Genomic DNA, 57,671 nt, shown 5'->3' with positions numbered 1-57,671 from the left:
TGGTTCCGGCGCTGGCGCGACTCCCACTATCTGATCTCCTGCGGCCGCGACCTCCTGGACTGGGTGGTACGCGAACGGGTCACCGCCCGCCCCGGTGTGAGCGTTCTCCAGCGGACCAGGGTGCTGTCCCTGACCGGCACCCGGGGCCGGGTCACCGGCGTCCGGGTGCGCGGGGAGGACGGAGTCGAGCGGGTGGTCGGGGCCGACCTCGTCGTCGACGCCGCCGGCCGTGGCTCGCACGCCCAGCGCTGGCTCACCGACCTCGGCGTGCCCGTCGCAAAGGAGGAAGTGGTCGACGCGGGCACGGTCTACGCGAGCCGGCTGTACCGCTCACCGGCCGGCGAGGCCCCCTTCCCCGTGGTGAGCGTGCAGGCCGATGTGCACGCCCCGCCCGGACGCACGGCGGTTCTGCTGCCGATCGAGAACGGCCAATGGCTGATCACGCTCTCCGGCACCCGGGGCGGCCGCCCCACCGGGGACGCCGAGGCCTTCGTGTCCTTCGCGGGGGCCGCCCGGCATCCGGTGGTGGCCGAACTCATCGCCGGGGCGCGGCCGTTGAGCGAGGTGAGCGTCTACGCCAACACCGCCAACCGGCGTCGGTACTTCGAGCACGTCGGCCGCTGGCCCGAGGGGTTCACCGCCATCGGTGACGCGGTCGCCGTGTCGAACCCGGTGTACGGACACGGCATGTCGGTGGCCGCGCTCAGCGCGCTCGCCCTGCGCGAGGTGGTCGAGGAGCGGGGGTTCTCGGCGCGGGGCCTCGCGCGCCGGATCCAGCGGGCGGTGGCCCGTCCGGTCGCCATGGCGTGGACGCTGTCGGCGGGGCAGGACGCCTTCTATCCCGGGGCCACGGCCCGCCCGCCCGGGCCCGCCGAACGCCTGCTGTCCCGCTACGTGGACCGGCTCACGCTCACCTCGACCGGCAACTACGCGGTGGCCACCGCCCTCACCGAGGTCATGACGCTGTCGGGCCCCGCCACCGGCCTGGTGCGTCCGCGCGTTCTGCTGGGCGCGCTGGCCGGCCCCGGCAAGCCGCAGCTGACGGACCCTCCGCTGACGGAGCGTGAACTCGCCCTCGTACAAAGCCCGCAGAAGACCCCTTAGGCCCCCATCACGCATGCGCAGCAAGGTCCGGCCGATTTGGGCCGGGTGTCAATGCTTCCATAGGATCCGGCGATGATCACCAGAAAACGGCTGGCGGCCGGAGCGTGCGTACTGGTCGCCGCTTTCGCCACCGGCATCCTCCCGGCCGCGGGCACGGCCGCCGCGGCCGCGCAGCCCGACGGGCAGCCCGCCCAGGTCGCGCCCAAGGTCGACCTCGTCCTCGACGTCTCCGGTTCGATGCGAACGGCCGACATCGACGGCAAGTCGCGGATGGCCGCCGCCAAGCAGGCGTTCAACGAGGTCCTCGACGCGGTCCCGCAGGAGGTCCAGCTCGGGATACGGACCCTGGGGGCCAACTACCCGGGCGAGGACCGCAAGGTGGGCTGCAAGGACACCCGCGCGCTCTACCCGGTCGGCCCGCTGAACCGCACCGAGGCGAAGACCGCCGTCGCCACCCTCGCGCCCACCGGCTGGACCCCGATCGGCCCGGCACTGCAGGGCGCGGCCGAGGACCTCAAGGGCGGTGACGCCACCCGCCGGATCGTGCTCATCACCGACGGCGAGGACACCTGCCAGCCGCTCGACCCGTGCGAGGTGGCCCGCGACATCGCCGCTCAGGGCATCCACCTCACCATCGACACGCTCGGCCTGATCCCGGACGCCAAGACCCGCGAGCAGCTCACCTGTATCGCCGAGGCCACCGGCGGCACCTACACCTCGGTGCAGCACACCGATCAACTCTCCGGCAAGGTGAAGCAGTTGGTGGACCGGGCGGCGGACCCCGTCGCCGTGCCCGTCGCCACGACCGGCACCGCGAGCTGTGAGAGCGCTCCCCAGCTCAAGCCCGGCTTGTACACGGACCGCGAGAAGTTCGCCGAGCACCGCTCGTACAAGGTGGACGTGCTGCCCGGCCAGGAGCTGCGCGCCTCGGCCAGCATCGGCATGGACCGGCAGACCAACCCGGACTACGGCGTACTGCTGCGGGCGGTGACCGCGCACGGCCGCGAGATCGTGCGCGGCTCGGAGGCGGGCGACGGCCGTACGGACCTGATCTCCACGGGTCTGCGCTACCCCAAGGCCCCCGCCGAGGAGAAGGACGACAAGACCCCCGAGACGGTCTGCCTCCAGGTCTCCAACTCCTTCTCCGCGGGACCCGGCGTCAAGACCGACCCGGGTCTGCCGGTCGAACTCGCCATCGACGTGGTGGACGGCCCCGACCAGGCGTCCGACGTGGCCTCCTTCGGCCTCGGCCGGGGCTGGTGGCTGCTCGGCGCGCTCACCCTGACCGGGCTCGTCGCGGGCCTGGTGTGGGGCTGGATCTCGCGCTGGCGGATCGCGGTCTGGCGGACCAACTGATGCCGAACACCACATCTCACACCGGGGGCCAACTGATGCGTACGGTACGGAAGTTGGCAGTCCTCGCGCTGGCCGGCGCGGCGCTGTTCGGCGGGGCGCCGGCCGCGCTCGCCGACTCGCCCTCGCCGAGCCCCTCCGCGTCCAAGGGCGACGCGGCGCCCACCGAGGCCGGTACCGCTTTCCGCACCGCCGTCGCCGTGCGCCAGGGGCAGCAGGCCACGGCGTCCGCGTCGAGCGGCGACTACCTGTACTGGATGTTCCCCGCCGACGCCGGGCAGCGCCCCACCGTCACCGCGAAGGTCACGCTCCCCGAGGCCGCCTCCCGGCACGGCGCCTCCACCTGGCGCCTCGACGTGTACGACGGGCTGCGCCGCCGCCAGCCGTGCATGTACGGGATGCAGTCCCGGTCCGCGGACCAGGACGCGGGCGCCGTGGAACTGTCCTGCACCCTGCGCCCGACCGTCGCCTGGGCCGACACCTGGTCCACCGATCCGCTGCCGGGCACCTACTACATCCGGCTCACGGCGGTCTCGCTGCCCGACGCGGACCGGGGCCTGCCGTTCAAGGCGGAGGTCGAGCCGACCGTCCTGGACACCGGCGGCGCCCACGCCGTGGACGGCAAGCTCGCCACCCCGCTCGGCGCGAAGCCCTCGGTCGAGCCGGACGGCGGGTGGGCCTCCGGCTGGTGGACCGACCGCTGGCTGTGGACCATCGCGGGCGGCCTGCTCGCCGCGCTCGCGGGCGTCGGCGGCTACAACCTGACCCGTGGCCGCGGCCGGCCGTCCCGGGTGCCACGGGGGGCGTGAGGAGCAGCGCCCTGGAGGGGGTCGCCGGAGAGGGACGTCCTGAGGGGGAGGCTGCGAGAGCGCTCCCGGTCCCACTCGGCGATCCCCGCCCCGGGGGTCCCCGCCTGGCGTGAGAGGGGCTGGACCGAGAGCGCTCCCGGCCTCGCGCAGGGACCGCTGCCTCGGATCCCTCGCCGGAGCCGAGAGCGCTCTCAGCCGCCCCGCCCCCCGACACCGCCCCCTCGGCCCCCAAGCCGGAGGCGAGAGCGCTCTCAGCCGCCCCGCCCCCGACACGGCCCTCCCCACCCCGACAGCGCCCTGCCCGCCCTCCCCACCCCGGGGACGGCGGGCAGGGTGCGTTTCCGGGGGTGCCGGTCACCCCCGGGGCAGCCCATCCGTACGAGACTCGGGGGTACGCGGTGCCCCGATCGAGACTCGGAGTCCGCGACCGAGCGCCACCACCGCCGCGAAGGAGTTCACCGTGTCCTCAGCTTCCAGCACGCCCGCCGTCGCCGTACTCGGCACCGGGATCATGGGGTCCGGGATGACCCGCAGCCTGCTGCGCGCCGGGCTCGCCGTCCGGGTCTGGAACCGGACCGAGGCCAAGGCCCGGGCGCTGGCCGGCGACGGGGCCGCCGTACACACGGACGCCGCCGAGGCGGTGCGCGGCGCGGACGTCGTGCTGACCGCGCTGAACGACGGGCCGTCCGTGTCCGCCGCCCTCGACGCCGCCGCCGAGGGCCTGCGCCCCGGCCAGCTGTGGCTCCAGACCTCCACCGTCGGCCCGGACGCCACGCTCGAACTGGCTGCGCGGGCAACCGAGTTGGGGGTGACGTACTACGACTCCCCCGTCCTCGGCACCAAGGCGCCCGCCGAGGAGGGCAAGCTGACCGTCTTCGTCTCCGGCGCGCCCGACGGACGCGAGCGCCTCGCGCCGGTCCTCGACGCGATCGGGCAGCGGACCGTATGGGTGAGCCCCGAGCCGGGCGGGGCATCCCGTCTCAAGCTGGTCGCGAACACCTGGGTGATCAATCTGGTCGGCGCGATCGCCGAGTGCCTCGGGCTCGCGGAGGGGCTCCAGGTGGACCCGCGCCTGTTCCTGGACGCCATGGCGGGCGGCCCCCTGGACACCGGCTATCTGCACGCGAAGTCCGCCGCGCTCCTCACGGGCGATCTCACCCCCAGCTTCGCCCTGTCCACCGCTCTCAAGGACACCCGGCTGATCCTGGACGCGGCCGAACAGGCGGGGGTACGGCTCGACTTGACCGAGGCGTCGGCCGAGCGGTTCGCCCGGGCCGAGGCGGCCGGGCACGGCGCCGAGGACATGATCGCCACGTACTACGCGGGCCGCACCGAGGGGTGACCGGCCGCGCCGGGGCGGGCGCCCGAAACTCCGGCGAGAAGGGCGCGGGCGGTTCGATAGCATGGCCCTGCCCATCGGGCGGGGGTGTCACCAGGTGTGATCCTCCGGGTGGGCCTCCCTACCTGGGTTCGCCGCGGCCGCGCCGCGGTGCCGCACGTACGAACATAAGGAGCATCCGAGGATGTCTCGACACCTGATCACCAGCGCGCTGCCGTACATCAACGGGATCAAGCACCTGGGCAACATGGTCGGGTCGATGCTCCCCGCGGACGTCTACTCCCGCTACCTGCGCCAGCGCGGCCACGACGTCCTGTACATCTGCGCCACCGACGAGCACGGCACGCCGGCCGAGCTGGCCGCCAAGGAGGCGGGGCTCTCCGTCGCCGAGTTCTGCGCCCAGTCGCACGACACTCAGAAAGCGATCTACGACGGCTTCCAGCTGGCCTTCGACTACTTCGGCCGCAGCTCCTCGCAGCAGAACGTGGAGATCACCCAGCACTTCGCGCGGAAGCTGAAGGAGAACGGGTTCATCGAGGAGCGGGCGATCCGCCAGGTCTTCTCGGTCGCCGACGACCGGTTCCTGCCGGACCGCTACATCGTGGGCACCTGCCCGCACTGCGGCTACGACAAGGCGCGCGGCGACCAGTGCGAGAACTGCACCCGCGTCCTGGACCCGACCGACCTGCTGGAAGCGCGTTCCGCGATCAGCGGCAGCAGTGACCTGGAGGTCCGCGAGACCCGGCACCTCTTCCTGCTCCAGTCCAAGCTCCAGGGCGAGGTCGAGGAGTGGATCGACCGGGTCGGCGGGGAGTGGCCGCAGCTCGCGTCGTCCATCGCCCGCAAGTGGCTGACCGAGGGGCTGCACGACCGCTCGATCACCCGTGACCTGGAGTGGGGCGTGCCGGTCCCGGCCGACACCTGGCCGGAGCTCGCCGCCGACGGCAAGGTCTTCTACGTCTGGTTCGACGCCCCGATCGAGTACATCGGCGCGACGAAGGAGTGGGCGGACCTCGACCCGGCGAACCGCGACTGGAAGTCGTGGTGGTACGAGCCCGAGGGCGCGGCGGACGTCCGGTACACCGAGTTCATGGGCAAGGACAACGTCCCGTTCCACACGGTGATGTTCCCCGCGACCGAGCTGGGCGTGCGCGAGCCGTGGAAGAAGGTCGACTACGTCAAGGCCTTCAACTGGCTGAACTACTACGGCGGCAAGTTCTCCACCTCGCAGCGGCGCGGTGTCTTCACGCACGACGCCCTGGAGATCCTGCCCGCCGACTACTGGCGCTACTTCATGATGGCGAACGCCCCGGAGTCCGACGACACGTCGTTCACCTGGGAGCACTTCACGGCGACCGTCAACAAGGACCTCGCGGACACGCTGGGCAACTTCGTGAACCGCGTTCTGTCGTTCTCGCGCAAGCGCTTCGGCGACGACGTGCCGGCGGGCGCCGCGGCCGGTCCCGCCGAGGCGAAGCTGGGCGAGGAGATCGCCGGGCTGCTCGCCGAGTACGAGGGCCACATGGAAGCGCTCCAGTTCCGCAAGGCGGCCGCCTCGCTGCGGGCGCTGTGGTCGGCCGGCAACTCCTACCTGGAGGAGAAGGCGCCCTGGCTGGAGATCAAGACCGACCCGGAGGCCGCCGCGCTCACGCTGCGCACGGCGATGAACCTGATCCACCTGTACTCGGTGGTCTCCGAGCCGTTCATCCCGGCCTCGGCGAAGGCGATGCGCTCCGCGTTCGCGCTCTCCGGTGACACGGCCACCTGGGTCACCCCGGAGCAGGCCAGGGCCCTGGACACGGTGCCGGCCGGTACGGCCTTCACCGTGCCGCCCGTTCTCTTCGCGAAGATCACGGACGAGGACCTGGAGTCCTACCGAGAGCGCTTCGGCGGCGCCGACGAGGCGTGACGCACCCCCGAGGGGCCCCCGTCCGGTGTGGACGGGGGCCCCTCGGTCGTGTGCCGGTACGGGTCAGACGGTGAGCAGCGCCGGGTCGCTCACGCCCGTCGCGCCGGTCTCGACGTGTCCGGCGAACCGGCGCAGGAACGTGGTGTCGGCGTCGGAGGTCACCGACACGTCGTACCAGCTCTTGCCGGCGCGCAGGTCGACGGTGAACTTGACGGTGGCTCCCGCTGCCACCGTGAAGCTCGCCGTCGCTCCCCCGTAGGCCGCCGCGTTCGCCACCTTCAGGTGGACGGTGGCGCTGCCCGCGTTGGTCATGGTCAGGTCGAGGTTGCCGGTGCCCGCGTTGTGCCGGGCGGTGACCTCGGGGCCGGCCGTCTTGCCGGGGCCCTGGAAGGTGCGCAGGAAGCCGTTGGGCCCGAAGACGCTCAGGTTGGTGGCCCCGCTCGAGTAGGTCGTGTTCCAGGCGTCGGAGATCGTCTTGCCCGCCTCGGTGGTGTACGTCCAGGGGCCGTCCGTACGGTTGGCCGAGGTGACGAGGAACTGCGCGCCGGCCGAGGCTCCCCCGCCGAAGGTGAGCGTGAACTTGCCGGTGCTCACGTTCGCCGCGCCGTCCACGAACGGCGCGTAGCGCAGCGGCCTGGTCGGCCGGGTGCCCCGTTCCTGCTTGGGCAGGGTGCCGGTGGCGGGCGGCACCGGCACGAAGTCGGGGTGCCGGTTGTGGTCCGGCGGGATGTACGCCGTCGTCGAAGGCAGGCCGGGCGCCGAGGAGTTGGTGCGGCTGAAGTCGAACGCCGAGGTCAGGTCGCCGCAGATCGCGCGGCGCCAGGGCGAGATGTTGGGCTCCTGCACACCGAAGCGGCGCTCCATGAACCGGATGATCGAGGTGTGGTCGAAGGTCTCGGAGCAGGTGTAGCCGCCGGTGCTCCACGGCGAGACGACGAGCATGGGCACCCGCTGGCCTAGCCCGTAGGGCCCTGCGGCGTAGCTTGCATTGCCCGGGAAGTAGTCGGGCCCGGTCGCGACCGTCGAGAGGCCCTGGTTGGCGTTGGCGGGCACATAGGGCGGGACCACATGGTCGAAGAAGCCGTCGTTCTCGTCATAGGTGATGAACAGCGCGGTCTTGGCCCACACCGCCGGGTTGGAGGTCAGCGCGTCCAGGACCTGCGAGATGTACCAAGCGCCGTAGTTCGCGGGCCAGTTGGGGTGCTCCGTGAAGGCCTCGGGGGCGGCGATCCAGGAGACCTTGGGCAGGGTGCCGGCCTTGACGTCGGCCTTGAGGATGTCGAAGAAGCCGTCGCCGTTCTTGGCGCTGGTGCCGGTGCGCGCCTTGTCGTAAAGGGGGTCGCCCGGCTTGGCGTTGCGGTAACTGTTGAAGTAGAGCAGGGAGTTGTCGCCGTAGTTGCCCCGGTAGGCGTCGTTGATCCAGCCCCAGCCGCCGGCCGCGTCCAGGCCGTCGCCGGTGTCCTGGTAGATCTTCCAGGAGACGCCCGCCTTCTCCAGACGCTCGGGGTATGTGGTCCAGCCATACCCCTTCTCGTCGTTGCCCAGGACCGGGCCGCCACCGGTGTTGTCATTGCCCGTGTAGCCGGTCCACATGTAGTAGCGGTTCGGGTCGGTGGAGCCGATGAACGAACAGTGGTAGGCGTCGCAGATGGTGAAGGAGTCGGCGAGCGCGTAGTGGAAGGGGATGTCCTCGCGCGTGAGGTACGCCATCGTGGTGGACGTCTTCGCGGGGATCCACTGGTCGTACTTGCCGTTGTTGAACGCCTTGTGGCTGCCGGTCCAGTCGTGGTTCAGGTCCTGGATGAACTGGAGGCCGAGCTTGTCCGCCTTGGGCCGGAACGGCAGCACCTCCTTGCCCGCGCCGACCTGGTGGAACACCGACTTGCCGCTGGGCAGTGTGACGGGCCGCGGGTCGCCGTAACCCCGAACGCCCTTGAGGGAACCGAAGTAGTGGTCGAACGAACGGTTCTCCTGCATCAGGACGACGATGTGCTCGACGTCCTGGATGGTGCCGGTGCTGCCCGCGGCCGGGATGGCGGCGGCCCGCGCGATGCTCTGTGAGAGCGCGGCGAAGGCGGCGGTGCCGCCCGCGAGCTGCATGAACCGGCGCCGGTTGAGTTCAGCCATGAGTGGGGGCCTCTGCAAGCGTGAGGGAACAGGGGGGCGAGAGGGGTGTATCAAGAACACCCAGGGCCGCGAAAGACCCCATGTCGTCACTGTGACGTTCCGCGGTACGGGAAACGAACAGGAACCCCGTCCGCGGCACCCCGCCCCAGGCAGGTGGCATACCCGCGCTTTTCACTCGAACCGACCCGCTCGAACTGAGCCGCTCGAACCGACCCGCTCGAACCGTTCGGCTCGCGGCATCCCGCTGATGCCATCCCGCTCAGTCCATCCCGCTCATGCCATCCAGAAGAAGACCGCGGTCATGCGTTTGTCGTCGATGGTGCTGCCGCAGTAGCCGGTGGCGCTGTGCATGGTGTTCGCGGTGTAGAGCAGCAGCCGGTTGTAGCGGTGCGCGACCCGTACGTCCTCGGTGAAGGAGTCCGGGGGCACGAACCGCGTGCCGAGCGCTTCCACCAGATTGTTGTGCGGCGCGATGACCATGTTGCCGCCGAGTACGCCGCCGGGCAGGCTCTGCCGGTAGAAGCTGGTGCCGCAGTCCTTGGGTGCTTCCGGGTTGAGGTAGAGGACTGCCGCGAATCGGCACAGCGCCCGCGAGTCGGTGTGCGGACGTGGCTCGCTCTCGCCGGCACCGACGACCTGAACGCAGTTGTGGTTGAGGGTGGCGCCGCCGGGGGCGGTGGCCTGCCAGAGTTCCTTGGCGCCGGTGTGCTGTCTGACCAGGCGCTCCACCCGGGCGAGCTCGGCGGGCGCGAGTCCGGGCATGGTGCGAAGTCCGGGCCAGGACTCGGGCTTGTGCGGATATCCCTCGACCCAGTCGTCCTTGGCGACACAACGCGCGCGCACTTCGTCGATGTTGGGCAGCACATCGTCCAACACCCAGTAATCCCGGCCAAGTTTGGGCTTGCGATAAGGAAGGACCGGGAGCGCCGGACGATTGGGGGGCATGCGGCCGACCCTACTGACAGGCCACCTGCGGCTCTCCACCGAAGAGGTCAACCTTTCGCCAATACAGAGGAATTGGGAAGGGCGGGATTTCGGGCGCGGGCTCGCAAATGTCCGGAGCGCGATTACGCGGAAAGAAAGGGGAGGGCAAGAGCGGTCCATGGGCGGGTAAGGGATCGCCCCGCATTTCACCAGGTGGCGGCTACACGCACCCGCGGAGGACTTTGCGCCGGCACGGGACGGCAAGAGCGCTCCCGGGCTTCACAGCGCATCCGCCACACGGGTCGCTGAACGTCCACCGGCCGCCGTCCGAGAGCGCTCCCGGCCGTCACGGCCCAGCCGCCACGGCCCGGGCGTCACGGCCCGGCCGTCACGGTCCCGGTCGACACGGTCCCGGTCGACACACGGACTGCGGGGCACCCGCCGCCCGGCCGGGGGTGATGCCTCGCGTTCGCGTCGGGGCCGCCCAGCGGGGCCCCTCGCGGCCGGTAAACGACCCCGGCGCCCGCGCCCGGCGCACGGGGCCTCCTGGGGCCTCCGGGCTGGGATTAGGCTCGTGGGCGATATGGACGACCAATCGACTCCCCGCGGGCGGCCCGCCCCGCTCGCGCCCAAGGCGGACAAGGACACCGTCCGCCGCCACAACCTGAGCCTGGTGCTGCGGGCCGTGCACGACGAGAGCGCTCTCAGCCGGGCCGGCGCCGCCGCCCGTACCGGCCTGACCAGGGCGGCGGTGTCCTCGCTCGCCGATCAGCTGATCCGGGGCGGGTTCCTCACCGAGTCCGGCAAGTCGTTCAGCGGGCAGGCCGGGCGGCCGGGCACCATGCTGACGCCGGCCCGCACCGGCCCCGCCGGGGCGGGGGTCGAGGTCAACGTCGACTATGTCTCGGTCTGCGTGGTCGACCTGGCGGGCACCGACCGGGTGCGCCTGACCGAGCACCTGGACAACCGGCGCGAGCCGCCGGCCGACGTCCTGGAGCGGGCGGCCCGGATCGCCGCCCGCGCCCTGGAGTCGGCCGCCGAGCAGGGACTGCACCCGGTCGGCGCGGAGCTCGCCCTGCCCGGTCTCGTCTCCCAGGGAGCCGTGCGCCAGGCACCCAACCTGGGCTGGAACCAGGTCGAGGCCGAGGAGCTGTTCAGCCGGGGGCTCGGCGGGCTGCGGCCCAACTTCCCCACTCTGCCGGTCACTTCGGACAACGAGGCCAATGTGGCGGCCCTCGCCGAGCTGTGGTTCGGCACTCCGGGCGAGCGGGTGGCGCACTTCCTGTATCTGACCGGGGAGATCGGCGTGGGCGGGGCGCTGGTCGTCGGCGGTGAACTGCTGCGCGGCGCCCACGGCTTCGCCGGGGAGATCGGGCACACGGTGGTGGACCCCCAGGGCCCCGCGTGCCGCTGCGGCTCCCAGGGCTGCCTGGAGCAGTACGCGGGCCAGCTGGCGCTGCTGCGCGGCGCGGGCCTGGACGAGAACGCCGGGGTGCCGGGCGTCGCCGAGCTCGAACGCCGGGCCCGGGCGGGCGACGAGAGCGCTCTCGGCGCGCTCGACGAGGCGGGCCGCACCCTGGGCGTCGTCCTGTCCGGCGCGGTCAACCTCTTCGACCCGGAGGCGGTGGTGCTCGGCGGCATCTACCGCACCCTGATGCCCTGGCTCGCGCCCGCCGCCGACCGCGAGCTGACCCGCCGGGCCGTGTCCGGCCTCTGGCCCCCCGGCAACGGCCGGCTGCGCGCCTCCTCGCTCGCCGGGGACGCGGCCCGGGGCGCGGCGGCCCGCGTCGTACGCGGGGTCCTCGCCGACCCGCTGGCGTACGAGTAGCCGGGGCAGCCAGTCGCCCCTCCGGAGGGCGGGCAGCCAGGGCAGAGACGCCCCGGCGGGCGGGCAGCCAGGGCAGAGACGCCCCGGCGGGCGGGTAGTCAGGGCAGTGGTGACCCGGCGGGCGGGTAGCGACGGCAGTGGTATCCCGCCGCCGTACGGATAGCCAGGGAAGTAGTGCCCCGGCGGGCGGACCGGCCCGGGAGGGGTCAGTGGTGGCTGTCGCCGCCCCGGTGGAGTTCCAGGTACTCCTGCGCCGTCGGCTTGGGGATCTGGCTCTCGGGTCCGTACATGGCCTTCGCGAGGCGCGCCCGCAGCCGGTCGGAGCGACGGGGCCGGCGCGTCACGCCGTTGGCGTCCACGGCGGGCCCCAACGCGTAGGGGGGCGGCTGCTCGTGGGCGGTGAGCGTGTGCAACTCGGCCTGGGTGAGCGGGTCGTGGACCTCCACGTACTCGCCGTGCGGCAGGCGCTTCACGATCCCCGACTCGCGTCCGTGCAGGACCTTGTCGCGGTCTCGGCGCTGAAGTCCCAGACAGAACCGCTTGGTGACGACGAAGGCGAGGGCAGGCACCACGAAGAATCCGACCCGCACGAACCAGGTGATGGCGTTGATGGACACCTGGAAGTGGGTGGCCCAGAGGTCGTTGCCGCCGCCGACGAGCAGTACCGCGTACAGCGCCAGCCAGGCGACGCCGATCGCGGTGCGGACGGGGGCGTTGCGCGGCCGGTCCGCGAGGTGGTGCTCGCGTCTGTCGCCCGTGATCCACGCCTCGATGAACGGGTAGACCCCGATCGCCAGCATGATCAGCGGGAAGAGCAGGAACGGGATGAGGACGCCGAGTTGGAGGGTGTGGCCCCAGGCGTTGATCTCCCAGCCGGGCATGACCCGGATCAGGCCCTCGGAGAAGCCGAGGTAGAAGTCCGGCTGGGCTCCCGTCGAGACCAGGTCGGGACGGTAGGGGCCGATCGCCCACAGCGGGTTGATGGTGGCGACCGCACCCATCACCGCGAGCACTCCGAACACCAGGAAGAAGAAGCCGCCGGCCTTGGCCATGTAGACGGGCAGGAACGGCGCTCCCACCACGTTCCGCTCGGTCCTCCCGGGCCCGGCGAACTGGGTGTGTTTGTGGTGGAAGACCAGGATCAGATGGACCACGACCAGGCCGAGCATGATGCCGGGAAGCAGCAGGACGTGCACCGGGTAGAGCCGCGAGATGATGTCGTGCCCCGGGAACTCGCCGCCGAAGAGGAAGAACGAGAGATACGTCCCGATCACCGGGATGGACAGGATCGCGCCCTGGGCGAAGCGGATGCCGGTGCCGGAGAGCATGTCGTCGGGGAGCGAGTAGCCGGTGAGCCCGGTGATCAGGGCCAGCATCAGGATCGTCCAGCCGAACAGCCAGTTGACCTCGCGGGGCTTGCGGAACGCGCCGGTGAAGAACACCCGCATCATGTGCGCGAGCAGCCCGGCGACGAAGACGATCGCCGCCCAGTGGTGGATCTGCCGGATGAGCAGTCCCCCGCGCACGTCGAGACTGATGTTCACGGCCGACTCGTAGGCGCGGGTCATGCGGACGCCGTTCAGCGGCACGTACGAGCCGTGGTAGACGACCTCGACACCGCTCGGCTCGAAGAACAGCGTCAGATAGGCGCCGGTCAGGATGAGGATGAGGAAGCTGTAGAGGCAGATCTCGCCGAACATGAACGACCAGTGGTCCGGAAAGATCTTGCGCAGGTTGGCCTTCGCCAGCGCGTGGAGGCCGAGGCGGCCGTCGGCCCAGTCCGCGAGCCGCTCACCCTTCCCCGTCTCGGGCGGCCGTCCGCCGGCTCGGGTGCGCTCGATGCGTCCGCTCATGCGTCTCCCCCTCAGGCGGATACCAGGGTAGGCACAGGAGCCTCCGGGACCAACAGCCTTACTGGTAAAGGAACATGATCAGCCGTCAGGTTCTTCGGTTCGGGGTCCGGGCGCCAAGGCGGGCGGGCCGCCGGGCGCCGGTGGGAACCCGGGGAAACCGGCCGGGCCGAGCCATCGGGGCCGAATCCGGCCGGGGACCGTGACCATCCGTCGCACCCCTCACTCGCGCCCCAACCGCACCACCCTCCAGGGGTGGTAAGGCGCCGTCATACCGCCTCCAACCAGCCAGGTTTACTTATTACTTGACTCAAGATGACTGCCACTGTTGAATTTGTGGAGTCGCAAAGTGAGCCGAGGAGGCAGGACACGATGGGGGACGACAGCACCGCCGGAATCATCCTGGCGGGCGGCCGGGGGGAACGGGCGAAGCCCATAACCCTGCAGTCCGCCGACTACATCCGCAGCAAGGCGCTCATTCCGTTCGCCGGCAAGCCGCTCATCGAGTGGATCGTCGAGGCCTGCCGCGAACAGGGCATCCGCCGCTTCTACGTGGTGGCCCAGGGCATGGAGAACCGCAGCCAGATCAAGCTCGTACTCGGACACGGGGAGCGGTACGGGGTCGAGATCAACTACTCGCGGTCCCGGTTCGACCAGTACAACGTCGGTTCGGGCGCCGCCACTTTGCACAATCTGGAGCAGTGGGACCTCACAGGCCCCGCGCTCGTCATGCCGGTCGACTCGCTGTTCGACTTCTCGCTCGACCGGCTGCTCGCCACCCACACCGCGACCGACGCGCTCGTCACCGTCGCGGCCGTCACCCGCACCCCGCAGGAGACCGCGGGCAAGTACGGCGTCATGCGCACCACCGACCAGGGCCTGATCTCCGGCTTCGTGGAGAAGCCGCGGCTCCAGCTCATCGAGCACCTCTTCCCCGAGGCGCTCACCACTCCCGAGGCGCGCACGATCGCCACCAGCGCCGGCATGTACCTCATCGACTGCGGCAGGCTCCGACTCGCCGCCCGCAACCCGGAGTTGATCCGGCTGGCGCAGCAACGCCTCGACTGGGGAGCCGACTTGCTGCCCTGGCTGGTCGGACACGATCTGCCGGTGGCCGTCGGGCGGATCGGCCGGCTCGGCGACCTCGGCAGCATCGGGGACTACCTCACCACCCTGGGCGAGGTGCTCACCGGCGAGTACCCGCAGATGAACCGCGCGATGGAGAGCCCGCTCAGCGTGGAGCCCCGGTACTGGATCCACGAGTCCAGTCTGCGCACCAAGGACAACGTCACCGGCACCACGCTCGCCCAGAAGATCGCCGACGGCAGTGTCGTCATCGGCCCCGGGGTGCGCATCGGCCGGCATGCCGAGATCGGCGCCGGCGTCCGCCTCCAGTACACCGACATCGGTGACGGCGTCGATGTGCACGAGGGGGTCCAGCTGCACCGCGCGGCCCTGGGCGACGCCGCGGTGGTCGGGGCGTACGCGCAGATCAGCGACTCCTACATCGGGCCGATGGCCCACGTGCACTCCGAGCGGCGCAGCCCGGTCCGCCTCGATGACCACTCGGCCGTCGGCGACGGCGCCCATCTGTGGCCGGGCACCCGCCTGTCCGGGGTGAGCGTCTACCCGAGGCTGCGGGTGCCGGCCGTATCGGGGCTGCCCGCCGGGACGCAGCTCACCAGCTCCGACGACATCCTGCAGTGGGTCTGACCCGGAGACGGGTCCCCAACTCCCTGACCGATCGACCGATCTGATTCTCTTTCAGGAGACTTCCGTGAACAGTCCGATCGCAGTGATAGGCGGTACCGGCCGGGTCGGCCGGCTCATAACGCGACGGCTCATCGACCGCGGCGAGGCGGTGCGCGTCGTCGGCCGCAGCGTCGAGCGCGGCCGGGACGTGCCGGAGCCGGCCCAGTTCTTCCTCGGGGACGTCCGCGAACCGGAGGCGCTGCGCATCCCGCTGCGCGGCTGCTCCGCGATCGTCTACACCGTGGAGCCCGGCACCGATCCGGCGGGTCCCGACAGCCCCGAGTCCACCCTGCACACCGGGGTCCGCAACGCGCTCGCCGCGGCCTTCGGGGGTTCCGTGCTCCCGCAGTTCGTCCTGGTGAGCCAGCGCTATGTGACCCGCAGGGACCACCCGATGAACGCCTACGGCCGGATGCTGGACTGGCGTCTGGCCGGCGAGGACGCGGTGCGGCTCTCGGGCCTGCCCTACACGGTCGTGCGGCCGAGCTGGCTGACCGACCTGGACGGGGACGCACGCATCACCCTCGAACAGGGCGACCGCAGGGACGGCTACGTCTCCCGCCAGGACGTCGCCGAGGCCTGTGTGCAGGCGCTGTACTGCCCGTCCGCGCGCGGGGTCACCTTCGAGATGCGCAGCGAGCCCGGCAGCGGGCCCACCGACTGGGAGCCGCTCTTCTCCCGGCTCCGCTCCGACGAGCCGGCCCGCGAGGCCGGTGCCCGCCAGTTACTGGATCCGGTCCCCGACCGGGCCATTGCTTGACCATCCGCTTGACGTCGAGTCATCAGACCAGGGAGGCACCCGTGACCGAGGCGCCGCAGATCACCGCAGGACGGCCGCAGCCACTGGGGACCACGGTCGACGCCGACGGGGTGAACTTCTCCGTCTTCTCCGAACACGCCACGCGCGTGGACCTGTTGCTGTTCGACAAGTGCGACGACCCCGAGCCCTCCCGGACCATCCAGCTGCACCCCGACCGCCACCGCAGCTTCCACTTCTGGCACTGCCACGTCCGGGGGCTCGGCGCCGGGCAGGTGTACGCGTACCGGATGGACGGGCCGCACGACACCAGCCGGTCGGGTGCCCGCTTCGACCACCGCAAGGTGCTGCTTGACCCCTATGCCCGCGCCAACATCAACAGCCGCTGGGAGCGCACCCAGGCCATCGGTCTCGACGACAACGTCGCGCACTCCATGCGCAGTCTGGTCGTCGACCTCGACGACTACGACTGGGAGGGCGACCAGCCGCTGCGCACCCCCATGTCCGAGACGGTCATCTACGAGCTGCACGTGCGGGGCGCGACCGCCTCACCGACCGCGCACGCCGAGAACCCCGGCACCTTCTCCGCCCTGACGGAGAAGATCCCGCACCTCAAGGAGCTCGGGATCACGGCGGTGGAGCTGCTGCCCGTCTTCGACTTCGACGAGACCCAGGTGCTGCGCACCGGCCCGGACGGGAGCGAGCTGCACAACTACTGGGGCTACGACCCGTACGGGTTCTTCGCCCCGCACACCGGCTACTGCTCCGAGCCCCATCTCGCCGGCCACATCGCGGAGTTCCGCGACATGGTCAAGGCGTTCCACAAGGCGGGCATCGAGGTCATCCTCGACGTCGTCTTCAACCACACCAGCGAGGGCAACGAGTACGGGCCCACCATCAGCTTCCGCGGCCAGGCCAACGAGGCTTACTACCACCTGTGGCCGCAGGACCGCAGTCACTACATGGACTTCACCGGCTGCGGGAACGCGGTCAACGCCAACCACCCGATGGTCACCAAGTTCATCCTGGAGTCCCTGGAGTACTGGGTCACCGAGCACCACGTGGACGGCTTCCGCTTCGACCTCGCCTCCGAGCTGTCGCGTGGCGCGCTCGGGTACGAGATGGCGGTGCCGCCCGTCCTGTGGGCGATCGAGCTGTCCCAGGTGCTGGCCGAGACCAAGATCATCGCTGAGCCGTGGGACGGCGGCGGCCTGTACCAGGTCGGCCGGTTCCCGGGGAAGCGCTGGGCGCAGTGGAACGGCCCCTTCCGGGACGACGTACGGCGCTTCGTGCGCGGTGACGCCGGTCTCGTGGGGGACATAGCCGCCCGGATCGGCGGCTCCGAGGACCTGTTCGGACCGCAGCAGGAACTGCCCACCAACAGCATCAACTTCATCACCTGCCACGACGGCTTCACCCTCAACGACCTGGTCAGCTACGACGAGAAGCACAACTACGCCAACGGCGAGGCCGGGGCCGACGGGGCCGGCGAGAACTTCAGCTGGAACTGCGGCGTCGAGGGCCCCACCGACGACCCCGAGGTCGAGCGCCTGCGGGTGCGGCAGATGAAGAACCTGCTCGCCGTGCTGATGCTCAGCCGCGGCGTGCCGATGCTGCTCGCCGGCGACGAGTTCCGCAACTCCCAGGGAGGCAACAACAACGCCTACTGCCAGGACAACCCGACCTCATGGCTCGACTGGCACCAGGCCGAGAAGGAGCAGGAGACCTGGAACTTCACCCGACGGCTGATCGAACTGCGCAGGCGCTACCGCACGTTCCGTGAACCGCGCTTCTACAACGGACACCTCAACTCCCGTCTGCTGCCGGACGTCACCTGGCACGGCACCAAACTGGAGCAGCCCGGCTGGGAGGACACCCACGCCCGGGTCCTGGCCTGCACGCTCGGCGGTTTCAACCAGGACCCCGACCTGCATCTGATGCTGAACATGTACCACCTGGGCCTGGACTTCGAGCTGCCCCGGATCCGCGGCCGCCGCTGGCACCGCGTGCTCGACACCGCGCGCCCCGGCCCGTACGACATCCTCCCCGCCGGACAAGAGGAGCTGATCGACGACTACACCTTCCATGCCCACGGCCGCAGCGTCGTGTTGCTGGCGGCCTTGCCTGACGAGAAGGGCACCTCTCGATGAGTGGATCTGCCGAACGCCGCACGTTCTCCGACACCCTGGCGGGCTACGTCACTTACTACAGCCCCACCCAGCACCGTTTCGGTCTGCGCACCTCGGACGACCGGGAATTCACCGTCCACCTGCCCCGCAATGTCTCCTCGCGCATCGTGCGCAACCTCGGTGACGACTACCGCGACACCACCGCGAACACCCAGGACATGCTCGCCGAGGGCCGTTACCTGTTCGCCTACGGAATCACCTACCAGTGGGAGGGCGGAGAGCGCTTCGAGGCGAAGGAGATCACCTTCCCCGAGGAGAGCCGCGGCTCCTACGTCTTCGAGCACCCGGCGTGGTGGGTCCAACAGGCCGCCGCCGTGGCCGACTTCTACCTGCGCGGGCACTTCCCCGACGGCAAGTACGACTGGCGCAACTTCCGCACCCATCTGACGCTGAGCGGTACACATCTGCCCGACTTCGACGGCGCCGACGTGCGCCAGGAGACCGACACCATCTCGCGGCTCGTGTACGGCCTGTCGACCGCGTACCTGCTGACCGGCGAGGACCGCTTCCTGGAGGCGGCCGAGAGCGGTACCGAGTATCTGCGCGAGCACATGCGGGTCACCGACGCGCAGGACGGGATCATCTACTGGTACCACGGCATCGACGTGACCCGCAGCGGCCAGCGCAAGGTGTTCGCCTCGGAGTTCGGCGACGACTTCGACGCGATCCCGATGTACGAGCAGATCTACGCGCTCGCCGGGCCGACCCAGACCTACCGCATCACCGGCGACCCGCGGATCCTGGGCGACATCGACGGCACGGTGGCCCTGTTCGAGCGCTACTTCCGCGACCGCGACCTCGGCGGGTTCTTCTCGCACCTGGACCCGATCACGCTCGACCCGAACGCGGACTCGCTGGGCCGCAACCGGTCGCGCAAGAACTGGAACTCGGTGGGCGACCACGCCCCCGCGTACCTGATCAACGCCTATCTCGCCACCGGGCGCGAGGACTTCGCGGCGCTCCTCGAAGAGACCGCCGACACCATCGTGGAGCGCTTCCCGGACGAGGAGACCAGCCCGTTCGTGCAGGAGCGCTTCCACGCCGACTGGAGTCCGGACCGCACCTGGGGCTGGCAGCAGGACCGCGCGGTGGTCGGGCACAACCTGAAGATCGCCTGGAACCTGACCCGCATCAAGGCGCTGCACGACAAGACCGAGTACGGCGTCACCGCGGACCGGATCGGCGAGATCATGCCGGCCGTGGGCAGCGACCAGCTGCGCGGCGGCTGGTACGACGTGGTCGAGCGGCGCCCCGACCCGGACAGCGGCATCCACCGCATGGTGTGGCACGACCGCAAGGCGTGGTGGCAGCAGGAGCAGGCGATCCTCGCCTATCTGATCCTGGCCGGCACCTCGGGCGACCCCGAGCAGCTGCGCCTGGCGCGTGAGGCCGCGTCGTTCTACAACGCCTTCTTCCTCGACTACGAGGACGGCGGGGTCTACTTCAACGTCCTGGCCAACGGCATCCCGTATCTGCTCGGCACCGAGCGGCTCAAGGGCAGCCACGCCATGGCCGGTTACCACGCGCTCGAACTCTGCTATCTGTCGGCCGTCTACACGGGCCTGCTGATCAGCAACGACCCGCTGACCCTGCACTTCCGGCCGCGCCCGTGCGATCTGCCGGAGCGCGTCCTGCGGGTCGCTCCCGATCTGCTGCCGGCCGGCTCGGTGGAGCTGACCCGGGTGTGGGTGGACGGCGTGCCGTACCACCGCTTCGACAACAAGGAACTCACCGTCCAGCTGCCCGAGGGGGACATGCCGGTGCGGGTGCGCGTCGAGCTGGAGCCGGCGCAGATGCGGCTGCGGATGCGCACCGAGTTCGACGGCGACACCGCGCACATCCGCTGCGACGGGGTCATCGACGCGGCAGAGCTGGAGAAGTTCCGCCGCATTCTGGGCGAGGTCATGGCCGCGCAGCCGCAGCGGGTGGAGTTCCACCTGTGCCAGGTCACCGAGATGTGCCGGCCCGCGATCAACGAGCTCCTCTTCCAGCGCACCAAGGCGGGTCTCGACGCCGACTTCGTCATCGTGGGCTGCACCCTGCCGGACGTCGCCGACGCCCTGCTCGCCACCGACGCCTTCCTGCTCGAAGGCGGCGACGAGTGCGCCCATGAATGACCTCATCCGTCCGCTGGGCTCCAGCGCCACCGATCGATTCGGACACTCCCGGGGGCACCGTGTCTTCCATCCTCCAACTCTCCGAGGCCCGCAAGGCTCCTGCGACGGCGGACTTCGCCGCTTACTGCCAGGACCTGTTCGTCGCGCTGACGCGCTCGGACCAAAGACGCTGGGGCGAGGTGTATCTGCGCGGTCTGCTCGACGTACCGGGCCGCAAGACGCCCACCCGGATCTCCGAGCACGTCCTGGGGCACCGGGCCGTGCAGCAGCTGCAGCAGTTCGTGCACCAGAGCCCGTGGGACTCGGGGCCGGTCCGCCGGCGGATCGCCGAGCGGACGGGCGCGGTGTTCCGCACCGAGGCGTGGGCCGTCGACGAGGTGGTGTTCGCCAAGAACGGTGACCGCTCGGTCGGGGTGGCCCGCCAGTACGCGCCGTCCCAGGAGCGTACGGTCAACTGCCAGCTGGCGTACGCCACTTCACTGGTGGGGACCGGCGGCGGTCTGCCGGTGAACTGGCGGCTGCTGCTCCCCCAGCGCTGGGACCGGGACGAGCGGCTGCGCGGGCAGGCCCATCTGCCGGAGGAGGAGCACTGCCGGCCGCGCTGGAGCTATGTCCTGGAGGCGCTCGACGAGATGACCGAGGAGTGGTTCCTGGAGCCGCAGCCGGTACTCGCCGACTGGCGCTGCGAGAGCGATGTGGAACCGCTGTTGCGGGGCCTGGAGGCGCGCGGTCACGGCTACTTGATCGAGGTGTCCCCGAGCACCGGGGTCACCCTGCCGCGGCCGCACGCCGCCTCCCCCGCGACCCGGGGGACGGTGACCGAGCTCGCCGAGCACGTGGCGCGCCGCGACGAGCGCACCCCGATCGCCTGGCACGACCGGACCACGGAGCGGATGCGGCGCTCGCAGTTCCTGTCGGCTCCGGCGCTGCTGTGCTCGGAAGGGGCGCAGCACTCGGCGCACCGGCAGCGGCCCCGGCACCTGGTCACGGACTGGCCGTACGGCCGGCCCACGCCACGTGCCTACTGGCTGACCAATCTGCCGGCCCGCCGGCTCGCCGAGGCGATTCCGCTGGCGCAGTTGCGCAGTCTGTCCGCGGACGGTCTGCGCAGGCTCCAGGAGGACTTCGGGCTCGGTGACTTCGAGGGCCGTTCGTTCCGCGGCTGGCACCACCACGTCACGCTCGCCTCGGCGGCCCTCGCGTTCGACGCGCTGAGCCGGCACAGCGAGGAGGAGTGGCTGAGCGGGCAGGGCGCCTGACACCGAGGGGCGGCCGGGCGGGCGGTCGCCCGGCTCCCCGATACGTTCAAACCGGCCGTCCGCCGGGCCGATCCGGGGCCCGGCGGACGGCCGGGGCTATGTGGTCCAGCCGACCGCGGCGAAGTCGGTGTCGCCGAGGCCCGGTATCCCGTAGTTGGCCAGGCCCTTGCGGACCGCCATCATCTGGGGGCGCTGGTAGAGCTCGATGTCGTGGCCGAGCTTCCAGATCTCCGCGTCCGCCTGGTTGTAGAGGCGGGCCGCGGCGGCCGGGTCGAGCGTGCCGGAGGCCTGCTTGAGGAGGTCGTCGAGCGCGGGGTCCGAGATCCGCCCGTAGTTCTGGAAGCTCTGGGCACCGCGCGGCAGCCGGTAGATGGCCCGGGCCTGGCTCGGGTAGGTGAGATCGGCGAAGCGGAAGATCGCCAGGTCGAAGTTGCCGACGTCGAGGTACTTCGGCCCGTAGTCGTCGGCCGGCACCTTCTGGATCTCCACCGCGATGCCGACCTGCCCGAGCATCTGCTGGAGCAGCTGGGCGAGGTCCAGGCCGAGCCGGTTGGTGGACTCCGCGATCACGAAGCGCAGCTTGAGGGTCTGGCCGCCCTTCACGCGCGGCTTGCCCGCGCCGGCTGACGTCCAGCCCGCCTTGTCCAGGAGCTGTTCCGCCGCCTTGGGGTCGAATCTGCCCCACGGGCCGGAGTTGTCGGCGTATCCGGGCTGGTTGGTCATGAAGATGTGGTTGCCGAGCAGGGGCACCCCCACGGGCAGCCCCTCGGCCGCGACGTCCGCCAACGCCCGTCTGTTGACGGCCTGTTGGACGGCGTGGCGGACGTCGATGTCCTGGAGCGGGCCGCCCGCTCCGTTGAGGCTGACGTGCACCTCGTCCCAGGCCGAGCCGATCCGCACGGTGCTGTCGGGGGCCGCCTTGAGCTGCTGGTACGCCTCGGCCGTGGCCGCGTTGACGGCGTCGATCTCGCCGTTGAGGTACGCCTGGAGGGCGGCGGCGGGCAGCAGCGCGCGGAAGACCACCTTGTCGAGTCGGGGTCTGGCGCCCCACCAGTCCGGGTCGGGCACGGCGGTGACGGACTGGGTCGTACGGTCCATCGAGGCGATCTTGAACGGGCCCGCGGTGACCGGGATCCGGGCCCGCCAGCCGTCGTTGAACTGCTCGGGCGTGCTGGTGGCGGACGCCGGGAAGAGCGGGTCGAACAGGCGCTGCCAGTCGGCGTACGGGGAGCGGAAGACGACCTGCACCTCGCTCGGGTCGTCGCCCTGGCGCACCTCGGATATCTGGTCGTAGCCGGAGGTGTCGGCCACCAGATAGCGGTCGTCGCCGCGACCGAGCGCCTTCCACTGGGCCGTGAAGTCGGCGACGCCCAGCGGCTTTCCGTCGGACCAGCGGGCGTGCGGGTTGAGCCGGTAGGTGACCGTCTGGGGCGATGTTGTCGTGACGGAGGCGGAGAGCAGGTAGTCGGGGTCGGCGTGCGGGACGCCCTTGGCGTCGCGGCGGAACAGCCGGGGCTCGACCAGGCTGTCGATCTCCGCGGCCTCGCCGATGGTTCCGGCGGCCTGGTTCACGTTGTACTGCGTGACCCACTGGGAGGTGGCGAGGGTCAGGGTGCCGCCCTGGCGGAGGTTCTGCGGTGGCTCGCGTCCCATGTCCTCGGTTCCGGCGGCGGGAACGCTCATCGTCCGCGGGGGCCGCGCTTCACGTGGCGAGGACGTACACCCGGCGAGTGCCAGTGCCGCCGTCGCGCCCAACGCCGCCCACATCCGCACCCGACATAACCGAGCCACTCCAGCCTCCATTCTGACGGATCGTCAATTAGCCGAACTGATCTGCGATTTATGGCACGGACCTTAACATTGCGGCATGTCAGGCCGGTGAACTGTCCACGCCCGCGCCCCGTTCGAGGAGACATTTTGGTCGGCCGCTTGTCCAAGCGCCTCGCCCACGGCGCGCTGCTGCTGCTCTGCTCGGTCTTCCTCTCCTACGTCATCGCCTCCGCGGCGCTCAGCCCGCGCGCCTACTTCGAGGACCGCCAGCCGCGCCCGTCGGCCGCGACGGTCAGCCACGAGCTGGCGCTCCTCGGCACCGACGACCGGACGCCGGTCCTCGGGCGCTTCGGGCACTGGTCGTGGCGGGCGGTCCACGGCGACCTCGGGCGCACCGTCGACGGGGAGTCGGTGAACGCGGAGTTCGGCCGCCGGATCGGGGTGTCCACACGGCTGCTGCTGATGGGCACCCTGATCGGCACCGGGCTCGGCGTGCTCGCCGGGCTGTGGGCCGCACTGCGCCGGCACCGGCTGCCCGACCGGGCGCTGACCGTGTTCTCCTTCCTCGTCCTCTCGGTCCCCACGTTCGTACTCGCGCTGCTCTTCAAGGAGGGCGCCCTCTGGTTCAACCAGAGCGCCGGCCACACCGTCATCCGCTACACCGGCGAGCGCACCCCGGGTCTGACCGGCTCGTTCGCCACCCACCTCAAGGACCGGGCGGTGCACCTGGCGCTGCCGGCGGCCACGGTCGCCCTCGGCGCGGTCGCCTCCTACAGCCGCTACCAGCGGGCCGCGACGCTCGACGTGCTCGGCTCCGACCATCTGCGCACCGCGCAGGCCAAGGGGCTCACCCCGGGCCGGGCCCTGCTGCGGCACGGGCTCCGCACCTCGCTGATCCCGCTGACCACCTTCTTCTCATTCGGATTCCTGACCCTGTTCACGGGGGCCGTGTTCACCGAGCAGATCTTCGGCTGGCCGGGCATGGGCAGCTGGTTCATGGACTCGGCGCAGAAGGGCGACATCAACTCGGTGGTCGCGGTCAACCTGTTCGCGGCGGTGAGCGTGCTGCTCGCGGGCTTCGTCGCGGACGTCCTGCACGCGGTCCTCGACCCGAGGGTGCGGGCCCGGTGAGCGCGGAGCCGATCGTGCTGCGCGGCCGCGGTGCCACCGCCGCCCGGGCTCTCCTTCGCTCGCCCCGGGCGCTGACCGGCCTCGCGATCCTCGCGGGGCTGTTCGCGCTGGCATACGCGGGCCCGTATCTGACCCGCTGGAGCTACACCGACATCGACTACACGGCGCTGCGGAGCGCCCCGGGCGCCGAGCACTGGATGGGCACCAGCCGGATCGGCCAGGACGTGTTCGCGCAGACCGTGCGCGGGCTGCAGAAGTCGCTGCTCATCGGCGCCCTGGTGGCCCTGGCCAGCACGGCGCTCGGGGCCGCGTTCGGCACCTGCGCGGGGTACTTCGGCGGCTGGGTCGACCGGGTGCTGATGTTCGCGGTCGACCTGATGCTGGTGATTCCGGGCTTCCTGCTCCTGGTGCTGCTCGCGCCGCGGCTGCGCGGGCTCGGCTGGCCCGCCTTCGCGGGGCTGCTCGCCGCGCTCGGCTGGATGATCACGGCACGGGCGGTACGCATCATGACCCTGTCCCTGCGTGAGCGGCCCTTCGTGGCCGCCGCGCGGCACATGGGAGTGGGCCCGTTCCGGATCATCGCACGGCACGTCCTGCCGCACCTCGCCTCGTTCCTGATCACGGACGCGACCGTCGCCGTGGCCGCCGCCGTGATCAGCGAGACGGGCCTGTCCTACTTCGGGTTCGGGGTGCAGCCGCCGGACGTGTCGCTCGGCACGCTCATCGCGTCGGGCACCGACGTCGCCCTGACCTGCCCGTGGATGTTCTTCTTCCCGGCCGGCCTGCTGCTGCTCTTCGTCCTCGCCGCGCATCTGGTGGGCGACGCGCTGCGGGACATCCTCGACCTCGGGTCCGACCGGGCGGCGGCCCTGCGATGACGGCCCCCACGGTGCTCGACGTCAAGGATCTGCGCGTGTCCTACGCGGACGCGTCGGGCACTGCTGTGCCGGTCGTGCGCGGGGTGGGGTTCACGCTGCGGCGCGGTGAAGTGCTCGGCCTGGTCGGCGAGTCGGGGGCCGGCAAGACCGCGACCGCGCTCGCCCTCCTCGGGCTGCTGCCGCCGGGCGCCCGGGTGGGCGGCTCGGCCGTGCTGCTCGGCACCGAGCTCATCGGTCTGCCGGTGCGCGAACTGGCCCGGCTGCGCGGCCGCCGCATCGCGATGGTGTTCCAGGACCCGCTCGCCGCTTTCAACCCGGCGCAGCGCGTCGGCGACCAGATCGGCGAGGCGCTGCGGATCCATCAACAGCCGCGCCCAGGACGGGAGTCGGCGCGCCGCCGCGCCCTGGAACTCCTGGAGGGGGTGCGCGTCCCCGACCCGGCCCGCACCGCGCGCTCGTACCCGCACGAGCTGTCCGGTGGCCTCCGCCAGCGCGCCATGATCGCCATGGCGATCGCCAACGAACCCGATGTGATCGTCGCCGACGAACCGACCAGCGCCCTCGACGCCACGGTCCAGGCACAGGTCCTGGACGCCCTGGACAGCGCCCGCCGCGCCACCGGAGCCGCCCTCCTCCTGGTCAGCCACGACCTGGGGGTGATCGCGGGCGCGGCCGACCGGGTGGCCGTCATGTATGCGGGGCGCATCGTCGAAACGGCGCCCGTGGACGCCCTGTTCGCCGCCCCGCGCATGCCCTACACCGTGGGCCTGCTCGGCTCGGTGCCCCGCCTGGACGCCGCCGTGCCGCTCACCCCGATACCGGGCGCCCCGCCGCTGCCGGGGGAGCTCGGGCCCGGCTGCGCGTTCGCCCCGCGCTGTCCGCTCGCGGCGCAGAATTGTCGCGAAGTCGACCCCGAACTGGCAGGATCCGAGGGCCACTTGGCAGCATGTGTCCGCCCGGACGCGGTCGCCGAACGGTCCGGTGCCGGCCTCTTCCCCGCCTCCGCCCCGGCCCGCCGCACTCCCCCGGGCGGCGCCCCGCTCCTTCGCGTCACGGGCCTCGCCAAGTCGTATCCGGTGCCCGGCCGTTCGGCCGCGCTGCCGCGCAGACGGCCCGGGCAGCGCCGGCTCGCCCTGGAACGGGTGGACCTGGAGGTGCGGCGGGGCGAGACGGTGGCCCTGGTCGGCGAGTCGGGCTCCGGCAAGACCAGCACCCTGATGGAGATCATCGCGCTCGGTGCGCCCGAGTCCGGGTCGATCGAGATCGCCGGGTACGACACGTCCGCGCTGAGCCGCGCCGAGGTCCGCAGGCTGCGCGGCTCCGTACAGATCCTGGTGCAGGACCCGATGGCCAGCCTGGATCCACGCATGCGGGTCGCCGACCTCGTCGCCGAGCCGCTGCGCGCCCAGCGGTTCCCCAAGGAGGTCATCGCGGCGCGGGTGCCCGAACTCCTGCGCCGGGTCGGCCTCGACGCAACGGACGCGGAGCGCCGCCCGCAGCGGTTCTCCGGCGGGCAGCGCCAGCGCATAGCGCTCGCCCGGGCCCTCGCCGTCGAACCCGAACTGCTGCTCCTGGACGAGCCGGTGTCCGCGCTCGACGTGTCGGTGCGGGCGGGCATCCTCGATCTGCTGCGGCGGCTGCGCGAAGAGCGCGGCCCGGCCTGCCTGTTCGTCACCCACGACCTGGCCGTGGTGCGCCAGATCGCCGACCGGGTGGTGGTGATGTACGGGGGCCGGACCGTGGAGAGCGGGCCGGTCACCGAGGTCTTCGAGGGCCCGCGTCACCCCTATACGCGCGCCCTCCTGTCGGCGGTGCCGCTGCCCGATCCGCCGGCCGAGCGCTCGCGCGTCCATGTCGTGCTGCCGGGCGAGCCCCCGGGCGCGGCGGAAGGCTCGGCTGGCTGCCGCTTCCGCGGCCGCTGCCCGGTGTACGCGGCGCTCGGCGCCGAACGCGACCGGTGCGAGCGGGAGACGCCGGTGCCGGTCGGCGCGGAACCCCTGTCCGGGCACACCGCGGCCTGTCACTTCCCCGACGACGCCGAGGGGGTGTTCCTCCGGCTCGGCTCCGAGCCGGAGGAACACCCCCCGGTGCGCTGAGAGTTCACCCCCGATGGGCCGCGACCGCGCCGCGGTACACCTCCAGGGTCCGCTCGGCCACCTTGTCCCAGGAGAAGTGCTCCACCGCCCGTGCCCGGCCCGCGGCCCCGAACGCGGCGGCCCGGTCCCGGTCCTCGATCAGGTCGTTGACGGCGTCGGCGAGGCCGGCCGCGAACTTGTCGGGGTCGACCGGCTCGCCCGTGGCGTCGGGCAGCGCCTCGAAGCCGACGAGCCGCCCGGTCACCCCGTCGTCGACGACCTCCGGGATCCCGCCGACGGCGGAGGCCACGACCGGAGTGCCGCAGGCCATCGCCTCCAGGTTGACGATGCCCATCGGCTCGTACACCGAGGGGCACACGAACACCGTCGCGTGGGTGAGCAGTTGGCGCACCGAGTCCTGGTCCAGCATCCCGTCGATGCGGAAGACCCCGGTGCGTACGGCGCGCAGTTCCTCGACGAGGGCCGCGACCTCGGCGGCGATCTCGGGGGTGTCGGGCTGTCCGCAGCACAGCACCAGCTGGGCGTCGGAGCGCAGCCCGAAGGCGGCCCGCAGCAGGTGCGGCAGCCCCTTCTGCCGGGTGACGCGGCCGACGAACAGCACGATGGGCAGATCCGGGTCGATGCCGTGCCGCTCCAGCGCGTCCAGGCGCGGGTCGGGCCGGTAGGCCTCCGGGTCGATGCCGTTGTGGATGACGTGCACCCGCTCGGGCCCGGCCTCCGGGTACACCCGCAGGATGTCGTCGCGCATCGCGGCCGACACCGCGACGAGCGCCGAGGCGGAGCGCACGGCGGTGCGCTCCATCCAGCACGACAGGGCGTAGCCCCCGCCGAGCTGTTCGGCCTTCCAGGGCCGCAACGGTTCCAGGCTGTGCAGCGTCATGATGTGCGGGACGCCGTGCAGCAGGCCCGCGAGATTCCCGGCCATGTTCGCGTACCAGGTGTGGCTGTGGACGACGTCCGCGCCGGCGCAGTCCGCGGCCATCGCGGCGTCCGCCCCCAGAAATCCCAGCGCGGCGTCGGCGGCGGCCAGCTGCGCCGGTGGCTCGTACGCGTCGACCCCTGGTTCCGTTCTGGCCGCGCCCAGGCATCGCACCCGGACGTCGGCGAGCCGGCGAAGGCCCCGCGTCAGCTCCGCCACGTGAACGCCGGCTCCGCCGTAGACCTCGGGCGGATATTCACGGGTGAGCAGATCGATTCGCACTGCCTCTCCTTCCGTTGTCGGAGACCCTGGGCGCTCAGCAGCACGGTCCTTCGATCGAGTTCGCTCTCGCCACCTCCGCCCGGTGGTCGCCGGGCGATATCGAAGAAGGTCCTGATTCGGATATCAGGATCCCACTCAGAAATACCCCCACCGAGAATGTGGCGACGATGATCAGCCAAATGCGCTTCGACCCCATTGAAATATCCCCTCCCCGGACAGCTCAATTTGACTCTATGAGTCAACCAGGAGTGACCTTTTCAGTCAAGTATTGGTTGGGTAATGCAAGATCTTGGTCGTTACGGAGGAGTGAATTCCGAATCTCGGCCCGGGAGAGGGCCCGAAAGCAGCCAACGCGGGCACCAGTCGCCCCGAAGTTCAGGCATGAAGCGCTTGCAGACACCTGACACCGGGTAGCATCGGCTGTAATGATCTGAGTCAAGCCACTTAGCTCAACCCTGTTGCTCAAGGAGTCGCCATGGATCACTCTGAGCCTTCCTCGCCCGTCGGCCTGGGACAGCGCATCCGCGAGCTCCGGGTCCGGCACGGCCTGAAGCAGCAGGACCTCGCGTCCGAGGAGATCTCGACCAGCTACGTGTCGTTGATCGAGTCCGGCAAGCGAGCGCCGTCCGAGGCGGTCCTGGCGACCTTGGCCGACAAGCTGGACTGCTCCGCCGAATACCTGCGCACCGGCCGCGACCAGCACGAGATGGAGGAGGCCCGGCTCAAGCTGGCCTTCGGGGACATGGCCCTGCGCAACGGGGCCGACGGCGAGGCACTGCAGGCGTTCAGCGAGCTGCTCAACAGCAAGCTGTCACTGGACGACGCCATGAAGCGCCGGGCCCGCATGGGCCAGGCCGCCGCGCTGGAGAAGCTGGGCCGCCTGGAGGCGGCGATCCCCCTGCTGGAGGAGCTCTTCGCCGACCGGGCCCTCGCGGCGGGCTCCGACGAGTGGTGCCGTACGGCCGTGGCGCTGTCCCGCTGCTACCGCAACATGGGCGACATCACGGTCAGCATCGAGATCGGCGAGCGGGCCCTGAGCAAGCTCGATTCCCTCGGGCTCGATGTGACGGTGGATCATGTCCAGCTCGGGTCGACGCTGATGGCGTCCTACCACATGCGCGGCGACCAGACCCGGGCCCACCTTCTCGGCCAGCGCCTCATCCCCATCGCCGAGAAGCAGGGAGCACGGGCCTCGCGGGGCGCGGTGTACTGGAACGCCGGCCTGGTCGCCCAGTCGCGCGGGCAGATGGCCGAGGCGCTGGCCCTGACCGAGCGGGCGCTGCTGATGATGGCCGAGGACGACAACGTGCGCCACGTCGCCGTACTCAAGATGAACTACGGTTCGCTGCTCCTGCACACGGAGTCCGGTGACGCCGCCCGCGCCAAGGAACTCCTGGAGGAGGCCCAGCAGTCACTGGCGGAGTCCGGCAACGCCGACGAGCTGGCTCGCTGCGAACTCATCCTGGCCCGGGCCGACACCATGCTCGGAAGCTGGAACGAAGCCGCCGCCCGTGCGGAGCGCGCCCTCGGACTGCTCGGGACCGAACCCCGGGTGCTCGCCGTCTCCGCCCGCGTCACCCTCGCCCAACTGCACTTCCTGCGCCAGGAGGGCGACCTCGGCAAGCAGGTCCTCGAAGCGGCCACCCGACAGCTGCGGCACTTCCCGGCGTCGTACGACACCGCCCTGTGCTGGCGCCGCATCGGTGACCTGTGGCGGGACGAGGGCCACACCAAGCAGGCCATCGCCGCCTACGACGCCGCCCTGTCCGCGTCCGGGCTGCAGCCCACCCCGAGCCCCCGGCACGCGCTCAGCGAGCAGGCGCGCTAGCCGTCACCACGGACAGGACCCGGTCGCGCAGCGCCTCCATCGCGGCCGGGGCCTCCGCCTCCACGTGGATGCGGACCAGATGGGCGCTGCGCGCGGCCCGTACGTTGAACCAGGAGCCGTCGCCGAACTCCCCCGTGACGCCGTCGAGGCGGTCCAGTTCGGCGTCGGTGGCCGCGAAGTAGGTGGCGACGCGGTGCAGGGCCGCCATCGGGTCCTCGACCCGGACGCCGATCTCGCCGGAGCGCGGATAGCGGTCGTGTCCCGCGACCAGTTCCGAGAGCCGGCGGCCGGTCTCGCCGAGTTCGGCCACCAGGTGCAGGGCGGCGAGCATCGCCGAGTCGGCACACCAGAAGTCGCGGAAGTAGTAGCGCCCCGAGGCCGCGGCGCCGAAGGCCGCGCCCTGCTCGGCCATCAGGGAGCGGATGGCCGAGCGGCCGACCCGGGAGCGCAGCGGGATCCCGCCGGCCTCTTCGACCGCCTCGATGGCGGCCCGTGAGGTGATGAGGTCGTGGACCACGGCCGCCCCCGGGCGGCGGGCGAGTTCACGCGCCGCGACCAGGGCGACGACCGCGGCGGGCGAGATCGCGGCGCCCCGCTCGTCCACGGCCCGGCAGCGGTCCGCGCCCGCGTCGAAGGCGAGCCCGAGGTCGGCGCCGGACCGGCGCACCCGCTCCCCCAGGTCCCAACCGGCCTGACCGGCACGGCCGTTGCCGGGTCCGAAGCGTACGGGGACGAGTTCCACGGCGGGGTGGTGCAGCGCCCTGGGCGCGGTCAGCGCGGCGATGCCGTGGCCCGCGTCGACCACCACCCTCACGCGGCGGATGCCGGACAGGTCGACCAGGGACCGCAGGTGCCGGGCGTAGTCGTCGAGGACCGGCGCCCGCACCACGGAGCCCGGCTGGTCGGTCAGCGCCGGCCGGGGGCCCGCGAGCCGCTCGCGGATCGCTTCGAGCCCGGTGCCCTCGGTGACCGGCACCGCCCCGGCCCGGCACAGCCGGATGCCGTGCGGCGCGCCGGGGCCGTGGCCCGCCGTGACCAGCGCGCCGGGGACGTCCAGGTAGCCCGAGAGATAGGTGAGGCAGTCGGCCGGTCCCGGACCGGCGTCGAGGGCGTCCGCGCCCTGGTCGAGGACGCCCTGGGCGAAGGCGTCGGCGAGAGCGGGCGAGGAGCCCCGCAGGTCGTGCGCCACCGCGATGACGGGCGCCCCGGTGAGCAGGGCGAAGGCCGCCCCGGTGCGGTAGGCGCCGCCGGCGTCCAGTTCGTCGGGCACCCGGCCCCTGATGCCGTTCGGGCCGACGATCCGCTCGGCCGTGCCGCGTGACTCACGCATCGTCGCTCTCCCGCGCAGTCGTGGCCGGCCGCAGCCAGAAGGTGGCGAGCGGCGGCAGGGTGAGGGCGGCGCTCTGCGCGCGGCCGTGCCAGGGCAGCGGCTCGGGCGTGATGACACCGGGGTTGACCACGCCGCTGCCGCCGTAGCGTTCGGCGTCGCTGTTGAGGACCTCGGTCCACGCGGCCGCGTCCGGCAGGCCGACGCGGTAGTCCGTGCGGACCACCGGGGAGAAGTTGCAGACGACGACCAGGGGCCGGCCCTCGGCGTCGTACCGCACGAACGAGAGCACGTTGTGCTCGGCCTGGGAGCCGTCGATCCAGGAGAAGCCCTCGGGGTCGTGGTCGCGCTCCCACAGGGCGGGGGTATCGGTATAGACCTGGTTCATATCGCTGATCAGTGAGCGGATGCCGTGGTGGCCGGCGTGGCCGGGCCAGTCCTGGTCGAGCACCCACCACTGCGGTCCGCGGTCGTGGTCGAATTCCTCGCCCTGCCCGAACTCCTGCCCCATAAAGAGGAGTTTCTTTCCCGGGTGGGCCCACATGTGACCGAGGTAGGCGCGGAGATTCGCGCGCTGCTGCCACCAGTCCCCCGGCATCTTCGCGACCAGGGACCGCTTGCCGTGCACCACTTCGTCGTGCGAGAGCGGCAGCAGATAGGCCTCGCTGTAGGCGTAGACCATCGAGAAGGTCAACTCGTCGTGGTGATAGGCGCGGTGCACCGGGTCGCGGGCGACATAGCCGAGCGAATCGTGCATCCAGCCCATGTTCCACTTCAGGTCGAAACCGAGCCCGCCGAATCCGTCCGCGCCCACCTCGTACGTGGGACGCGTCACTCCCGGCCAGGACGTGGACTCCTCGGCGATGGTGAGGGCCCCCGGGGCGCGGCGGCGCACAGTATCGGTCAACTCCTGCAGGAAGGCCACGGCGGCCAGGTTCTCCCGTCCGCCGTGCTCATTGGGGCTCCAGCCGCCCTCTTCCCGGGAATAGTCGAGGTAGAGCATCGAGGCGACGGCGTCCACGCGTATCGCGTCGATGTGGAATTCGGTGCACCAGTGGACCGCGTTGGCGATGAGGAAATTGCGCACCTCCCGGCGGCCGTAGTCGAATTCCAGGGTGCCCCAGTCCGGATGGTGGGCGCGCCGGGTGTCCGCGGGTTCGTAGAGGGGTTCGCCGTCGAACCGGGAAAGGGCGAACTCGTCCTTCGGGAAGTGGGCCGGCACCCAGTCCGCGATGACGCCGATCCCGGCGCCGTGCAGAGCGTCCACGAGGTAACGGAAGTCGTCGGGGGTGCCCAGCCGGGCGGTGGGGGCGAAGTAGCCGGTCACCTGGTAGCCCCAGGAGCCGCCGAAGGGATGTTCCATCACCGGCATGAGCTCCACATGTGTGAACCCGAGCCCGGCGACGTATTTCGGCAACTCCTCGGCCAGCTGACGGTAGTTGAGCCCCGGGCGCCATGACGGGATGTGGACCTCGTAGACCGACATCGGGCGCTGCCGGCAGTCGGCGCCGCCGCGCTCCGCCATCCACTCGGCGTCACCCCACTCGTAGGCGGAGGCGTCGACGACGGAGGCGGTCGCGGGCGGGCACTCGGTGGCGCGGGCCAGCGGGTCGGCCTTCTGGAGCATCCGGCCGTCGCGGGTGTGGATCTCGTACTTGTACCGGGTGCCGGGCCCCGCGTCCGGCACGAACAGCTCCCACACGCCGCTGGAGCCGAGCGAACGCATGGGGTGCGCGGTGCCGTTCCAGCCGTTGAAGTCGCCGATGACGCGCACCCCTTGGGCGTTCGGGGCCCACACCGCGAAGGCGCAGCCGGTGATGCCCTCCAGGGTGCGGACCCGGGCGCCGAGCACCCGCCACAGCTCCCAGTGCCGGCCCTCCGCGATCAGGTGGAGGTCGAGGTCGCCGAGGGTGGGAAGGAAGCGGTAGCCGTCCTCGTGGCTCTCCTCCCGGCCGTGCGCGCGCTCGCCGTAGGCGACCTGGAGCCGGTAGACGGGGGCGACCGTGCCCGGCAGGAGGCCGGTGAACAACCCGTCGCGCTGGTGGGCGAGTTCCACCCGGTCGCCGTCGCCGGTGACCACCGTGACGCGGCGGGCGAGCGGGCGCAGGACCCGGACCGCGACCCCGTCGGCCACCGGGTGGGCGCCGAGCACGGAGTGCGGGTCGTGATGGGCCCCCGCGAGCAGCCGGTCGAGTTCGGCTTCGGCCATGCGGGTCGTCAACTGCCGCGTCTGGAGCACGGGTTGGGGTTCCTCTCGGGATCAGCGGGAGTGCGCGAGCCGGTGGACGGCGGCCAGCGGTACGGGCAGCAGGGCCGGGCGGTGCCGCGCCTCGTAGACGGCCTCGTACACCGCCTTGTCGGCTTCGAAGGCGCGCAGCGGCACGGGCCGGCAGTAGGGGTCGGCGCCACCCGCGTCGCGGTAGCCGTCGCAGAAGGCGCGCCGGTTGCGGACCGACCAGGCGTGCGCCCTGCGGGTGCGCCGTGTCCGGGGCCCTGGGCCCGCGTCGGCGGCGCGTTCCTGTACATCGGCGAGGGCGGTGCGCGCGGCGTAGTCGAAGGAGCGCAGCATGGAGGCGACGTCGCGCAGGGCCGACTGCGGGCGGGCCCGTTCGCCGGCGGGGGTGGCGGGCTGGCCCTCGAAGTCGATGACGCGCCAGCCGTCCGCGGTGCGCAGCACCTGCCCCAAGTGCAGGTCGCCGTGCGTGCGTTGGACCAGGAGCGGGCAGCCGCGCGCGGCCATCGCCGCGTAGTCCTCGTACAGGGCGCCGAGCGCGGTGCGGTAGCGGGCGAGCGCGGGCACCTCCTCGATCGCCTCCCTGAGACGGCGGTGCATCCGGGCGGCGTCGTCGGCCACCTCGCCCGGGCCGACCAGGCTCTTCGGGAACGCGTCGGCGAGCGCGGTGTGCACCTCGGCGACGGCCTGGCCGAGCGTGCGGGCGTGCGCCGTGAAGCCGCCGGTGGCCGGGATGGTGCGGCAGCTGCCCTCGATGCAGTCGGCGGCGTGCCGCACCGCGCTCTCCCACCCGTCGGATTCGGCGAGCAGGAAGTCCTCGACGAGCCCGAGCACCAGGCCCTCGCCGCCCGGCGCGTCGGTGTGCAGCGCGCCGTGCAGACGGGGGGTGCGGGCGCAGCGCTGCTCGGTGAGGGCGCGCAGGGTGTCGATCTCGGTGTGCGGGCCCGACTCCGGCCGCCGGTAGAGCTTGAGCAGCAGCCGGTCGCCGTACGCCACCGTGCTGTTGCTCTGCTCGGCGGTCAGCGCACGCGGCACCAGGCCGACGGGCAGCGGCAGTGCGGAGGTGCGCGCGAGGCGCGGCCCGCCGGATCCGCCGCGCACGGCCAGGGTGCGCAGGAGCACCCCGAGCAGTGCCGGGTCCTCGACGGCCTCGTACAGGGTCCAGCCCCGCCAGGGCCCGTCCGTCACCTCGGCTATGGCGGACGGGGCGAGGCGGGCCGGCAGGTCCGGGCGCAGCCCGAGCAGCAGCTGGTAGAGCCGCTCGGGCCCGCCGGCGTGACGGGCCCGCAGCACGGCGTGGACCAGGGCCGGGGACTGCTCCCGTACGACGGTGACGGCGAGCGGGGTCAGCTCAGCGAGCGGGCCGCCGCCGCCCGCGAACCAGCGGCGGGTGACCAGCCACGGTTCGAGCGCGGGCAGCAGCGGGGCGAGGACCCCGGCCTCGGTGGCGGTGACGCTCATGGCGCCTGCCCCTCGACGACCGGGGTCAGCAGATGGGCGGGGCCCTGCGACGGCTCCAGACGCACATAGGTGTGCGGGTGCCAGGTGTGGAGGTCGCCGGTCAGCTCGTCGCGCATCTTCAGGGAGCCGTCGTCGGGCAGGCCGAGCGAGGCGAGGTCGAAGGAGACGGTGGCCTCGCTCGCGCGGTGCGGGTCGAGGTTGACCACCGCGAGCACGGTGTCGCTCGTTCCGTCCGGCCGCGTCAACTGCCGCGAATACGCGATGACTTGGTCGTGGTCGGTGGGGTGGAAGCGCAGGTTGCGCAGCTCCTGGAGGGCCGGGTGCTCGCGGCGCACCGCGTTGAGGCGGGTGATCAGCGGGGCGATGGTGCGGCCCTCGGCCTCGGCGGCGGCCCAGTCGCGCGGGCGCAGTTCGTACTTCTCGGAGCGGGCGTAGTCCTCGGTGCCCGGCTCCAGGGCCTCGCCCTCGCTCAGCTCGAAGCCCGCGTACACGCCCCAGGTCGGGGCGAGGGTCGCGGCGAGCACCGCGCGCGTCTCGAAGGCGGGCCTGCCGCCGTCCTGGAGGTAGGCGTGCAGGATGTCGGGGGTGTTCACGAACAGGTTGGGGCGCAGGAAGTCGGCGCTGTCGTGGGCGAGTTCGGCCCCGTATTCGGTCAGCTCCTCCTTGGTGTTCTTCCAGGTGAAGTACGTGTACGACTGCTGGAAGCCGGCCTGCGCGAGCGCGTGCACCATCGCCCGGCGGGTGAACGCCTCGGCGAGGAAGACCACATCGGGGTCGGTGACGCTCACCTCGGCGATGACCCGCTCCCAGAAGGAGACCGGCTTGGTGTGCGGGTTGTCGACGCGGAAGACGCGCACGCCCTGGGCGATCCAGTGGCGCAGGATCCGCACCGTCTCGGCGACCAGGCCCTCGAAGTCGGTGTCGAAGTCGAGGGGGTGGATGTCCTCGTACTTCTTGGGCGGGTTCTCGGCGGACGCGACGGTGCCGTCCGCGCGATGGGTGAACCACTCGGGGTGCTCGGTGAGCCAGGGGTGGTCGGGCGAGCACTGGAGGGCGAAGTCCAGGGCCACCTCCATCCCCAGCTCCCCCGCGCGGGCGACGAATCGGCGGAAGTCGTCCAAGGTGCCGAGGGCCGGGTGGACGGCGTCGTGCCCGCCGTCGGCCGAGCCGATCGCCCACGGCGAGCCCACGTCGTCGGGGCCCGCGGTGAGCGCGTTGTCCGGGCCCTTGCGGTGGCTGCGCCCGATGGGGTGGATGGGCGGCAGGTACACCACGTCGAAGCCCATCGCGGCCACCGCCGGCAGCCGCTCGGCGGCGGTCTCGAAGGTGCCGCTGACGGGCGGGAGGCCCGGGGTGAGCCGCGCCCCCTCGGAGCGCGGGAACAGCTCGTACCAGGAGCCCACGAGGGCGCGCCGGCGCTCGACGAGGAGGGGCAACGGCCGGGAGGCGGTGACCAGTTCACGCAGCGGACGGGCGTCCAGCGCGGCGATCACCTTCGGGTCGGTGGTCGCGGCGAGCCGACGGGGGGTGGGGCTCGCTTCGTCGCGCAGCGCGCCCGCTGCCGCTGTCACCGCCTCCCGGCGGTCTGTGTCCGGGATCGCGAGGGCGGCCCGCTCGTGCAGCAGGGCCCCCTCGGCGAGCGTGAGCTCCACATCGACCCCGGCGGGAATCTTCAGCTGTGCGTCGCGGCGCCAGGTGCCGACGGGGTCGGCCCAGGCCTCCACGGTGTAGGTCCAGAGCCCGGGGGCCTCAAGGACGACGGTCGCCTCCCAGCGGTCGGCGTCCGCGTCGACCAGGGCCATCGGCGTCCAGGGTCCCGGCCGGCCGGCCCGGTCGCGCAGGACCACGTTGGCGCCGACCTGGCCGCTGCCCTCGCGGAAGACGGTGGCGCCGATGGTCACGCTCTCACCGGTCACCGCCTTGGCGGGCGCCTCGCCGCCGCGCACCTGAGGGGTGACGTCGAGGACGGGGATGCGGGCGCCCCGCGGGGCTGCCGGGGTCACGAATCGGGCGGAGGTCATGGACGTCATCGGGTGCTCCTCACCACGGTGCGGGCCCCGGCGCGGGACGGGCGCTCCCGGTCCGCGAGGAGGTCGATGATGGTGCGGGCGAACAGGTGGCAGTGGGCGCCGGTCCGCGCGGTGACGAGGTCGTCGTGGACGACGACGTCCTGGTCGACGTACTCGCCGCCCATGTTGCGCAGGTCGCCGAGCAGGTTGTTGTGGACGACCGCCTTGCGCCCGCGCACCAGCGACGGGACCGGGGCGGCGAGCCACATGCCGTGGCAGATGATGCCCTTGACGATGGCCGGGTCGTTGAAGGCCCGGCGCAGGAAGGTCGAGGCGGGCGGCAGCCGCTCGGGGTCCTCGGTGTAGCGCAGCCGGTCGGAGACCATGCCGGAGGGCACGATCACGGCGGAGAACTCCTTGAGCGCGAACTCGTCGATGTCCTCGAAGGAGCGGTCCACCTCGAACGGCATCCGGTGCTCGTGCCCGGTGAAGGTCATCCGGTCCTGGCCCCACAGCCGGGTCAGGAAGTGCACCTCGGCGCCCTCTTCGGGGAAGCGGTGCTGGTAGTAGAGGATCTCCGGTTCGTAGAAGTCGCTCTCCATCAGGACGGCGATCTTGTGGCCGGTGAGCCGCACGGCTAGTCCTCCTTCCCTCGGCCGGTGACCAGGTCTATGAGAAACGGCCCCGGGGTCGCCAGCGCCTCGGCGACGGCCGCCCCGGCCTGACCGGGCTTGTCGACGCGTACGGCCGGTACGCCCAGGGACTTGGCCAGGGCCGTGAAGTCGATGGCGGGCCGGCTCAGATCGAAGATCTCGGGGTGGTCGTGGGCCGCCACGTCCACCGAGCGCCAGTACTGCTCGATGTTGTCCTCAAGGAGCTTGTAGCTGCCGTTGTTGCAGATGACGAACTTGGCGCCGATGTCGTAGCGGGCCGCGGTCCACAGCGCCTGGACGGTGTACATCGAGCCGCCGTCGCCGGTGAAGCCCACAACCGTCTTGTCGGGGTGGGCCAGTTGGGCGCCGATGGCGCCCGGGATGCCGACGCCGAGGGAGCCGCCGCGGGTCTGGAACCAGTGCCCGGGCCGGGAGGGCGGCAGATGGCGGAAGAGGTCGGGCGAGGCGGTGAGCGCCTCGTCGAACAGGATCGCGTCCTCGGGGAGCTGGCGGGCCAGTTCCTGGGCGAAGGCGACGGTGGGAAGGGCCAGCGGGTCGAGCGCGGCCTCGTTCTTCTGCCGGCCGGCGGCGAGTTCGTAGGACCGCTCGGCGGCCCGGCGCCTCAGCCAGTCCTCGGCGCGCCGCCTGCTCTCCGGGCTCATCCGGGTCTCCAGCGCGTCGGCGAGACCGGCCAGGGTGTGCTTGGGGTCGGCGACCAGCCCGAGGTCGACGGGGAAGTTCTTGGCGATGGCGTCGGTGTCCAGGTCGATGTGCACGACCGGGGCGCCCGGCGCGAACACACCGTCCAGGGCGGGATACACCTCGGGCAGCGCATAGGTGCCGACGATCAGGACGGCGTCGGCGGCCGCGGTGACCCGCCGGCTGTTCTCGCCGAACATGTGGCCCAACTGGCCCGCGTAGGCGGGGTGTTCGGCGGACAGGTTGACCTCGGACCAGTCGGCGCCCCACACCTCGGCGCCCCAGGTCTGGGCGAGGCGGGCGAGCTCCTGCTGTGCGCCGGAGAAGTGCACCCCGTCACCGGCGATGACGATCGGCCGCTCGGCGCCCGCGAGCAGACCGGCCGCCCGGCCGAGCGCCTCGGGGCCGGGGGTGCTCGCGGTGTCGAGGTAGCTGACCGGGACGGCCTCCTCGGTGGTGTTCCGGTCCATGACATCGGCGGGCAGCACGACGAGCACCGGACCGTACGGGGGCGTGGCGGCCACCTTGAACGCGCGGCGCAGGGTGCGCAGCGTGGACTCGGGGTCCACGACCCGCGTGGCCCACTTGGTGACCGGCTCGGCCATGGCCACCAGATCGGCGGCCATCTGCGCTTCCATGTTCTCGTAGCGCAGACCGGCCTCGCCGGCGATCACCACGAGCGGGGCGTGGCCCCGTTTGGCCTGGTAGAGCATTCCGATGCCGTTGCCGAGGCCCACTCCGGTGTGGAGCTGGACGACGGTGGGGCGGCGGGTGGCCCGCGCGTAGCCGTCCGCCATGCCGACGGCGACCGCCTCCTGCAGCGCGAGAACGTACTCGAGTGAGGGGAAGTGGCGCAGTTCGTCGAGGAAACCCTGCTCGACCGTGCCGGGGTTGCCGAACATGTACCGGACCCCGTCGGCCTGCAGCTGTTCCAGCATCGCGACCCGCGCGGGCCTGCTGACCATGGTGTGCTCACCTCTCGTGCGGAACGGTAACTGCCTTGTCGGGCACGTCAGTTGGTGAGGAAGCCCCACTGCCGCAGACCCTGCTCCAGGACCTCGACGACCTTTTCGCCGGTGAGGTAGGAGTCGGGGGTGGAGCGCCCGGTGATGAACGGGTAGTCGACGATGACCGAGGTCTCCTTGCCGAAGTTGCCGTGGTAGGCGCCCCCGGGAGCGGTCGCGTCGCGCAGGATGTACTCCAGCGGGTACGGCGGCGGGCCGATCACGAAGTCGGTGCCCATGAAGCCGGTGCCGTCCTTGTAGTCGTACTCGATGCAGTGGCCGGTGACGTGCTTGCCCCGGATGATGCTGGTGCGGTCCTCCTGGTCACGGGCGAAGGCGAGCGCCGCGACGCCGTAGCACTCGGCCGCGATCGGCAGGTCGAGGCCGTGGAAGGCGAGGATCAGGTCGTGCACCCGCCAGTTGTTGGCGAGGTCGACGATGGGGCCGCTGCCGCCGACGATGAGGAGCGCGTCGTAACGGCCCGCGATCTGCTCGCGAACCTGCTCGAGACGGGTGTTGTACGCCTCCCAGTCGCGCAGGAAGTACGGCTTGCTGCGGTAGGGGCGGTCGGGCAGCCAGGACGACAGGTCCAGCGGGTCGTCGAGGCGGTCCGAGGTGTCGATGGCGCGGACCTTGGCGGCCATCTCGGGGGTGGTGACCGAGCGGCCGAGCGGCGGGTCGATGTAGTCGGGGTCCATGCTCGGCGGCAGGGCCGGGGCCCGCTTGCCGGTCGGGGTCGCGAAGCTGACGTGATAGCCGGCCTTGTCGAACGTCTCCAGGGGGCCGATCAACTCCTCGCCCCAGTAACCGTATTCGGACAGGACGACGAGGATGCGCTTGCTCACGGGAGTTCCTCTCCTTGGGGGTTCCACGTGGTGCCGGGGTCATGTCTAGGTCCGCGCACTCGGCCGGGACCAGCCCCCCGGGTCCCGGCGGCCGGACATCCACAAGTGGGCGGCCGCACTACGGCATGTCATGCTCCGGCCCAGGCCACAGGGGGTGCGGGGGCTCAACAACGGCTCCCGCGCGCCGAGTTGCCGCAGCCCGTGGGACGACTTCACGCAGTGCGTACCGGCCACCGGCGGTGCCGTGCGCGGCGGGGGCGCGCTGTGCCGAAATCGTGGGGCGGCACCCCGCCCCGGGCGCCGCGCCGAGTCGTGCCGCGGGCCCCGGGCCCGCGCACTGGAAGGGAGTCAGCCATGACGGCCGAAAAGACCGCGCCCGGCACGGGCATCGCCGCGTTCGTCCAGCACTGGTTCGACATTCTCAGCGACCACGAGCCCGTCGAGGAACTCCTCGCCCACATCGTCGACGACGGCCTGGAGATGGTCTTCCCCGAGCGCACCCTGCGCGGCCACGCCGATTTCCGCGACTGGTACGACGTGGTCGGCAAGGCCTTCAGTGACCAGACCCATGTCGTCGAGCGCCTCGACGTGAGCGAGGACGACGCCGGCGTCGACATCTCACTGACCGTCGTGTGGACGGCCAAGCAGACCTCCGACGGCACCGTCAGCTCGTTCCGCATCAACCAGACCTGGCGCCTGGTGCGCGAGGCCGGCACCGGGCGGCCGCTCATCTCCGGCTACCGGGTCGGCGACCTCAACCCGGCCTGACCGCGACCTAGTTGACCCTGGAGGTTCCATGTCACCCGATTTGGCGGGCACTTCCCCGGACCGCGCCTTCGACTACATCGTGGTCGGCGCCGGGTCGGCCGGCAGTGCCGTGGCGAGCCGGCTGAGCGAGGACGGGAGCGCGGCCGTGCTCGTCCTGGAGGCGGGCGGCTGGGACGAGCGCCCGGAGATCCACCGCACGGACGCGGCCGCGGTGTTCGCACTGCTCGCCTCCGAGTGGAGCCCCGACATCGACTGGGGGTACGCCACCGAGCCCGAGCCCGCTCTCGACGGCCGCCGGATCCCGGTCGCCCGGGGCAAGGTGGCCGGCGGCTGCAGCTCCGTGAACGCGCTGATGTGGGTCCGCGGCAGCCGTCACGACTACGACCGCTGGGCGGCGCTCGGCAACCCGGGCTGGTCCTACGAGGACGTACTGCCCTACTTCCGGCGCTCCGAGGACTACTCGGGCGGCCCCTCCGCGCTGCGCGGCACCGGCGGCCCGGTCCGGGTGCGCGACCTGGACGACCCGACCCCGCTCGCCGAGGCCTTCGTCGCGGGCGCCGCCGAACTCGGCTACACCGCGCCGGAGTCGGACTACAACGCCGAGCGCCAGGACGGCTACGGCTTCCTGTACCAGACCACCCGGGACGACGCCAACAGCCGCTCCTCCACGGCCGACGGCTATCTGCGCCCGGCCCTGAAACGGCCCAACCTGACCGTGGAGGTACGGGCCAGGGCGACCCGGCTCATCCTGGACGGCACCCGGGTCACGGGCGTCGAGTACGAGCAGGACGGCCGCCTCCACCGGGTCCGCGCCGAGCAGGAGGTCGTGGTCTCGGCGGGCGCGTTCGAGTCGCCGAAGCTGCTCATGCTCTCGGGGATCGGCCCGGCCGCGCACCTGCGCTCGCACGGCATCGACTGCGTACAGAACCTGCCGGGTGTCGGCGGCAACCTCCAGGACCATCTGTTCGTGCCGGTCTGCTACCAGTCGCTCCAGGAACACCCCGAGGGCGCGCTGATCTCCGAGGCCGGTCTTTTCACCCACACCAAGGACGCCGGGCCCGGCGCGCCCCCCGACCTCCAGTTCACGTTCGGGCCCATCAAGTTCCTCGCGCCCGACGCCCCGGCAGCCCACCACCAGGGCCCCGGTTTCACCTTCGCGCCGATCTCGCTGCTCCCGCAGAGCCGCGGCCGGCTGCGGCTGCGCAGCGCCGACCCGTCGGCCAACGCGGTCGTACGCGCCAACTACCTCGCCTCGGCGGCCGACCGGGACGTCCTGGTGCACGGCATCCTGCTGGCCAGGGAGCTCGCCCACACCTCCGCCTTCGGCCCGTTCCGCGGCGCGGAGCTGGGTCCCGGCGAGCGGGTGACCGACCCGCGCGAGCTGCGCGGCTACGTCGCAGCCCACGCGACCACCCTGTGGCACCCGGTCGGCACCTGCCGGATGGGCACGGGGCCCGACGCGGTCACCGACGCCGAGCTGCGGGTGCACGGCATCGACGGGCTGCGGGTCGCCGACGCCTCCGTCATGCCGACGATCGTCGCCGGCAACACCAACGCACCGAGCGTGATGATCGGCGAGAAGGCGGCCGGTCTCGTCCAGCAGTCCCAGTCGCACACCTCACTCCGGACCGAGGGGAATCCCCATGCCCACGTCTGACAACATCCGGCTGTACGAGCGGTTCCTCACCGCGCTCAACACCGAGGACTACGCCGAGATCGCCCGTGTGATCGGCGCCGACTTCGAGGACCACCACCCGGGCTTCGACATCAAGGGCCTTGACTCCTACCTGGACGCCCTGCGCGGCGCGCACCGCACGCTCGGCATCCGGGGCGAGCTCCTGGAGACGATCGAGGCGGGCGACAAGGTGATCACCCGGGTCCGCCTTACCGGGACCCACCAGGAGCCCGTCCTCGACATCCCGCCCACCGGCCGCAAGGTGGAGTGGACCACCACCGAGATCTGGCGGGCCGAGGACGGCCGGCTCGTGGAGCGCTGGGCGGAGGACGACCTGTTCGGCCTGCGCGGCCAGCTCTCGCCCGACGAGGAGAACGTCGCGGTGGTGCAGAAGGTCTCCGACGCCGTCAACGAGCGACGCTACGACGACCTCGACGCCCTGTTCGGCCCCACCTTCAAGGACAACAACCCGGCGTGGGACGTGCGGAGCCTGGACGAGCTCAAGGGCATCATCAAGGCCGCCCACGACGCGCTGGACTTCCGGGTCACCCTGGACGCCCTGTACGCCGCCGCGCCGGACAAGGTGATCATGCACATCACCTTCCACGGCAAGCACATCGCGCCGTTCTTCGGCATGGAGGCCAGCGGCAAGGAGGTGTCCTGGACCAGTCTGGAGGTCTACCGCCTGGAGGACTTCAAGGTCGTGGAGCGCTGGGTCCAGGCCGACACCGCGGGCCTCATGCGCCAGCTCGACGTACCGCTGCCGTAGTCACGCGTCCACCGAGGAAGGGACTCCCCATGAGCACGAACAGCACACGAGAGATCGTCGACACCTACTACCGGCTGGCCAACGCGGGTGAGTGGGACGCGTGGTGCGACCTGTTCGCCGTCGACCAGACGATGGACGAACAGCTCGCCGGGCACGTGGAGGGACGCGAGACGCTCCGGGACATGATGAAGGGCTTCCCGGAGATGTACGCCTCGTTCTCCAACACCCCGGTGCACATCGTGGTGGACGGCGAGCAGGCCGCGGTCGTCTCGCACATCTCGGCCGTCACCACCGGCGGCGACAGCGTGGAGGCGGCGGTCTGCAACTACTTCCAGGTCTCCGGCGGCCTGATCCACTACATGTCCAACCACCACGACAGCGTGCCGTTCGCGGCCGTCACCGGGGCGTGAGGCCATGTCCGCACCCGTCGACGTGAACGTCCGCTGGTCGCACGTCGGGCTCAACTGCCTCGACCAGAAAGCCACCGAGGAGTTCTACACCCGCTGGTTCGGCTTCGGCCGGGCCCGGGTGGTCGAGGCCGACGGCAGCCGCGTGGTGTTCCTGCGCAGCGGCCCGGTCTATCTGGAACTCTTCCCCACCACGTCGGCGCCCGCCTTCGACACCGTCAAGGACGGGCCCGACAACCCGGGCGCGGCCCGGCACCTCGCCTTCCAGGTCGACGACGTCGACGCGTTCCTCGCGGCGGCGGACGGCGAACTGGAGATCACGCTCGGTCCGCTCTCGTTCGACGAGTTCATCCCCGGCTGGCGGACCGTCTGGTTCCGCGACCCCGACGGTGTCGTCATCGAGGTGAGCCAGGGCTACACCGACCAGTCCGCACAAGAGCTGCGGACGTACGCGTGAATCCGCACGATCGCACGGGGCACGGCCGGTCGCTCGACCGGCCGTGCCCCCATTGGCACCATCCGACATCCCACGGAGTGAAACCGCATGACCGCTGTCACCGAGCAGACCGTCCTCATCACCGGTGCGACCGACGGCCTCGGCCGGGCCCTCGCCCATGAACTGGCCGCCCTGGGCTACTCGTTGATCCTGCACGGCCGCAGCGCCGGCAAGGGTCAGGAGCTCCTCGACGAGCTGCGCGAGAAGACCGGGAACCAGAACATCAGCTACGAGCTGGCCGACTTCGCCTCGCTGAAGGACATCGGTGCGCTCGCCGACCGGATCCTGGAGCGGCACGACCGGCTCGACGTCCTGGTGAACAACGCCGGCATCGGCGTGGAGCTGGCCCGCCAGGAGAGCCAGGACGGCTATGAACTGACCTTCCAGGTCGACTACTTGGCGGCCTACATGCTCAGCTGCCGCCTCGCCCCGCTCCTCGTGCGCTCCGCGCCGGCCCGCGTCATCAACGTCAGCTCGGCCGGGCAGGCCCCGATCGACTTCGGTGATGTGATGCTGGAGCGCCGCTGGGACGGGGTGCAGGCGTACTGCCAGGCGAAGCTGGCGCAGATCAGCCTGACCGTGGACCTCGCCGAGCAGCTCGCCGGCACGGGCGTCACGGTCAACGCCCTGCACCCGGCCTCGTACATGCCGACCAAGATGGTGGTGCACCTGTTCACACCGCAGAGCACGGTCGCCGAGGGCATGCGCAACGTGGCGCGCCTGGTCACCGACCCCGCGCTCGCGGAGGTCACCGGCGAGTACTTCGACCGTGACCGCCGCTCGCGGGCCGGCGCCCAGGCCTACGACCCGGCGGCCCGCGCCCGCCTGCGCGAGCTGAGCGAGTCCCTGACCGGGGTGGCGCTGCCCGCCCTCACCTGATCCTTCTCCCCCTGTCCCCGCGAAGTGCCCCGCCCCGGTTCGCCGGGGCGGGGCACTTCGCGCGCTGGGGCTCAGGCCGTGATCGACAGGGCGTGGTGGAAGACGTTCCGCGGGTCCCAGGTCCTCTTGACCTGCTGCAGGCGCGGGTAGTTGCCCTTCCAGTACAGCGTCTGCCAGGGCACGCCCGAGGTGTTCCACGCCGGGTCGGCGAGGTCGGTGTCGGGGTAGTTGATGTAACTGCCGTCGGCGGCCCCGTCGGGCAGCGGCACCCCGCCGGTGTCGGCGTACATGTCGCGGTACAGGTCGCGCATCCAGGCGATGTGCCGGGCGTCCTGGGTGGGGTCGCTCCAGTACGTGGTGAAGTTGGCCTTCAGCATCGAGTCGCGCTGGGCCAGTGCGGTGGCGCTCGGCGCGACGCTGTTGACCTGGCCGCCGTAGGTGTAGAGCAGGATGCCCGCGTGGCCGTCGTAGGTCTTGTCGGAGAGGTTGCGCCACAGCACGGCGAGCTGGGCGTCCGACCAGCCCTGGCGCAGATAGGCGCCCTTGAACTTGCCGCGGTTGAACACGCCCGTGTCGTAGGGGTCCTTGAGGGTGGCCTTGAGCCAGGGCCAGCTGGAGGTCGCCGTGGCGTGCGGGGCACTCACTCCGGCGGCGACGGCCGCGAGGTAACTGTTCATCAGGTCGGCCGAGTTGGCGAGCGAGCCGTCGATCTGCGCGCTGAGCACCAGGGTGCCCTGCACGTAGTTGTTCAGGATGAACACGCTGTTGAGGCTGTCGTACGGGGTGCCGACCGTGTTGTTCGCGTGGTGCCAGTTGTTGTGGTTGCGCACCAGGCGGTTGAAGTCGGCCTCGGTGAGGTCGCTCCACTTCCAGCTGGCGCTGGCCTTGAGGAGGGTGGCCGGGGGCTTGGGGAGCAGGTTCGAGGGGGTGCTTCCGGTGGCGTTCGGGGAGCGGAACCAGTACCGGGTGACGATGCCGAAGTTGCCGCCGCCTCCGCCCGTGTGCGCCCACCACAGCTCGCGGTTGGGGTCGGCGGCGTCGCGGGTGGCGACCACGCAGCGGGCCGTGCCGGAGGCGTCGACGTACACCACCTCGACCGCGTACAGGTGGTCCACGACCGCGCCGTACTGGCGGCACATGGCGCCGTACCCGCCGCCGCTGACGTGGCCGCCGACGCCGACGGTGGGGCAGGTGCCGCCGGGTATGGTGACGCCCCACTCCAGGTAGAGCGTGCGGTAGACATGGCCGAGCAGGGCGCCGGCCTCCACGGCGAACGCGCGGCGCGCGGAGTCGTAGGTGATGGCGCTCATCTCGGACATGTCGACGAGTATCCGTACGTCGGGGTCGTCGACGAGGCCGTCGAGGCAGTGTCCGCCGCCGCGGACGGCGATCCTCTTGCCGCCGGAGACGGCCTCCTGCACGGCGGCCACCACCTGGTCGGTGGAGTGCGTCAGGCGTACGGAATCGGGCTTGGCGACGAATCTGGCGTTGTAGCCGCGGGCCGTGAGGTCCAGATAGCGGGGGTCGTCGGGCGTGACGGTCACGGCGGCGACCGCCGTGCTCGTGGTGGTCGGCGTGCTCGACGCGGCCCGGGCGGGCCCCGCCGCGGTGATGCCGAGCACGGCCGCGCCGCCGACTCCGGAGGCGGTGCCGAGGAATCCCCGGCGGGTCACTCCAGCCATGGTTGTCTCCTTCAGTATCCGTGGACGTGCCGTCAACAGGTGGGTGAAAAGGGAGCTGCCGCTCCTCGAAGCCAGGGCCTCGGGGAGCGGCAGCAGGGGGAGCCGGGGGGTGGCTCAGTAGACGTCGTGACCGCTGACGGTGGTCTCCGGCACGTCCTCGCGGACGTCCCAGTGCTCCACGATGCGGCCGTCGTCGATGCGGAAGACGTCGACGACGACCATGCCGCGGTGGCCCGGCTGCGGGCGGAAGTGGGAGTGCGTGAAGACCAGGCCGTCGTCGCCGGCGATCCGGCGGATCTCGAACCGGGCCTCGGGCAGCTGCTTGCGGAAGCCCTCGATGAACTCGACCAGCGGCTTGCGTCCGTCGGGCAGGTTCGGGTTGTGCTGGATGAGGCGGTCGGCCAGGTACTCGTCGGCCCGCTCGGTCTGCCCCTCGTTCCAGATGTTCTCGATGTAGTCGCGCACGAGCTGCACGTGGTGGTTGGACACGGTGTCTCCTTGTTGTTTCTGCCTGTTGCGAGGTGTGGTTCGGGGGTGGTCCCGTTACGAGCTGGGGACCGGTGTGGCGGGCCGTTCGGCCACCGTGACCTTGCGGGCCGACGAGGCGTGCGCGAGGGCGGCGACGGCGAGGATGACGAGGGCGACGGCCGGGATCGGGCCCGCGCCCATGCCGGGCAGCAGGGCGCTGCCGATGAAGCTGCCCAGGCTCATGCCGAGGTAGAGGGCGGCGGCGTTCATGGCCAGGATGAGACCGGGCTGGGTGGGCAGCAGGTCCACGAGCCGGGCCTGTTGGGGTGCCTGGTACATCTGGCTGAAGAACGCCCAGATCGCGAAGAGCACGAGTCCGGGCTCGGAGTGCGGTGCCACCAGGAGCAGGACGAATCCGGCGGCGAGGCCGGCGACCGCGATGGTGATGGTGCGCGAGCCGCCGAGCTTCTCGGCGATCCGGGGCGACGAGGCGTTGCCCAGGACACCGATGACGCCGAACGCGAGCAGGGTGACCGAGATCAGGCCGGACGAGGCACCGAAGCGGTCCTTGAGATAGGCGCCCGCGATGCCGTAGACCGTGAACTGGGCCGCCATGAACAGCAGCGTCGTCGAGACGGTGGAGAGCGCGGCGGGGGTGCGCAGGGCGGAGCGGTAGGCCTTGACCGTGGGCGGCTCACCGGAGGGGATCTCCGGCACGTACACCGCGACCAGCAGACACCCGAGTGCCGACAGCGCGGCCACTCCGAGCATCGCCGGACGCCAGCCGAGGCTGCCGCCGAGGAACGAGGCGAGCGGGACGCCGAGCACCGCGGCCGCCGTCATTCCGGCGAACACCGTGGCGAGGGCGCGCTGCCTGCGCTCGGGCGGGACGATCAGTGAGCCCGCCGCCGAGGCGCCGGGTCCGAACACGGCCGCGCCCATCGCGCCGACGACCCGGGTCACGACCAGGAAGCCGTAGTTGGGGGCCAGCGCGCCGAGCGCCGCGCCCACGGTCAGCAGGCCGATGCCGAGCAGGAGCACCCGCTTGCGGTTCCAGCGGCGCAGCAGAATCGGGGCGGCCGGGGCGAACAGGGCGAACGTGAGCGCGAAGACGGTGACCAGGAAGCCCACGCGAGCCGGCGCGACGTGCAGGTCGTCCCCGATGGGACCGTTGAGGCCGACCACTGCAAGTGAGATCGTCCCCAGACTGAAATAGCCCAGCGACAACGCGAGCAGGGCCGGTGTCGAACTGCGGGACGGCATCACGCCACCTCCTTTTCCATGCCGGAGAAACTTGAGTACGCAGGAACGGTAGGGTCCGAAGGCCCTCGGTCTCGCGCTCGGCGGGCACCCCCCGGAGCACTCTGCGAGGTCCCCCCTCGTACTACGTCAACTAGGCGCCTGACGAGGCCTGTTGACCCTTTCTGAAGATCATCGGGACCTCTCGTCCGCTGCTGATGAGCCAGTGTTCGAGACCGTTCACGGCGACGAGCAGCGCGGCCGCCGAGCCGAGCGTGGCGAGCCCCGGGAGCCAGGGCGCGGCGCCGCCGAGCGCGAACAGGGCGAGGGCCCCGGCGAACCGGGTCAGGGACGCGGCGCCGAACATGCGGCGGCGGGTGTAGCAGAAGGTGAGGGTGAACAGGGCGGCGCCGACGGGCAGCAGGGCCGCCGCGAGCCGATGGGGCACATGGGTGGGCTCCACGACGATCCGGTCGGCGCCGACGGAGACGAGCAACAGGCCCAGAACCAGCACCAGATGGCCGTAGCTGAGCACGTCACGCACCACGACGGACGGGGTGGGATGGGTGCGCAGGGCGTGGGCGATGGCGGAGGCGACCAGGTGGAAGTAGAGCCACCACAGGGCGCAGCCGGTGAGGAAGGCGAGGGAGACGGCGAGCAGTTCGAGCACCCCGAGCCGGCGCCCGGCGACCCAGGCTCCGACGGACACCACGTTCTCGCCGAGCGCGATGATGATGAACAGGCCGAAACGCTCGGGCAGATGGTTGACGCCGAACGCCAACTGCCGCAGATGGCCGCTCAGTACGAGCGGCGCGAGGATCTCCGCGACCACGGCGACGGCCCAGCCCGCGGTCCGCAGGCCGGGGGGCAGCACGGCCGTGGCGAACAGGACGAGGGCGAAGGCGAGTCCGGCCCGGTAGGGGTGGATGGTGTAGACGGCGCACTCGCGCCGGATGGCCTCCCCGATGAGCAGCCGCAGCGCGAGATAGCACCCGGCGTAGAGCAGCGCCTCGGAGCGGGTCTCCAGGGCGTGCGGGGCGGCGACGCTCATGCCGTAGGTGGCGAGACCGGCGAGCAGCAGAAACACCCGCTGCATGACGGTCTCGTGCACGGCGTTCATCGCCATGACGACGTCGACCCAGGCCCACCAGAGCGGCACCAGGACCAGCAGACAGCTGGCGAGGGTCGCCCAGTCGGGATGCTGGGCCAGCGCGTGGGCGATCTGGCTCACGCCGAAGGCGAGCACGAGATCGTAGAAGAGTTCCGTCCAGGTCGCCCGGTCCCTGACATCGACGAACCCGGCTTCCGCGGACCGTACTTGACCAGCGAGGTAGACCACCGCTGCACCTGCTCCCCTCGGACGACGGGAATTGCGGTTGCAGCGCCAAATCTGTCCGTACGTCCGCGGGTGTCCGGGCCGGCCGGCGGCGCGGGGGCGCATTGCCGTAAGTCGGGGCGGGCGCTATCCCAACTCGGCCGTCACTCGCCCGGCAGCTCCTCGGCGGTCGGGTAGGACTCCTGGGCCCCCTTCCTCGTGACGGCGGCGGCCCCGACCCGGGACGCGTAGGCGGCGGCCTGTGACAGGTTCTCGCCCCGGCCCAGACGCCAGGCCAGGGCCGCGGTGAAGGCGTCGCCCGCGCCCGTGGTGTCGACCGGGTCGACGCGCGGGCTCGGCACCCGCCGGGTGCCGTCCGGCCCCGCGACCAGCGCGCCCGCCGCCCCCAGGGTGACGACCACGGAGCGCGGGCCGAGCGCGAGGAGCGCGGGTACCCAGTCCTCGGGGGTCTCCCCCGCCGCGTCGCCGAGCATGAAGCGCGCCTCGTGCTCGTTGACGATCAACGGGTCGCAGGCCGCGAGGACTTCGTCCGGCAGCGGGGCCGGCGGCGAGGGGTTCAGCACCAGGCGGGCGCCCGGAGCCAGACAGCGCGCCACTTCGGCGACCGTCGCCAGGGGGATCTCAAGCTGGACGGAGACGACGGGGGCCGAGGCGAACAGGGCTCCGGCGGCGCGGATGTCCTCGGGGGCCAGCCGGGCGTTGGCGCCCGGGGACACGACGATGCTGTTGTCGCCGGAGGGGTCGACGACGATCAGGGCAACGCCCGTGGGCGTCTGATCCACCAGCACGCCGTCGGTGTCGACCCCGGCCGTGCGCAGCGAGCCCCGCAGCAGCCGCCCGTGCTCGTCGTCGCCGACCTTGGCGAGCAGGGCGGTGCGGGCGCCGAGGCGGGCTGCGGCGACCGCCTGGTTCGCGCCCTTGCCGCCGGGGTGGACGGCGAGGTCGGAGCCGAGCACGGTCTCGCCGGCTGCGGGCCTTCGGTCCACCCCGACGACGAGGTCCGCGTTGGCCGATCCGACGATCAACAGGTCGTGGTGGTGCATGAGGTCATCCTTCGATGGCGCTGATGGTGCTGATGGCTCTGGTGGTGCCGATTGCTCTGGTGGTGCCGACCGTTCTGATGGTTCGTCAGAAGTGCATCAAACCGGGTGACTTCAGGAGAAGTCCGCCACGTTCTCCCGGGTCACCACCTTGACCGGCACCTTCACCGCGCTGTCCGGCTTCTTGCCCCGGATCGCGAGGACCGCGTTGCGTACGGCGAGCCTGCCGATCTCCTTGGGCTGCTGGGCCACCGAGGCGTACAGCGTGCCCGCCCCAACTGCCTTGATCCCGTCGGGAGTTCCGTCGAATCCGACGACGGCCACCGCGCTGCCCGCCCGGTCGCCGAGCGCCTTGACGGCACCGAGGGCCATCTCGTCGTTCTCGGCGAAGACGCCGGTGAGGTCGGGGTGCGACTGGAGGAGGTTGGTCATGACGTCCAGGCCCTTGGTGCGGTCGAAGTCGGCGGGCTGGCGGGCGACGACCTCGATGCCCGGGTACGCCTTGAGCCCTTCGGCGAAGCCCGCGCCGCGCTCCCGGCTCACCGAGGTGCCCGCGGTGCCCTGGAGGACGGCGATCCGTCCCTTGCCGCCGAGCTTCTCGGCGAGGGTACGGGCCGCGAGCCGGCCGCCCGCCGCGTTGTCGGAGGCGACCAGGGTGGCGGTCTCCGCCTTGTTCACCCCCCGGTCGGCGGCGATCACCGGGATGTGCGCCGCGTTGGCGCCGCGCACGGAGGGGCCGACCGCGTCCGAGTCCACCGGGTTCACGATGACCGACTTCATGCCGGAGCTGGTGAAGTTCTGTATCTGGTTGGCCTGTTGGGACGCGTCGTTCTGGGCGTCGGTGACGGTCAGATCGATGCCCTCCGCCTTCGCCTCGGCCTGGGCGCCCGCCTTCATCTGCACGAAGAAGGGGTTGTTGAGGGTGGAGAGGGACATCCCCAGCTTGGGCGCGCCGCTGCCGGACGACCCGGGGTTCAGGAGGTATCCGGCGCCGATGACGGCCGCCAGGCAGACCGCGGCGACGGCCAGTTTCATCACCCCGGGCCCCTTGCGGCCGGACCCGGACCCGGCCGCACCCCCGGCGGCGCCGGGCGTGACCCCGGCCTTGCGGCGCAGGGTGTCGAGCAGGACCGCGAGCGCGATGACGACGCCGATGACGACCTGCTGCCAGAACGCCGACACGGAAAGGAGGTTGAGGCCGTTGCGCAGGACCGCGAGGATCAGCGCGCCGATCAGGGTGCCCGACGCCTTGCCGACGCCGCCCGACAGGCTGGCCCCGCCGATGACGACCGCGGCGATGGCGTCGAGCTCGTACCCCTGGGCCGCCTGCGGCTGGGCCGAGACGAGGCGCGAGGCGAGCACGATGCCGGCGACGGCGGCGAACAGGCCGGACAGCGCGTAGATGACGAGCTTCTGCCGCTTCACCCGCAGCCCCGACAGCCGCGCCGCCTCCTCGTTGCCGCCGATCGCGTACATCGAGCGCCCGATGTAGGTGCGGGACAGGATGAGCGCCGTGAGGAGTCCGGCCGCGATCATCACCAGGACGGGGACCGGCAGCCAGCCGCCGAGCGTGTCGCCGAGGACGGAGACGGAGTCGGGGAAGGCGATGGGGCTGCCCTGGGAGATCACCAGGGACAGGCCCCGGCCGACCGACAGCATCGCCAGCGTCGCGATGAACGGCGGGAGTTTGCCGTACGAGACGAGGACGCCGTTGACCAGTCCGCACGCGATGCCGGTGGCGACGGCCATCAGGACGGCGAGCCACACGGGCACGCCCTCGGACGTCGCCGACCACGCGAGCACGGTCGCCGAGAGCGCGGCCACCGAGCCGACGGACAGGTCGATGCCCGCCGAGACGATGACGAAGGTGACGCCGAACGCGAGGATCGCGGTGACCGCGGCCTGCACGCCCACGTTCAGCAGGTTCTGGGTGGTGAGGAAGTCGCCGGAGAGCAGCGCGAGGGCCGCCACCAGGACCACGAGGGCGGTCAGCGCGCCGTTGTCGAGCAGCAGGCGGCGCACGCCCCGGGCCCCGGCCGCGCCGGTCTGGTTGTCGAGCGTGTCAGTGGCCACGGGAGCCCTCCACATCTTCCTGTACGTTCGGTGCGGCGACCGCGTCCGGTGCGGCGACGTTCGGTGCGGCGACCGCGAGGGCCATGACGGCGTCCTGGGTCGCCTCGTGCGCGGGGAGTTCTCCGGCGATCCGGCCCTGCGCCATGACCAGGACCCGGTCGCTCATGCCGAGCACCTCGGGCAGATCGCTGGAGATCATCAGGACCGCGTGGCCGGACGCCGTCAGCTCGTTGATGAGCTGGTAGATCTCGACCTTGGCGCCCACGTCGATGCCACGGGTCGGCTCGTCGAGGATCAGCAGCCTGCTGTCGGCCAGCAGCCACTTGCCGATGACGACCTTCTGCTGGTTGCCGCCGGACAGGGTGCGCACCTGCTGGTCGAGCCCGGCCATCCGCACGCCGAGCTGTCCGGCGATGCGGGCGGCGGCCGCGCGCTGGCCCTTGAGGTCGACGAGCCCGGCGCGGCTGGCGGAGCGCAGGGTGACCAGTCCGAGGTTCTCCTGCACGGAGGCGTCGAGCACCAGGCCCTGCCCCTTGCGGTCCTCGGGCACGAGCCCGACGCCGGCGCCCATCGCCGCGTTCACATCACCCCGGGCCAGGCGTTCGCCGCGCACCTCGACGGTGCCCGCGTCGTAGGGATCGGCGCCGAACACCGCGCGGGCCACCTCGGTGCGGCCCGCGCCGACGAGACCGGCGAGGCCGACGACCTCCCCCGCCCGTACCTCGAAGCTCACGTCGTGGAAGACACCGTGCCGGGTCAGCCCGCTCACCTGGAGCAACGGCCGTCCCGGGGCGGTGCGTTCGCGGGGGTACTGCTGCTCGATGCCGCGGCCCACCATCAGCCGTACGAGCTCGTCCTCGGGGGTTGTGGCGGGGACCTGGCCGACGCTGCGGCCGTCGCGAAGGACGGTGACCCGGTCGCCGAGCGCCGCGATCTCCTCCAGGTGGTGGGTGATGAAGACGATGCCCACGCCGTCGTCGCGCAGGGTACGCACGATACGGAAGAGCCTGTCCACCTCCTCGGAGGTGAGCACGGCGGTCGGCTCGTCCATGATCAGTACGCGGGCGTCCAGGCTGAGCGCCTTGGCTATCTCCACCATCTGGAGCCGTGCGATGCCCAGTTCGCGCACCTTCGTGCGCGGGGGCACGTCGACGCCGACCCGCCGGAGGAGCTTTCCGGCGGCCTCCTCCATCGCCCTGCGGTCGATCATGCCGAAGCGCCGGGGCTGGCGGCCGAGAAAGATGTTCTCGGCGACGCTCAGCTCGGGCACCAGGTTGAACTCCTGGTAGATGGTGGCGATGCCGAGGCGTTCGGCGTCCTGCGCACTGTGGATGCGCACCTCGTGGCCCCCGGCGAGGATGCGTCCGCTGTCGGGGCGGTGAGCGCCGGAGAGCATCTTGATGAGGGTGCTCTTGCCCGCGCCGTTCTCACCGAGCAGGACGTGCACCTCGCCGCGGCGCAGATCGAAGTCCACCCCGTCGAGGGCCCGCACCCCGGGGAAGGCTTTGCGCACCCCTTCGATGCGCAGCAACTCCCCTTCATCAAGGGGTGGTTGACGCTTGTCCTGGCTCACTGCGCGCTCCTCGGGTTCGGGTCGCCCTCGCCGCAGGAACGGCGTACGACGAGGCGGGCGGGGAGGGTGACGGACGGCGGGGTGCCGCCGTCGATGAGGGCGGCGAGCGCGTGTACGGCGGCCCGGCCGAGCTCGCCGGTCGGCTGGGCGATGGCGGTGACGGGCGGATCGGTGTGCACGAACCACGGGATGTCGTCGAAGGCGGCGAGCGCGATGTCGGTGCCGATGTGCAGCCCGTGGGCGCGCAGGGCGTCCAGCGCGCCGAGGGTCATCAGGTTGTCGGCGGCGAAGACCGCGTCCGGCGGCTCGGCGAGCGCCAGGAACCGTTCGGTGGCCCGGCGCCCGCTGGCTGCCTGGAAGTCGCCCTGGCCGACGTATGCGTCGGGCAGCGCGAGGCCGTGCGCGCCGAGCGCCGCCCGGAAGGCCTCGACGCGCTCGCTGCCGGTCGTGGTGGCGGCCGGGCCCGCGATGATGGCGAGCCTGCGGCGGCCGAGCCGGTGCAGATGGGCGACCAGGTCGCCGATGGCGGCCCGGCCGTCGGCGCGCACCACGGGTACGTCGATGCCGGGGATCCAGCGGTCCACGAACACCATGGGGGTGCCGCCGCGTGCGGCCTCCAGCATGAGGGGCGAACCGCCGTCGGTGGGCGAGACGAGCAGCCCGTCGATCCTGCGGTCCAGGAGGGTGCGGACGTGGTGGTCCTGGAGGTCCGGCCGCTCGTCCGCGTTCCCGATGATCACGCTGTAGCCGAGCGCCCGGGCCGCCTCCTCCACCGAGCGCGCCAGCTCGGTGAAGTACGGGTTCAGCACGTCGCTGATGACCAGGCCCAGGGTGCGCGTCTGGTCGGTACGCAGCGAACGGGCCACGGCGTTGGGCCGGTAGCCGAGCGCCTCGACCGCCGCGAGCACCCTGGCCCGCGCGGCCGCGCTGACCGACGGATGACTGTTGAGCACCCGCGACACCGTGGCGACGGACACCCCCGCCTCGGCCGCGACATCCTTGATGCCCGCCATCGCCGGACCACCTCCTCGTGGAACCTCGCTGCCCGGTTCCCCGCCGCGCATCCGGGCGTGGAATCGATTACACGCCCCCATGGAATCGATTACATCCCCTCAGGACAAGCCCCTCCGGGGGTAGCGAGACCGGATCGTGACAGGGGACCGCAGAGAGCGCCGGCGAGCACCGAACGCGGGTTGCATAAACATTCAGGAAGATGCATACTCTTCCCATGTCCAAGGTTCTCACCTCCCTGCCCGCCGGCGAGCGCGTCGGCATCGCCTTCTCCGGCGGCCTCGACACCTCCGTCGCGGTCGCGTGGATGCGCGACAAGGGTGCCGTCCCGTGCACCTACACCGCCGACATCGGCCAGTACGACGAGCCCGACATCGCGTCGGTGCCCGGCCGTGCGAAGGCCTACGGTGCCGAGATCGCGCGCCTCGTCGACTGCCGGGCCGCGCTGGTCGAGGAGGGCCTGGCCGCACTCGCGTGCGGCGCGTTCCACATCCGCTCGGGCGGCCGCGCCTACTTCAACACCACCCCCCTGGGCCGTGCCGTCACCGGCACCCTGCTCGTGCGGGCGATGCTGGAGGACAACGTCCAGATCTGGGGCGACGGCTCGACCTTCAAGGGCAACGACATCGAGCGGTTCTACCGCTACGGGCTGCTCGCCAACCCGCACCTGCGGATCTACAAGCCCTGGCTGGACGCGGACTTCGTGACCGAGCTCGGCGGCCGCAAGGAGATGTCCGAGTGGCTGCTCGCCCACGAGCTGCCCTACCGCGACAGCACGGAGAAGGCGTACTCCACCGACGCCAACATCTGGGGCGCCACCCACGAGGCCAAGACCCTTGAACACCTGGACACGGGTGTCGAGACCGTCGAGCCGATCATGGGCGTGCGCTTCTGGGACCCGTCCGTCGAGATCGCCACCGAGGACGTGACGATCGGCTTCGCCCAGGGGCGTCCGGTCACGATCAACGGCAAGGAGTTCGCCTCGCCGGTCGACCTGGTCATGGAGGCCAACGCCATCGGCGGCCGCCACGGCATGGGCATGTCCGACCAGATCGAGAACCGGATCATCGAGGCCAAGAGCCGCGGCATCTACGAGGCGCCCGGCATGGCCCTGCTGCACGCCGCGTACGAGCGTCTCGTCAACGCGATCCACAACGAGGACACCCTCGCCCAGTACTACAACGAGGGCCGGCGGCTCGGCCGGCTGATGTACGAGGGCCGCTGGCTGGACCCGCAGGCGCTGATGGTCCGCGAGTCGCTCCAGCGCTGGGTCGGCTCGGCCGTCACCGGCGAGGTGACCCTGCGGCTGCGGCGCGGCGAGGACTACTCGATCCTCAACACCACGGGCCCCGCGTTCAGTTACCACCCCGACAAGCTGTCGATGGAGCGTACCGAGGACTCGGCGTTCGGCCCGGTGGACCGGATCGGCCAGCTCACGATGCGCAACCTCGACATCGCCGACTCGCGTGCCCGCCTGGAGCAGTACGCCGGCCTCGGCATCGTCGGCACCGCGCACCCGGAGCTGATCGGCGCCGCCCAGGCGGCGGCGACCGGCCTCATCGGCGCGATGCCGGAGGGCGGCGCGGAGGTCATCGCCTCCCGTGGCCAGGTCTCCGCCGACGACGAGCTGCTCGACCGTGCGGCGATGGAGTCCGGCACCGACTGACGTCCGGCGCGACATGACGGCGGCGGTCCGCTCCCCCGGGGGAGCGGGGGCGGGGCGGGGTGGGGGGGCCACCCCCGGGTCCCCGGGCCCCGGGGCGACGAGGGGCGGGGGGGGGGGGGGGAGGGGGCGAGGGGGGA

The 57,671-nt window shown here is 71.6% G+C and carries 42 protein-coding genes (1 of these 42 running past the window's edge); 22 read left to right on the top strand and 20 right to left on the bottom strand.

The window, feature by feature from the left end; all coding sequences use genetic code 11:
- From ACFYZA_RS22370 to metG, 5 genes are all read left to right on the top strand, one after another.
- A protein-coding gene (locus tag ACFYZA_RS22370; protein ID WP_388492322.1) for an NAD(P)/FAD-dependent oxidoreductase crosses the window boundary here: on the top strand, positions 1–1,104 show its 3' portion. The gene continues 270 nt to the left of window position 1, outside the view; the window shows 1,104 of its 1,374 coding nt (coding positions 271–1,374); its start codon lies beyond the left edge, outside the window; it ends in the stop codon at positions 1,102–1,104.
- 72 nt (positions 1,105–1,176) lie between these two features.
- Positions 1,177–2,460 carry a VWA domain-containing protein gene (locus ACFYZA_RS22365; RefSeq protein ID WP_388492320.1) on the top strand — a complete coding sequence of 428 codons (1,284 nt, stop codon included), beginning with the start codon at positions 1,177–1,179 and terminating at the stop codon, positions 2,458–2,460.
- A gap of 35 nt (positions 2,461–2,495) precedes the next feature.
- Positions 2,496–3,266 (top strand): hypothetical protein, encoded by a 771-nt coding sequence (locus tag ACFYZA_RS22360; protein WP_388492319.1) that lies wholly within the window; start codon positions 2,496–2,498, stop codon positions 3,264–3,266.
- A 460-nt stretch (positions 3,267–3,726) separates the two neighbouring features.
- The gene (locus ACFYZA_RS22355) at positions 3,727–4,608 is read left to right on the top strand and encodes an NAD(P)-dependent oxidoreductase (protein ID WP_388492317.1); all 882 of its coding nucleotides are present in this window, start codon (positions 3,727–3,729) and stop codon (positions 4,606–4,608) included.
- 181 nt (positions 4,609–4,789) lie between these two features.
- Positions 4,790–6,514: a methionine--tRNA ligase gene (gene metG / locus ACFYZA_RS22350; protein WP_388492316.1), complete on the top strand. Its 1,725-nt coding sequence runs from the start codon at positions 4,790–4,792 to the stop codon at positions 6,512–6,514.
- A 63-nt stretch (positions 6,515–6,577) separates the two neighbouring features.
- On the opposite strand, the gene ACFYZA_RS22345 is transcribed toward metG, so the two are convergent.
- The gene (locus ACFYZA_RS22345; protein WP_382595636.1) at positions 6,578–8,641 is read right to left on the bottom strand and encodes a phosphocholine-specific phospholipase C; all 2,064 of its coding nucleotides are present in this window, start codon (positions 8,639–8,641) and stop codon (positions 6,578–6,580) included.
- A 273-nt stretch (positions 8,642–8,914) separates the two neighbouring features.
- A complete protein-coding gene (locus ACFYZA_RS22340; protein ID WP_388492314.1) occupies positions 8,915–9,586 on the bottom strand; it encodes a DUF6445 family protein in 672 nt (223 codons plus the stop codon).
- 562 nt (positions 9,587–10,148) lie between these two features.
- On the opposite strand from ACFYZA_RS22340, the gene ACFYZA_RS22335 reads away from it, so the two are divergent.
- Positions 10,149–11,393: an ROK family protein gene (locus ACFYZA_RS22335; protein WP_388492312.1), complete on the top strand. Its 1,245-nt coding sequence runs from the start codon at positions 10,149–10,151 to the stop codon at positions 11,391–11,393.
- A 206-nt stretch (positions 11,394–11,599) separates the two neighbouring features.
- Here the strand turns inward: ACFYZA_RS22335 and ACFYZA_RS22330 are convergent, their stop codons facing one another.
- Positions 11,600–13,246, bottom strand: coding sequence for a cytochrome bc complex cytochrome b subunit (locus tag ACFYZA_RS22330; RefSeq protein WP_388492311.1), 1,647 nt, complete (start codon positions 13,244–13,246; stop codon positions 11,600–11,602).
- A gap of 369 nt (positions 13,247–13,615) precedes the next feature.
- Here ACFYZA_RS22330 and ACFYZA_RS22325 point away from each other — a divergent pair, with 369 nt between their 5' ends.
- The 5 genes from ACFYZA_RS22325 to ACFYZA_RS22305 all read left to right on the top strand — a co-directional run bounded on the left by ACFYZA_RS22325 (position 13,616) and on the right by ACFYZA_RS22305 (position 21,317).
- A complete protein-coding gene (locus ACFYZA_RS22325; protein ID WP_382595624.1) occupies positions 13,616–14,956 on the top strand; it encodes a sugar phosphate nucleotidyltransferase in 1,341 nt (446 codons plus the stop codon).
- A gap of 64 nt (positions 14,957–15,020) precedes the next feature.
- Positions 15,021–15,755: an SDR family oxidoreductase gene (locus tag ACFYZA_RS22320; RefSeq protein WP_388492309.1), complete on the top strand. Its 735-nt coding sequence runs from the start codon at positions 15,021–15,023 to the stop codon at positions 15,753–15,755.
- Positions 15,756–15,796: 41 nt separating this feature from the next.
- Complete coding sequence (gene glgX, locus ACFYZA_RS22315; RefSeq protein WP_382595618.1) at positions 15,797–17,902, top strand: glycogen debranching protein GlgX; 2,106 nt, start codon at positions 15,797–15,799, stop codon at positions 17,900–17,902.
- Positions 17,899–20,058, top strand: a complete 2,160-nt coding sequence (locus tag ACFYZA_RS22310) for an AGE family epimerase/isomerase (RefSeq protein ID WP_382595615.1) — start codon at positions 17,899–17,901, stop codon at positions 20,056–20,058. The genes glgX and ACFYZA_RS22310 overlap by 4 nt, the downstream gene beginning before the upstream one ends.
- Before the next feature lie 59 nt (positions 20,059–20,117).
- Positions 20,118–21,317 (top strand): IS701 family transposase, encoded by a 1,200-nt coding sequence (locus tag ACFYZA_RS22305; protein ID WP_382595612.1) that lies wholly within the window; start codon positions 20,118–20,120, stop codon positions 21,315–21,317.
- Between the two features lie 96 nt (positions 21,318–21,413).
- Here ACFYZA_RS22305 and ACFYZA_RS22300 read toward each other — a convergent pair whose 3' ends face one another.
- Positions 21,414–22,970, bottom strand: coding sequence for an ABC transporter family substrate-binding protein (locus tag ACFYZA_RS22300; RefSeq protein WP_382595609.1), 1,557 nt, complete (start codon positions 22,968–22,970; stop codon positions 21,414–21,416).
- A 264-nt stretch (positions 22,971–23,234) separates the two neighbouring features.
- On the opposite strand from ACFYZA_RS22300, the gene ACFYZA_RS22295 reads away from it, so the two are divergent.
- The 3 genes from ACFYZA_RS22295 to ACFYZA_RS22285 are packed head-to-tail and all read left to right on the top strand — an operon-like array spanning position 23,235 to position 27,192.
- Positions 23,235–24,218, top strand: coding sequence for an ABC transporter permease (locus ACFYZA_RS22295; protein WP_382595606.1), 984 nt, complete (start codon positions 23,235–23,237; stop codon positions 24,216–24,218).
- Entirely contained in the window at positions 24,215–25,096 is an 882-nt protein-coding gene (locus ACFYZA_RS22290; RefSeq protein ID WP_382595603.1) for an ABC transporter permease, read from the top strand. The genes ACFYZA_RS22295 and ACFYZA_RS22290 overlap by 4 nt, the downstream gene beginning before the upstream one ends.
- Entirely contained in the window at positions 25,093–27,192 is a 2,100-nt protein-coding gene (locus ACFYZA_RS22285) for a dipeptide ABC transporter ATP-binding protein (RefSeq protein ID WP_388492306.1), read from the top strand. Before ACFYZA_RS22290 ends, ACFYZA_RS22285 begins: the two co-directional genes overlap by 4 nt.
- 4 nt (positions 27,193–27,196) lie before the next feature.
- On the opposite strand, the gene glgA is transcribed toward ACFYZA_RS22285, so the two are convergent.
- Positions 27,197–28,393 carry a glycogen synthase gene (gene glgA / locus ACFYZA_RS22280; RefSeq protein WP_382595597.1) on the bottom strand — a complete coding sequence of 399 codons (1,197 nt, stop codon included), beginning with the start codon at positions 28,391–28,393 and terminating at the stop codon, positions 27,197–27,199.
- 475 nt (positions 28,394–28,868) lie between these two features.
- Between glgA and ACFYZA_RS22275 the strand changes: the two genes are divergently transcribed.
- Positions 28,869–30,221 (top strand): helix-turn-helix domain-containing protein, encoded by a 1,353-nt coding sequence (locus ACFYZA_RS22275; protein WP_382595594.1) that lies wholly within the window; start codon positions 28,869–28,871, stop codon positions 30,219–30,221.
- Here the strand turns inward: ACFYZA_RS22275 and manB are convergent.
- Genes manB through ACFYZA_RS22240 form a run of 7 tightly spaced genes read right to left on the bottom strand, consistent with a single transcriptional unit; the run spans position 30,202 to position 40,452 of the window.
- Positions 30,202–31,551 (bottom strand): phosphomannomutase/phosphoglucomutase, encoded by a 1,350-nt coding sequence (manB, locus tag ACFYZA_RS22270; protein WP_388492304.1) that lies wholly within the window; start codon positions 31,549–31,551, stop codon positions 30,202–30,204. The two genes, ACFYZA_RS22275 and manB, sit on opposite strands and share 20 nt — an antisense overlap.
- Positions 31,544–33,787 (bottom strand): 1,4-alpha-glucan branching protein GlgB, encoded by a 2,244-nt coding sequence (gene glgB, locus ACFYZA_RS22265; RefSeq protein WP_388492302.1) that lies wholly within the window; start codon positions 33,785–33,787, stop codon positions 31,544–31,546. Before glgB ends, manB begins: the two co-directional genes overlap by 8 nt.
- A 21-nt stretch (positions 33,788–33,808) precedes the next feature.
- Entirely contained in the window at positions 33,809–35,242 is a 1,434-nt protein-coding gene (locus ACFYZA_RS22260; protein WP_388492300.1) for a hypothetical protein, read from the bottom strand.
- Entirely contained in the window at positions 35,239–37,272 is a 2,034-nt protein-coding gene (locus ACFYZA_RS22255) for a maltotransferase domain-containing protein (RefSeq protein WP_388492298.1), read from the bottom strand. The genes ACFYZA_RS22260 and ACFYZA_RS22255 overlap by 4 nt, the downstream gene beginning before the upstream one ends.
- On the bottom strand, positions 37,269–37,886 hold the full coding sequence (locus tag ACFYZA_RS22250) for a DJ-1/PfpI family protein (protein ID WP_382595578.1): 618 nt from the start codon (positions 37,884–37,886) through the stop codon (positions 37,269–37,271). The genes ACFYZA_RS22255 and ACFYZA_RS22250 overlap by 4 nt, the downstream gene beginning before the upstream one ends.
- A gap of 2 nt (positions 37,887–37,888) precedes the next feature.
- Positions 37,889–39,568: a thiamine pyrophosphate-binding protein gene (locus ACFYZA_RS22245; RefSeq protein WP_388492296.1), complete on the bottom strand. Its 1,680-nt coding sequence runs from the start codon at positions 39,566–39,568 to the stop codon at positions 37,889–37,891.
- A 47-nt stretch (positions 39,569–39,615) separates the two neighbouring features.
- Positions 39,616–40,452: a type 1 glutamine amidotransferase domain-containing protein gene (locus ACFYZA_RS22240; RefSeq protein ID WP_161249720.1), complete on the bottom strand. Its 837-nt coding sequence runs from the start codon at positions 40,450–40,452 to the stop codon at positions 39,616–39,618.
- Between the two features lie 354 nt (positions 40,453–40,806).
- On the opposite strand from ACFYZA_RS22240, the gene ACFYZA_RS22235 reads away from it, so the two are divergent.
- The 6 genes from ACFYZA_RS22235 (at position 40,807) to ACFYZA_RS22210 (ending at position 45,446) form a co-directional block, all read left to right on the top strand.
- Positions 40,807–41,220: a nuclear transport factor 2 family protein gene (locus ACFYZA_RS22235; protein WP_388492294.1), complete on the top strand. Its 414-nt coding sequence runs from the start codon at positions 40,807–40,809 to the stop codon at positions 41,218–41,220.
- A 28-nt stretch (positions 41,221–41,248) separates the two neighbouring features.
- The gene (locus ACFYZA_RS22230; RefSeq protein ID WP_382595568.1) at positions 41,249–42,877 is read left to right on the top strand and encodes a GMC family oxidoreductase; all 1,629 of its coding nucleotides are present in this window, start codon (positions 41,249–41,251) and stop codon (positions 42,875–42,877) included.
- Positions 42,864–43,664 carry an ester cyclase gene (locus tag ACFYZA_RS22225; protein WP_382595566.1) on the top strand — a complete coding sequence of 267 codons (801 nt, stop codon included), beginning with the start codon at positions 42,864–42,866 and terminating at the stop codon, positions 43,662–43,664. The genes ACFYZA_RS22230 and ACFYZA_RS22225 overlap by 14 nt, the downstream gene beginning before the upstream one ends.
- A 29-nt stretch (positions 43,665–43,693) precedes the next feature.
- Positions 43,694–44,074 (top strand): nuclear transport factor 2 family protein, encoded by a 381-nt coding sequence (locus ACFYZA_RS22220; protein ID WP_382595563.1) that lies wholly within the window; start codon positions 43,694–43,696, stop codon positions 44,072–44,074.
- 4 nt (positions 44,075–44,078) lie between these two features.
- Complete coding sequence (locus ACFYZA_RS22215) at positions 44,079–44,528, top strand: VOC family protein (RefSeq protein WP_388492293.1); 450 nt, start codon at positions 44,079–44,081, stop codon at positions 44,526–44,528.
- Between the two features lie 87 nt (positions 44,529–44,615).
- Positions 44,616–45,446 (top strand): SDR family NAD(P)-dependent oxidoreductase, encoded by an 831-nt coding sequence (locus ACFYZA_RS22210; protein WP_382595557.1) that lies wholly within the window; start codon positions 44,616–44,618, stop codon positions 45,444–45,446.
- Positions 45,447–45,517: 71 nt separating this feature from the next.
- Here the strand turns inward: ACFYZA_RS22210 and ACFYZA_RS22205 are convergent, their stop codons facing one another.
- The 8 genes from ACFYZA_RS22205 to ACFYZA_RS22170 all read right to left on the bottom strand — a co-directional run bounded on the left by ACFYZA_RS22205 (position 45,518) and on the right by ACFYZA_RS22170 (position 55,870).
- Positions 45,518–47,128, bottom strand: a complete 1,611-nt coding sequence (locus ACFYZA_RS22205) for an FAD-binding oxidoreductase (RefSeq protein WP_388492291.1) — start codon at positions 47,126–47,128, stop codon at positions 45,518–45,520.
- A 114-nt stretch (positions 47,129–47,242) separates the two neighbouring features.
- Positions 47,243–47,617, bottom strand: a complete 375-nt coding sequence (locus tag ACFYZA_RS22200; protein WP_382595551.1) for a nuclear transport factor 2 family protein — start codon at positions 47,615–47,617, stop codon at positions 47,243–47,245.
- 54 nt (positions 47,618–47,671) lie between these two features.
- Positions 47,672–48,859 (bottom strand): MFS transporter, encoded by a 1,188-nt coding sequence (locus ACFYZA_RS22195; protein ID WP_382595548.1) that lies wholly within the window; start codon positions 48,857–48,859, stop codon positions 47,672–47,674.
- Between the two features lie 130 nt (positions 48,860–48,989).
- Positions 48,990–50,174: a low temperature requirement protein A gene (locus ACFYZA_RS22190; RefSeq protein ID WP_382595544.1), complete on the bottom strand. Its 1,185-nt coding sequence runs from the start codon at positions 50,172–50,174 to the stop codon at positions 48,990–48,992.
- A 140-nt stretch (positions 50,175–50,314) separates the two neighbouring features.
- Positions 50,315–51,214, bottom strand: coding sequence for a ribokinase (locus ACFYZA_RS22185; RefSeq protein WP_388492289.1), 900 nt, complete (start codon positions 51,212–51,214; stop codon positions 50,315–50,317).
- 111 nt (positions 51,215–51,325) lie between these two features.
- On the bottom strand, positions 51,326–53,284 hold the full coding sequence (locus ACFYZA_RS22180) for a substrate-binding domain-containing protein (protein WP_388492287.1): 1,959 nt from the start codon (positions 53,282–53,284) through the stop codon (positions 51,326–51,328).
- Positions 53,274–54,857, bottom strand: coding sequence for a sugar ABC transporter ATP-binding protein (locus ACFYZA_RS22175; protein ID WP_388492285.1), 1,584 nt, complete (start codon positions 54,855–54,857; stop codon positions 53,274–53,276). The genes ACFYZA_RS22180 and ACFYZA_RS22175 overlap by 11 nt, the downstream gene beginning before the upstream one ends.
- Positions 54,854–55,870: a LacI family DNA-binding transcriptional regulator gene (locus ACFYZA_RS22170; RefSeq protein WP_388492283.1), complete on the bottom strand. Its 1,017-nt coding sequence runs from the start codon at positions 55,868–55,870 to the stop codon at positions 54,854–54,856. Before ACFYZA_RS22170 ends, ACFYZA_RS22175 begins: the two co-directional genes overlap by 4 nt.
- Before the next feature lie 215 nt (positions 55,871–56,085).
- On the opposite strand from ACFYZA_RS22170, the gene argG reads away from it, so the two are divergent.
- Positions 56,086–57,534 (top strand): argininosuccinate synthase, encoded by a 1,449-nt coding sequence (gene argG / locus ACFYZA_RS22165; RefSeq protein ID WP_382595530.1) that lies wholly within the window; start codon positions 56,086–56,088, stop codon positions 57,532–57,534.
- Positions 57,535–57,671 lie beyond the last annotated feature (137 nt).

Source organism: Streptomyces sp. NPDC001828, from assembly GCF_042892175.1.
In the GTDB taxonomy this organism is placed as follows: domain Bacteria; phylum Actinomycetota; class Actinomycetes; order Streptomycetales; family Streptomycetaceae; genus Streptomyces.
Note: the sequence above shows the minus strand (reverse complement) of the source record. Positions and strands in the feature narration are given on the sequence as shown.

What these genes read in the sequence shown, in the direction of transcription:
- ACFYZA_RS22220 (WP_382595563.1), top strand. Translation starts at nt 43,694, where the DNA reads ATGAGCACGAACAGCACACGAGAGATCGTCGACACCTACTACCGGCTG.
- ACFYZA_RS22185 (WP_388492289.1), bottom strand. Translation starts at nt 51,214, where the DNA reads ATGCACCACCACGACCTGTTGATCGTCGGATCGGCCAACGCGGACCTC.
- metG (WP_388492316.1), top strand. Translation starts at nt 4,790, where the DNA reads ATGTCTCGACACCTGATCACCAGCGCGCTGCCGTACATCAACGGGATC.
- ACFYZA_RS22245 (WP_388492296.1), bottom strand. Translation starts at nt 39,568, where the DNA reads ATGGTCAGCAGGCCCGCGCGGGTCGCGATGCTGGAACAGCTGCAGGCC.
- ACFYZA_RS22325 (WP_382595624.1), top strand. Translation starts at nt 13,616, where the DNA reads ATGGGGGACGACAGCACCGCCGGAATCATCCTGGCGGGCGGCCGGGGG.
- ACFYZA_RS22345 (WP_382595636.1), bottom strand. Translation starts at nt 8,641, where the DNA reads ATGGCTGAACTCAACCGGCGCCGGTTCATGCAGCTCGCGGGCGGCACC.
- ACFYZA_RS22205 (WP_388492291.1), bottom strand. Translation starts at nt 47,128, where the DNA reads ATGGCTGGAGTGACCCGCCGGGGATTCCTCGGCACCGCCTCCGGAGTC.
- ACFYZA_RS22310 (WP_382595615.1), top strand. Translation starts at nt 17,899, where the DNA reads ATGAGTGGATCTGCCGAACGCCGCACGTTCTCCGACACCCTGGCGGGC.
- ACFYZA_RS22255 (WP_388492298.1), bottom strand. Translation starts at nt 37,272, where the DNA reads ATGACGTCCATGACCTCCGCCCGATTCGTGACCCCGGCAGCCCCGCGG.
- ACFYZA_RS22330 (WP_388492311.1), bottom strand. Translation starts at nt 13,246, where the DNA reads ATGAGCGGACGCATCGAGCGCACCCGAGCCGGCGGACGGCCGCCCGAG.
- ACFYZA_RS22210 (WP_382595557.1), top strand. Translation starts at nt 44,616, where the DNA reads ATGACCGCTGTCACCGAGCAGACCGTCCTCATCACCGGTGCGACCGAC.
- ACFYZA_RS22170 (WP_388492283.1), bottom strand. Translation starts at nt 55,870, where the DNA reads ATGGCGGGCATCAAGGATGTCGCGGCCGAGGCGGGGGTGTCCGTCGCC.
- manB (WP_388492304.1), bottom strand. Translation starts at nt 31,551, where the DNA reads ATGCGTGAGTCACGCGGCACGGCCGAGCGGATCGTCGGCCCGAACGGC.
- ACFYZA_RS22275 (WP_382595594.1), top strand. Translation starts at nt 28,869, where the DNA reads ATGGATCACTCTGAGCCTTCCTCGCCCGTCGGCCTGGGACAGCGCATC.
- ACFYZA_RS22360 (WP_388492319.1), top strand. Translation starts at nt 2,496, where the DNA reads ATGCGTACGGTACGGAAGTTGGCAGTCCTCGCGCTGGCCGGCGCGGCG.
- ACFYZA_RS22195 (WP_382595548.1), bottom strand. Translation starts at nt 48,859, where the DNA reads ATGCCGTCCCGCAGTTCGACACCGGCCCTGCTCGCGTTGTCGCTGGGC.
- ACFYZA_RS22215 (WP_388492293.1), top strand. Translation starts at nt 44,079, where the DNA reads ATGTCCGCACCCGTCGACGTGAACGTCCGCTGGTCGCACGTCGGGCTC.
- ACFYZA_RS22230 (WP_382595568.1), top strand. Translation starts at nt 41,249, where the DNA reads ATGTCACCCGATTTGGCGGGCACTTCCCCGGACCGCGCCTTCGACTAC.
- ACFYZA_RS22300 (WP_382595609.1), bottom strand. Translation starts at nt 22,970, where the DNA reads ATGGGACGCGAGCCACCGCAGAACCTCCGCCAGGGCGGCACCCTGACC.
- ACFYZA_RS22285 (WP_388492306.1), top strand. Translation starts at nt 25,093, where the DNA reads ATGACGGCCCCCACGGTGCTCGACGTCAAGGATCTGCGCGTGTCCTAC.
- ACFYZA_RS22260 (WP_388492300.1), bottom strand. Translation starts at nt 35,242, where the DNA reads ATGAGCGTCACCGCCACCGAGGCCGGGGTCCTCGCCCCGCTGCTGCCC.
- argG (WP_382595530.1), top strand. Translation starts at nt 56,086, where the DNA reads ATGTCCAAGGTTCTCACCTCCCTGCCCGCCGGCGAGCGCGTCGGCATC.
- ACFYZA_RS22225 (WP_382595566.1), top strand. Translation starts at nt 42,864, where the DNA reads ATGCCCACGTCTGACAACATCCGGCTGTACGAGCGGTTCCTCACCGCG.
- ACFYZA_RS22235 (WP_388492294.1), top strand. Translation starts at nt 40,807, where the DNA reads ATGACGGCCGAAAAGACCGCGCCCGGCACGGGCATCGCCGCGTTCGTC.
- ACFYZA_RS22335 (WP_388492312.1), top strand. Translation starts at nt 10,149, where the DNA reads ATGGACGACCAATCGACTCCCCGCGGGCGGCCCGCCCCGCTCGCGCCC.
- ACFYZA_RS22365 (WP_388492320.1), top strand. Translation starts at nt 1,177, where the DNA reads ATGATCACCAGAAAACGGCTGGCGGCCGGAGCGTGCGTACTGGTCGCC.
- ACFYZA_RS22340 (WP_388492314.1), bottom strand. Translation starts at nt 9,586, where the DNA reads ATGCCCCCCAATCGTCCGGCGCTCCCGGTCCTTCCTTATCGCAAGCCC.